The 57,671-nt window shown below is 41.4% G+C and carries 47 protein-coding genes and 3 riboswitches (1 of these 50 running past the window's edge); of the genes, 31 read left to right on the top strand and 16 right to left on the bottom strand.

The window, feature by feature from the left end; genetic code table 11:
• The 7 genes from ACQCT8_RS17680 to ACQCT8_RS17650 all read right to left on the bottom strand — a co-directional run.
• Positions 1-667, bottom strand: the start of a protein-coding gene (locus tag ACQCT8_RS17680; RefSeq protein WP_426873341.1) for an alpha-N-arabinofuranosidase. 854 nt of this gene lie to the left of the window's left edge; only the first 667 of its 1,521 coding nucleotides appear in the window; it begins with the start codon at positions 665-667; its stop codon lies beyond the left edge, outside the window.
• 5 nt (positions 668-672) lie between these two features.
• The gene (locus tag ACQCT8_RS17675; RefSeq protein WP_426873339.1) at positions 673-1,311 is read right to left on the bottom strand and encodes a YesL family protein; all 639 of its coding nucleotides are present in this window, start codon (positions 1,309-1,311) and stop codon (positions 673-675) included.
• 30 nt (positions 1,312-1,341) lie between these two features.
• Entirely contained in the window at positions 1,342-2,178 is an 837-nt protein-coding gene (locus tag ACQCT8_RS17670; protein ID WP_426873337.1) for a carbohydrate ABC transporter permease, read from the bottom strand.
• Position 2,179: 1 nt separating this feature from the next.
• Positions 2,180-3,157 carry a carbohydrate ABC transporter permease gene (locus ACQCT8_RS17665; protein WP_426873334.1) on the bottom strand — a complete coding sequence of 326 codons (978 nt, stop codon included), beginning with the start codon at positions 3,155-3,157 and terminating at the stop codon, positions 2,180-2,182.
• 68 nt (positions 3,158-3,225) lie between these two features.
• Complete coding sequence (locus ACQCT8_RS17660) at positions 3,226-4,572, bottom strand: ABC transporter substrate-binding protein (RefSeq protein WP_426873332.1); 1,347 nt, start codon at positions 4,570-4,572, stop codon at positions 3,226-3,228.
• 363 nt (positions 4,573-4,935) lie between these two features.
• Positions 4,936-6,060, bottom strand: coding sequence for a GntR family transcriptional regulator (locus tag ACQCT8_RS17655; RefSeq protein WP_426873365.1), 1,125 nt, complete (start codon positions 6,058-6,060; stop codon positions 4,936-4,938).
• A gap of 125 nt (positions 6,061-6,185) precedes the next feature.
• Complete coding sequence (locus ACQCT8_RS17650; RefSeq protein ID WP_426873330.1) at positions 6,186-6,962, bottom strand: helix-turn-helix domain-containing protein; 777 nt, start codon at positions 6,960-6,962, stop codon at positions 6,186-6,188.
• Between the two features lie 116 nt (positions 6,963-7,078).
• Between ACQCT8_RS17650 and ACQCT8_RS17645 the strand changes: the two genes are divergently transcribed.
• The 4 genes from ACQCT8_RS17645 (at position 7,079) to ACQCT8_RS17630 (ending at position 13,184) form a co-directional block, all read left to right on the top strand.
• Positions 7,079-9,037 (top strand): right-handed parallel beta-helix repeat-containing protein, encoded by a 1,959-nt coding sequence (locus ACQCT8_RS17645; RefSeq protein ID WP_426873328.1) that lies wholly within the window; start codon positions 7,079-7,081, stop codon positions 9,035-9,037.
• A 78-nt stretch (positions 9,038-9,115) separates the two neighbouring features.
• Positions 9,116-11,101 carry a YjhG/YagF family D-xylonate dehydratase gene (locus ACQCT8_RS17640; protein ID WP_426873326.1) on the top strand — a complete coding sequence of 662 codons (1,986 nt, stop codon included), beginning with the start codon at positions 9,116-9,118 and terminating at the stop codon, positions 11,099-11,101.
• Between the two features lie 138 nt (positions 11,102-11,239).
• Positions 11,240-12,148, top strand: a complete 909-nt coding sequence (dapA, locus tag ACQCT8_RS17635; protein WP_426873324.1) for a 4-hydroxy-tetrahydrodipicolinate synthase — start codon at positions 11,240-11,242, stop codon at positions 12,146-12,148.
• Positions 12,149-12,524: 376 nt separating this feature from the next.
• Positions 12,525-13,184: a C40 family peptidase gene (locus ACQCT8_RS17630; RefSeq protein WP_426873322.1), complete on the top strand. Its 660-nt coding sequence runs from the start codon at positions 12,525-12,527 to the stop codon at positions 13,182-13,184.
• Between the two features lie 110 nt (positions 13,185-13,294).
• Here ACQCT8_RS17630 and ACQCT8_RS17625 read toward each other — a convergent pair whose 3' ends face one another.
• Positions 13,295-13,513, bottom strand: a complete 219-nt coding sequence (locus tag ACQCT8_RS17625; protein ID WP_426873320.1) for a helix-turn-helix domain-containing protein — start codon at positions 13,511-13,513, stop codon at positions 13,295-13,297.
• 226 nt (positions 13,514-13,739) lie between these two features.
• A riboswitch (SAM riboswitch) is annotated at positions 13,740-13,845 on the top strand.
• 229 nt (positions 13,846-14,074) lie between these two features.
• On the opposite strand from ACQCT8_RS17625, the gene ACQCT8_RS17620 reads away from it, so the two are divergent.
• The 6 genes from ACQCT8_RS17620 to ACQCT8_RS17595 all read left to right on the top strand — a co-directional run bounded on the left by ACQCT8_RS17620 (position 14,075) and on the right by ACQCT8_RS17595 (position 24,119).
• Positions 14,075-15,907 carry an assimilatory sulfite reductase (NADPH) flavoprotein subunit gene (locus ACQCT8_RS17620; RefSeq protein ID WP_426873318.1) on the top strand — a complete coding sequence of 611 codons (1,833 nt, stop codon included), beginning with the start codon at positions 14,075-14,077 and terminating at the stop codon, positions 15,905-15,907.
• Positions 15,908-15,948: 41 nt separating this feature from the next.
• On the top strand, positions 15,949-17,664 hold the full coding sequence (cysI, locus tag ACQCT8_RS17615) for an assimilatory sulfite reductase (NADPH) hemoprotein subunit (RefSeq protein ID WP_426873316.1): 1,716 nt from the start codon (positions 15,949-15,951) through the stop codon (positions 17,662-17,664).
• Positions 17,665-17,685: 21 nt separating this feature from the next.
• Positions 17,686-18,900, top strand: coding sequence for a threonine synthase (locus ACQCT8_RS17610; protein ID WP_426873314.1), 1,215 nt, complete (start codon positions 17,686-17,688; stop codon positions 18,898-18,900).
• A gap of 442 nt (positions 18,901-19,342) precedes the next feature.
• Positions 19,343-21,358 carry an acyltransferase family protein gene (locus ACQCT8_RS17605; protein ID WP_426873312.1) on the top strand — a complete coding sequence of 672 codons (2,016 nt, stop codon included), beginning with the start codon at positions 19,343-19,345 and terminating at the stop codon, positions 21,356-21,358.
• 345 nt (positions 21,359-21,703) lie between these two features.
• Positions 21,704-23,251: a BCCT family transporter gene (locus ACQCT8_RS17600; RefSeq protein ID WP_426873310.1), complete on the top strand. Its 1,548-nt coding sequence runs from the start codon at positions 21,704-21,706 to the stop codon at positions 23,249-23,251.
• A 61-nt stretch (positions 23,252-23,312) separates the two neighbouring features.
• Entirely contained in the window at positions 23,313-24,119 is an 807-nt protein-coding gene (locus ACQCT8_RS17595; RefSeq protein WP_426873308.1) for an EcsC family protein, read from the top strand.
• Between the two features lie 69 nt (positions 24,120-24,188).
• Here the strand turns inward: ACQCT8_RS17595 and ACQCT8_RS17590 are convergent, their stop codons facing one another.
• On the bottom strand, positions 24,189-24,350 hold the full coding sequence (locus ACQCT8_RS17590; RefSeq protein ID WP_426873306.1) for a hypothetical protein: 162 nt from the start codon (positions 24,348-24,350) through the stop codon (positions 24,189-24,191).
• Between the two features lie 395 nt (positions 24,351-24,745).
• Positions 24,746-25,048: a TIGR04104 family putative zinc finger protein gene (locus ACQCT8_RS17585; RefSeq protein WP_426873304.1), complete on the bottom strand. Its 303-nt coding sequence runs from the start codon at positions 25,046-25,048 to the stop codon at positions 24,746-24,748.
• Positions 25,049-25,175: 127 nt separating this feature from the next.
• Between ACQCT8_RS17585 and ACQCT8_RS17580 the strand changes: the two genes are divergently transcribed.
• The 5 genes from ACQCT8_RS17580 (at position 25,176) to ACQCT8_RS17560 (ending at position 28,375) form a co-directional block, all read left to right on the top strand.
• Positions 25,176-25,547: a VOC family protein gene (locus tag ACQCT8_RS17580; protein WP_426873302.1), complete on the top strand. Its 372-nt coding sequence runs from the start codon at positions 25,176-25,178 to the stop codon at positions 25,545-25,547.
• A 141-nt stretch (positions 25,548-25,688) separates the two neighbouring features.
• Positions 25,689-25,817: a YjcZ family sporulation protein gene (locus ACQCT8_RS17575; protein ID WP_426873300.1), complete on the top strand. Its 129-nt coding sequence runs from the start codon at positions 25,689-25,691 to the stop codon at positions 25,815-25,817.
• Positions 25,818-25,938: 121 nt separating this feature from the next.
• The gene (locus ACQCT8_RS17570; RefSeq protein ID WP_278242350.1) at positions 25,939-26,184 is read left to right on the top strand and encodes a stage VI sporulation protein F; all 246 of its coding nucleotides are present in this window, start codon (positions 25,939-25,941) and stop codon (positions 26,182-26,184) included.
• A gap of 182 nt (positions 26,185-26,366) precedes the next feature.
• Positions 26,367-27,209 carry a DUF2268 domain-containing protein gene (locus ACQCT8_RS17565; protein WP_426873298.1) on the top strand — a complete coding sequence of 281 codons (843 nt, stop codon included), beginning with the start codon at positions 26,367-26,369 and terminating at the stop codon, positions 27,207-27,209.
• A gap of 77 nt (positions 27,210-27,286) precedes the next feature.
• The gene (locus ACQCT8_RS17560) at positions 27,287-28,375 is read left to right on the top strand and encodes an FAD-dependent oxidoreductase (protein WP_426873296.1); all 1,089 of its coding nucleotides are present in this window, start codon (positions 27,287-27,289) and stop codon (positions 28,373-28,375) included.
• Positions 28,376-28,408: 33 nt separating this feature from the next.
• Here ACQCT8_RS17560 and ACQCT8_RS17555 read toward each other — a convergent pair whose 3' ends face one another.
• A complete protein-coding gene (locus ACQCT8_RS17555; RefSeq protein WP_426873294.1) occupies positions 28,409-29,083 on the bottom strand; it encodes a DUF421 domain-containing protein in 675 nt (224 codons plus the stop codon).
• A 294-nt stretch (positions 29,084-29,377) separates the two neighbouring features.
• On the opposite strand from ACQCT8_RS17555, the gene ACQCT8_RS17550 reads away from it, so the two are divergent.
• The 4 genes from ACQCT8_RS17550 (at position 29,378) to ACQCT8_RS17535 (ending at position 36,291) form a co-directional block, all read left to right on the top strand.
• Entirely contained in the window at positions 29,378-32,602 is a 3,225-nt protein-coding gene (locus tag ACQCT8_RS17550) for a M14 family metallopeptidase (RefSeq protein WP_426873292.1), read from the top strand.
• A gap of 241 nt (positions 32,603-32,843) precedes the next feature.
• Positions 32,844-34,280 carry a 4-hydroxyphenylacetate 3-monooxygenase, oxygenase component gene (gene hpaB, locus ACQCT8_RS17545; RefSeq protein WP_426873291.1) on the top strand — a complete coding sequence of 479 codons (1,437 nt, stop codon included), beginning with the start codon at positions 32,844-32,846 and terminating at the stop codon, positions 34,278-34,280.
• A 129-nt stretch (positions 34,281-34,409) separates the two neighbouring features.
• Positions 34,410-34,874 carry a hypothetical protein gene (locus ACQCT8_RS17540; RefSeq protein WP_426873290.1) on the top strand — a complete coding sequence of 155 codons (465 nt, stop codon included), beginning with the start codon at positions 34,410-34,412 and terminating at the stop codon, positions 34,872-34,874.
• Between the two features lie 352 nt (positions 34,875-35,226).
• Positions 35,227-36,291 carry a C45 family autoproteolytic acyltransferase/hydolase gene (locus ACQCT8_RS17535; RefSeq protein ID WP_426873288.1) on the top strand — a complete coding sequence of 355 codons (1,065 nt, stop codon included), beginning with the start codon at positions 35,227-35,229 and terminating at the stop codon, positions 36,289-36,291.
• A 330-nt stretch (positions 36,292-36,621) separates the two neighbouring features.
• Here the strand turns inward: ACQCT8_RS17535 and ACQCT8_RS17530 are convergent, their stop codons facing one another.
• From ACQCT8_RS17530 to ACQCT8_RS17515, 4 genes are read right to left on the bottom strand one after another with little or no spacing between them, the layout of a single operon-like run.
• On the bottom strand, positions 36,622-37,587 hold the full coding sequence (locus ACQCT8_RS17530; RefSeq protein ID WP_426873286.1) for an NAD(P)/FAD-dependent oxidoreductase: 966 nt from the start codon (positions 37,585-37,587) through the stop codon (positions 36,622-36,624).
• A 60-nt stretch (positions 37,588-37,647) separates the two neighbouring features.
• The gene (locus tag ACQCT8_RS17525) at positions 37,648-38,328 is read right to left on the bottom strand and encodes a P-II family nitrogen regulator (protein ID WP_426873284.1); all 681 of its coding nucleotides are present in this window, start codon (positions 38,326-38,328) and stop codon (positions 37,648-37,650) included.
• Positions 38,325-39,053, bottom strand: a complete 729-nt coding sequence (locus tag ACQCT8_RS17520) for a DUF1538 domain-containing protein (protein ID WP_426873283.1) — start codon at positions 39,051-39,053, stop codon at positions 38,325-38,327. Before ACQCT8_RS17520 ends, ACQCT8_RS17525 begins: the two co-directional genes overlap by 4 nt.
• Positions 39,050-39,745, bottom strand: coding sequence for a DUF1538 domain-containing protein (locus ACQCT8_RS17515; RefSeq protein ID WP_426873281.1), 696 nt, complete (start codon positions 39,743-39,745; stop codon positions 39,050-39,052). The genes ACQCT8_RS17520 and ACQCT8_RS17515 overlap by 4 nt, the downstream gene beginning before the upstream one ends.
• Before the next feature lie 379 nt (positions 39,746-40,124).
• Here ACQCT8_RS17515 and ACQCT8_RS17510 point away from each other — a divergent pair, with 379 nt between their 5' ends.
• The 12 genes from ACQCT8_RS17510 (at position 40,125) to ptsG (ending at position 57,116) form a co-directional block, all read left to right on the top strand.
• On the top strand, positions 40,125-41,141 hold the full coding sequence (locus tag ACQCT8_RS17510) for an STAS domain-containing protein (protein ID WP_426873279.1): 1,017 nt from the start codon (positions 40,125-40,127) through the stop codon (positions 41,139-41,141).
• A gap of 194 nt (positions 41,142-41,335) precedes the next feature.
• A complete protein-coding gene (locus ACQCT8_RS17505) occupies positions 41,336-42,655 on the top strand; it encodes a short-chain fatty acid transporter (protein WP_426873277.1) in 1,320 nt (439 codons plus the stop codon).
• 120 nt (positions 42,656-42,775) lie between these two features.
• Complete coding sequence (locus tag ACQCT8_RS17500; RefSeq protein ID WP_426873275.1) at positions 42,776-43,324, top strand: cysteine hydrolase family protein; 549 nt, start codon at positions 42,776-42,778, stop codon at positions 43,322-43,324.
• 24 nt (positions 43,325-43,348) lie between these two features.
• Positions 43,349-44,821: a nicotinate phosphoribosyltransferase gene (locus tag ACQCT8_RS17495; protein WP_426873273.1), complete on the top strand. Its 1,473-nt coding sequence runs from the start codon at positions 43,349-43,351 to the stop codon at positions 44,819-44,821.
• A gap of 35 nt (positions 44,822-44,856) precedes the next feature.
• Positions 44,857-45,684: an ammonia-dependent NAD(+) synthetase gene (gene nadE / locus ACQCT8_RS17490; protein WP_426873271.1), complete on the top strand. Its 828-nt coding sequence runs from the start codon at positions 44,857-44,859 to the stop codon at positions 45,682-45,684.
• Positions 45,685-46,041: 357 nt separating this feature from the next.
• A complete protein-coding gene (locus tag ACQCT8_RS17485; RefSeq protein WP_426873269.1) occupies positions 46,042-46,986 on the top strand; it encodes an AAA family ATPase in 945 nt (314 codons plus the stop codon).
• Positions 46,986-48,209 carry a DUF58 domain-containing protein gene (locus tag ACQCT8_RS17480; protein WP_426873267.1) on the top strand — a complete coding sequence of 408 codons (1,224 nt, stop codon included), beginning with the start codon at positions 46,986-46,988 and terminating at the stop codon, positions 48,207-48,209. Before ACQCT8_RS17485 ends, ACQCT8_RS17480 begins: the two co-directional genes overlap by 1 nt.
• Positions 48,206-50,431, top strand: a complete 2,226-nt coding sequence (locus ACQCT8_RS17475; RefSeq protein ID WP_426873265.1) for a transglutaminase TgpA family protein — start codon at positions 48,206-48,208, stop codon at positions 50,429-50,431. Before ACQCT8_RS17480 ends, ACQCT8_RS17475 begins: the two co-directional genes overlap by 4 nt.
• 37 nt (positions 50,432-50,468) lie before the next feature.
• Positions 50,469-50,570, top strand: a riboswitch (purine riboswitch).
• 148 nt (positions 50,571-50,718) lie between these two features.
• The gene (guaA, locus tag ACQCT8_RS17470) at positions 50,719-52,272 is read left to right on the top strand and encodes a glutamine-hydrolyzing GMP synthase (RefSeq protein ID WP_426873263.1); all 1,554 of its coding nucleotides are present in this window, start codon (positions 50,719-50,721) and stop codon (positions 52,270-52,272) included.
• An 81-nt stretch (positions 52,273-52,353) separates the two neighbouring features.
• A riboswitch (purine riboswitch) is annotated at positions 52,354-52,455 on the top strand.
• Between the two features lie 126 nt (positions 52,456-52,581).
• Positions 52,582-53,916, top strand: coding sequence for an NCS2 family permease (locus ACQCT8_RS17465; protein ID WP_426873262.1), 1,335 nt, complete (start codon positions 52,582-52,584; stop codon positions 53,914-53,916).
• Between the two features lie 124 nt (positions 53,917-54,040).
• Complete coding sequence (glcT, locus tag ACQCT8_RS17460; protein WP_426873261.1) at positions 54,041-54,880, top strand: glucose PTS transporter transcription antiterminator GlcT; 840 nt, start codon at positions 54,041-54,043, stop codon at positions 54,878-54,880.
• 166 nt (positions 54,881-55,046) lie between these two features.
• Positions 55,047-57,116: a glucose-specific PTS transporter subunit IIBC gene (gene ptsG / locus ACQCT8_RS17455; RefSeq protein ID WP_426873260.1), complete on the top strand. Its 2,070-nt coding sequence runs from the start codon at positions 55,047-55,049 to the stop codon at positions 57,114-57,116.
• 281 nt (positions 57,117-57,397) lie between these two features.
• Here the strand turns inward: ptsG and ACQCT8_RS17450 are convergent.
• The coding region (locus ACQCT8_RS17450; protein WP_426873258.1) for a hypothetical protein at positions 57,398-57,671 on the bottom strand (274 nt) is incomplete at its 5' end.

Raw genomic sequence — 57,671 nt, 5'->3', positions numbered from 1 at the left:
TTGCCATCCCGGAACCTGAGCTTCCACAGCTTACTAATTCAAGCGAGGGATCTGCTAGTTTCATTGCTTTGGCGGTTTCAGCAGCAAGCCTGCCATATTCATAGGCTGTTTTCATCCCGATCTGCCACGGACCGTCCATTTCATTTCCGAGGCACCAGACTTTTATCCCGTGCGGGTCGTGATAACCATGTTCTTTTCTTAAATCACTCCAATATGTACCACCGGGATGATTGCAGTATTCAACCAGGTTCCTTGCAGCATCTATTCCGCGGGTGCCGAGATTAACCGCCATCATCACTTCAGCATTCACTTTCTTAGCCCAAGCAGCAAATTCATCTGTTCCGACTTCATTCGTTTCAAGAGACCTCCAGGCGAGTTCCAGTCTTCTCGGCCTTGATTCTTTTGGTCCAATTCCGTCTTCCCAGTTGTATGCAGAAAGCATATTACCGCCAGGATAACGGATAATCGGGACCTGCATTTCTTTTACCAGTTCCATGACATCCTGGCGAAAACCATCTTCATCAGCGGTCGGATGAGAGGGCTCATAAATTCCCCCATAAACTGCGCGGCCCAATTGTTCAATAAATGAGCCATAAATTCTTCGGTCAATTTCAGCAATTTTAAACGATTTATCAATGATCATTTTGGCTTTATTTGTATTCGTCATTCAATTCACCTCTCTGGCAATAATTGCTGCTGTATTTTCATATCATTTTTTTTAAACAAATGGACTGACATCCAGGTCCATCCCAATGCAGTTAAACTCACAGTGAAAAATGGGAGGAGACCAGGAAATTTTAAGGATATATAAAACACTGAAAAAACATACAAACTTATCGCAATCGTATAGTGAAATTTACCAAAGCCCATAATAATTGCATTTTTAAATAATTGTTTAATATCCCCGTTGTAATGAGCTAATTGCGGGAAAGACCATACAACTAAATTAATGTAAAACAGAATTAAAAGATAAAATGCAGCTAAAACAAATGTGTTGATCTCTCCAAGACTTTTAATAGCAAGATAGTTTCCATACAAAATCAGACCAGCAAATGTGAGAATCCATCCGACTGCGTTAGCCTTGCCAAAATCTTTACGGTATTCTTCTTTAAAGGTTTTTCGTATAGGGATTTCCAGATCACCTAACATCCATTTTCTGAATATCTTTAAAGCAGAGAGAGTGGCGGGAAAAATCCCGCCTGCCATCAGCCCAATCACTGTGTAATAAATCCAGAGCAAATTGATAAGGACAAGCCGCATGATCCATGTAAGAATCTTGTCCAGAGAATTCACGATGTATTGGCTATTCATCCTCTCACACCTTCCTCTTTGTTCATTCCATCAACCTTTGACACTGCCTGAAGCCAGTCCCTCAACAAAATATTTTTGGAAAAATATAAAGAGTATAATGATAGGGATAATGGTCATGACAGACCCTGCAATGAGCGTGTCGTAATTATTCCCATAAGGGGTTAATAAGGTGGCAAGTCCTATGGGTAAAGTGAATAAATCATTTGACCGAATGACCAGAAGGGGCCATAAGAAATTATTCCAGCTGTTTAACCCTTGCAAAATGGCCATCGCAGCAAAAGAAGGAAGCATTAAAGGCGACATAATTCTGAAAAATATACCGTATTCTGTGCATCCATCAATTCTCGCAGCGTCCATTAATTCCAGCGGGAGTCCCATGGCGTATTGTCTGAAGAAAAATACAGCTACAGGGGCAACGATTAATGGAAGCATTACACCGGTATACGTATTAATCAAATTCAAATTAATCATTAACTGATATAGGGGCAGCAGTAATATTTCAAATGGGATCATAATAATGATCAAAACGGAAAGGAAGATGATGGTTCTTCCTTTAAATTTATAAACGGCAAGTGCATATCCCACCATAGAAGAAAAGAAGAGGGAAAGCACAATTGTTAAAGTCGAGATGATCAAACTATTTCCGTACCATTGCCAGTAGGACGAGGACTCCGTAAAGATATGGATATAATTTCTGAGTGACAGCTCACTCCAGACAAATGAAAAAGAAATACCGTTCCTCATCAATTCTGATGAAGGGCGGAAAGAAGAAACAATTAAGCTGATCAATGGAAACAAAGCTATTAATGATACAAACACGAAGAATATATTTACGGCCCATTTAACTACTACATTATTTTTTCTCATGTTACTCATCACCTCTTTTAAATGCACCAGTCACCAGCAGGTAGATCATACTAACAAGAAAGATTAGGATTAGAAGCACTACTCCAATAGCAGCACCAAACCCCATGTCATTTTGCTGGATCCCTTCCTGGTACAATAATCCAACAAGTGTTAAGCCAATATTCCCCGGGGAATTACCCTGCCAAATTACATAGCTTTCCTCAAACACCCGGAAGCCGCCAATTATACTAATAGTTGTGACGAAAATGATGATGGGCTGAAGAAAGGGCAATGTGACATGTTTAAACTTATGAAATAGATTTGCTCCATCCATTTCCGCAGATTCGTATAATTCTTTTGGAATGCTTTGCAAGCCTGCCAGAAAGTATAGTACGTTTACTCCCATCCATCTCCAGGCAGCCATCCCGACCATTAAGAACATTCCTGACCATGCAGTAAATTGCCATCTGACCGGGTCAAAACCAAAAAAGCCGATTATTTGATTGGCAATCGCCTGATCAGATTCCGAGAAAACTAGTCTAAAAATTACACCAGCAACTACGATTGAAGTAAGGGCCGGTATAAATAGGGCAGAGCGGAAAAATGTTTTGGACTTTACTAAGTTTGAATCCAGCAGGATTGCCAGAATAATAGGTATAGTGACTAAAATTACGACGGTTAGGAGCATAAACATAGTTGAATTAGCCAATGCTTTATAAAAGGTCTGATTAAAAATCCTTTCATAATTCTGTAAGCCTATGAATTCAACCTGGCCTGGTAAAATTCTTTGAAAGCTCATAATAAAAGCTTGAATGGTAGGATATAGCGTAAGAACCGTAAAGGAAAGAATAAATGGAAAAACAAAAATGTAAGGTGCTACTTTTTTAGAGTTTAATAATCTTAAAAGATTGTTATCTTTTTTCTTTCGGCCGGATGGGGGAGGGTTCGGATTTGGATTCTCATGTACATATTCATTATTTTTAATATTTAACCCAGACATTTTATCCCTACTTACTTTATAAGATTAGGTGCCTGGGCGGCTGCTAAACTGCCCAGGCTGCCTCAAATTTAGTTGCCGCTTTCCATTTTTTGTCTTATGGTATCTGCTGATTCTTTTAACGCTTCTTCAGGGGTATGTGATTGTTCTGTCAGCACATTGTGCATAACATTGGAATCAATCTCTGTCAAAACGTCCGGTGTGAACTCAGACAATTGGATTCCCGCTACGTTATCTTTAATTTCTGAAAGGATATCAAAAATATCATCATGGAAATACTCGTAGTACACATTCTCTTCACGCATTGCTTCATCTTCCCATACATCAAAGCGGGGCGGATCGAACCCAAGCTCTCTCCATAACTGGATATTCCCCTCTTTTGATAGCTTCGCAAAATACAAGAATTCTTTTGCCAGTTCAATATTTTCCGATTGGCTGGTCACAGCGGTGCCAGTTCCGCCCATTGTGACAGATTGGTAATCTGAATCAGACCACGTAGGCATCGGAAGGATCTGAATTTTTCCCTTTAGATCAGGCATGTAGGTTGTAAAATCTTTCATGTAATACATTGGAATTACAATGGAGGCCTGACCGCCATCGTTCATGAAGCCGTAAAATTCTTCTGCATGATATTGCCCGCCTGGAGCCATTTCTGCGATTTCATGTTCGTGTACCATGTCATTAATGAATTCAAGCGTTTCAATATTTTCCTCATTATCTAATGTTAATTCTCCATTTTCATCAAAGAAATCAGAACCTTTTTGTGCAACAAACGGCCAGATTCCATACCAGTTTCCAGGAATTGTTGTCATTGGTTTTCCTGTAGCCTCTACTACAGCCTGTCCTGCTGCAACATAATCATCCCAAGTTTCAATGGTGTCAATATCCACGCCGGCTTCATCCATAATTTCCGTATTGTAATAAACGACTGATGCACCCAGATGAGTTGGAGCGCCGTAATAATTTCCATCTTCAGCGTATATATCGAGTCTTTCCTGCATAAAGCTGTCCAGTTCAGGTTCAATCAAGTCGTTTAGCGGTTCTAGTTGTATATCACCCTGTAAAAAGTTAGGGAATTTAGCCAGTTCAATATCGGCTAAATCCGGGGCGCCTGATCCCGATTGGAGGGCCATTAATAGATTGTTATGCATTTGATCAAAAGGATAATTTTCAACTGTTAATTGTATAGGGTTATCCGGATTTTCTTCATTCCATCTGTCAGCTGCGTTTGCATAGAAGGTTGCATGTGTTCCTGCAAAGGTCCAGAAGGATAATTCTGTTGCATCTTCAATGTCAGAACCAGCTGTTTGCACATCATCAGAATTTGTACTGGAAGTATCATCTCCTCCGCATGCTGACAATACCAGGATTGAAGAGAGAAAAAGAGGACTAAAAGCTTTAAACCTTTTTTTATTCATTCTAAATACCCACCTTATGTTTTATTTGTCTAATCAACAAACTAAGTAGTTAAAGTATTAAAAATACAGCAAGAACATTCAGATCGATTGACCCTCCTTTAATCTAATTTTCAGACTAATAATTGAAAGCGCATCCATTACTTAAAATAAGTATAGGTAACATATACGTATATGTCAATAACGTAAAAGAATATTCAGACAGTTATTGATAGAATTATAGGTTAAATCAATTGGTTGTCCGTATAAGTTAATGGAATTTAGCAGTTGTTTCTATTAGGGAGGCGGGGTAGGAAGTCTAAACATGTTTATCTTTTAAAAGATGTGAAACCAGGGAGCAGGAATGCAGCTCTCAGAACACATCTCTTACTCTTTTTTCTTGATGACAGCAGTTGAGTTTCGGTGGACAATGGACGCCTCGAAGACATAAGAATCCTGATTCGTTTCTTTGCCATAGAGTGCCTTGCTGTTGTTGGTAAGTTCGATGATTTTTTTTGCTGCCATTTCACCCAGTTCACTTTTAGGGTGCCGGATGCTCGTTAATTTCACCTCTGATACATCCGTAAAAAATGAATCATCAAAGCCGATGATTGAAATGTCCTCAGGTACACATAGCTTTTTTTGTCTCAGACATTCCAGCAGTCTCATGGCAAGTTCATCATTATAACAAATGATTCCGGTAGCCAGGTTGAAAGGTTCCTTTAGCAGATTTTTTAAACTTTCAACTGGTTTGCTGAATATCTCACTCGTCGTGTATGTAACGATATTTTTAGGATTTATAGGAACGCCATTATCGCGGTGAGCCTTTATGTACCCTTTCATTCGTTTTAGTCCCTGGAGATCATCGTTTTTGAAAAAGCCGAGGATATTAGTGTGACCTAAATGGATTAAATGTTCGGCTTGCAGATATCCGCCTTTTTCATCATCCAGAACGACACTTACGGGCTCCAATTCATCGTATGCTGCATTGATCATAACGTAATGAATATTCAGCGCTTCTAATTTCAAGTAATAATTGATATTTGGATTCGCTATTGCACTTTTAGTAGGCTCAACAATCACACCATCAAATTTTTGTGCAATGATGGTTTCTAAAATCTTTCTTTCATGGACATGATCATTATTTGTGCTGAAGAGACTTACTTGAATGCCTGCCTCTCTTAGCACACTCTCAGCTCCCCGTATAATAGAAGGGAAAATGTAATCTGATATATAGGTGACAATAATTGCAATGCTTTTAGTAGAAGTCGATTTGCCTTCAGGAAGCATCTTTTTTTCTGTTCGTTGAGCTACATACGTACCTGCTCCTTGTTCTTTATAAAGCCAGCCTGTACTTACCAGTTCTCCAAGCGCGACCCTGACCGTATGTCTGCTCACATTAAACTTTTGCATTAATTCACTTTCAGAATGGATTTTTTGATTTGGAACAAACGTACCATCTGTTATTTTTGATTTAATCCAATTTTTAACCATGCCATATTTTGTTTCAATCACTCATGAACACTCCATCCGTTCAACAGAAATATTTTCGTTTAAGTATAACATTATATTTAATATAGTATGAAATTGGAAATGGGCTTTAAATCGTCAGCATGATAGAAAAAATATATAAAGCTTTAAAGAAAATCAGCTGTTCGATCTCCTGTCTTTCTGTAAGAAGTAGGAGACTTTCGATTAATTCTATAAAAGTTTCGATGAAACGTTTTTAAATTCGTATAACCGCAGTTTTCAGCAATTTCGTTTATGGATTGCTGACTGTTTTTTAATAGATAGCATGCATGCGAGATTCGGTAATGGCTGAGGTACTTACTGAATGTCATTTTTGTCATCTGCAAAAACAGCTTGGATAAATAAGCGTAATCATAATTCAATTCAGCGGAAACGGTCTTTAATGAGCACTCCTTCATGAAGTTTTTATCAATAAAAAGAAGAATGCTGTACAATACTTTTGTTTTTGAGGAGTGATCTGCTGTTATGAATGCAGTTTCTTCTATTAAAGAACCACAAAGACTGTAAAGAAAACTTTTTTGATTATAAATAGAAGACAGCTTCTGCCAATCGGGTTTGAAAGGGAGAGAAAACACATTATTTACAGGGACAAGTTCTTTATACTCTGCCCAAAAATCACCGATAAGTTCGGGAGAAAAGATCACTATGGTAATATTCGACTGATGGATGGTAGTAAATTCATGCATTTGATTGGGGAAAATGAGCGCTGCATCAGCAGGGTGTAGCCTGTATTTTTTGTGGTCAATCGTCAGGCATAGTTCGCCATCATTCACGATAATTACTTCATAGGCCCGGTGGAAGTGAAGGGGGAAGCTTGGGTTGTCCCGTGTAAAGAAAAAGAAGGACTCTTTTTCTTCAATTCCATGCCGTTCAAAAAAAGCCATTATTTCTTCCTCCTCAAATAAACACTAATAATGTCTTATATTATACAATATGTTGCCTAGAGATATCACAGGGTCATTACTATAATTTGGGTAGCTAAATTAAAGGAGGATCTTATATGAGCTATAGGTATCATGTAGCAAAAAGTGGTTCAGATACTAACGAAGGATCAAAAGAACGTCCGTTTTTAACAATCAGCCAGGCAGCATCTGTCGCAGTAGCAGAAGACACGATTATTGTGCATGAAGGTGTTTACAGGGAATGGGTTAAGCCTAAAAATCCAGGGCTGAGTGATATTCGTAGAATTACGTATCAGGCTGCGGAAGGTGAGAAGGTCGTTATTAAAGGCTCAGAACAGATTCAGAACTGGCAGCAGGCAGAAGGCACTGTGTGGAAGGCAAGTGTGCCAAACCATTTGTTCGGTGAATTTAATCCATTTAAAGAAGAAGTATTCGGAGATTGGCTGTTTAAATCAGTGTTTCCTAAACATTTGGGGGATGTATATTTAAATGGCCGATCCTTTTATGAAGTGGGAAGATATGAAGAGTTATTTCATGAGGACATTCGAACAGAAGTGGAGGATAACTGGACGAGAAAGATGGTGCCGGCCTATAAACCGGAAGAAACAAAATTTGTCTGGTATTCAGAGGTACATCAGGAGGATACCATTATTTATGCTAATTTTCATGATTCGAATCCAAATGAAGAGCTGGTGGAGATCAGCGTAAGAAAATGCTGTTTTTACCCTGAAATAACAGGGATAAATTACATTACTGTAAAAGGATTTGAAATGGCGCAGGCAGCTACACCGTGGACTCCGCCGACTGCTGATCAGCCAGGTCTGCTGGGAGCTAATTGGAGCAAAGGGTGGATCATAGAGGACAATATTATCCATGATGCTAAATGCAGTGGAATCAGTATTGGAAAAGAAAAGTCTACCGGAGATAACCATCGGTCGAAGAAAAATGATAAACCGGGCTATCAATATCAGATTGAATCCGTTTTTCTCGCATTGAAAGCTGGATGGAGCAAAGAAAAAGTCGGTTCACATATTATCAGGAACAACGAGATTTATGATTGCGGTCAAAATGGGATAGTTGGTCATCTGGGCTGCGTCTTTAGTGAAATATATAACAATCATATTTATAACATCGCTTTAAAAAGAGAGTTTTATGGTCATGAGATTGCAGGCATCAAGCTGCACGCTGCCATTGATGTTCAGCTGCATCACAATCGCATCCATAATTGTTCACTCGGAATCTGGATGGATTGGCAGACACAGGGAACAAGAATCAGCAAGAATCTATTATACTTTAATAATCGCGATTTATTTGTTGAGGTCAGTCATGGACCGTACACAGTAGACCATAATATTCTTGCTTCCGCATACGCAATAGACAACTTTGCCCAGGGTGGAGCCTATATAAACAATCTTATTTGCGGAAAAATGGTTCTGCGTAAAGTATTGAATCGTTCTACTCCTTATCATGTCCCTCATAGTACGGAAATCAAAGGGTTCTCTGTTGTTCATGGCGGAGATGACCGTTATTACAACAATATTTTTGTTGGCAATGATCCGGTTGAAGACGCTGAGACCTCCTTTGAAGATGCATCAGTTGGTGCAGGTACATTTCATTTCAATGGGTATGCCACTTCTTTTGAGGAATACATGGAAAACGTTCACCAAAAACCTGGGGATGTAGAAATTTTTATAGATAATGAGCAGCCTGTTTATATTAATCATAATGCTTATTTTAATGGGGCGGAAAGCTTTGAGAGAGAAAACGAATGCCTTACAAATAAGCATTATAATCCGAATGTATTAATAGAAGAGCAAGGTAATGATGTCTATATTTCGATAGAGGTGCCTGAAGAAATAGGTTCATTGTCTGGTGATATACATCATTCACGAACTCTGGGACATGTGAGGATAGCAGAAGCAAATTTTGAAAATCCGGATGGCAGTGACATGGTTGTGGATACAGATTATTTCGGAGAAAAAAGAGCAGAAAAGAGCTCATTAGGTCCTTTCGCTCAACTGCATCAAGGCGTAAATAAAATGAAGGTGTGGGGATAGGTTTTTTAGATTTTGACAGTCTGCCTATGAAAATATGAAAGCGTTTTAAATAGAAGTACGAAAAGCTGGAGGGAAAGTATGGATAAACTGGATAAACTGATGAATGCTCCTAAAGAAGTATTTGAAGAACTGAAAACAAGTGCAGCCGGTCCGGAAGGCGCGTTGCCGTTAACTTCTTTTATGCTTGAAAACTGGCCGAGCGGAGATTTATTCGGTCTTACTCAAAATGTAGGTATGGGATGGTCTCCTGAAAAATTAACTGGTCAGGAAGTGCTGATTTTGGGCACCCAGGGAGGCATTAAGAAAGAAGATGGATCACCTATTGCACTTGGCTACCACTCTGGACATTGGGAAGTAGATCTTCTAATGAAGGCTGCTGCGCATGAGGTAAGCAAACAAGGGAATATTCCTTTTGCAGGTTTTGTCAGTGATCCATGTGACGGGAGGACTCAAGGAACAAAGGGAATGTTTGACTCCCTTCCCTACAGGAATGACGCTGCTGTCGTTATGCGCCGTCTAATCCGCTCTTTGCCTACGCGAAAAGCTGTAATAGGAGTCGCTACATGTGATAAGGGTCTCCCTGCAATGATCATGTCACTTGTTGCGATGCACGACTTGCCCGCCATCATCGTCCCTGGCGGAGTAACACTTCCCCCTGAAGTCGGCGAGGACGCTGGGAAGATTCAGACTATCGGCGCCAGATTCACTAATGGAGAGCTGTCGTTAAGAGAGGCAGCCGAGTTAGGATGCAGAGCCTGTGCCACTCCTGGAGGCGGGTGCCAATTCCTGGGCACTGCAGCAAGTGCTCAAGTCGTGGCAGAAGCCCTTGGCATAACCGTTCCTCACGCAGCTTTAGCACCTTCGGGTCAACCAATCTGGAAGGAAATGGCTCATCAGTCAGCAAAGGCTGTACTGAATGCCATCGCAAGCGGAATCAAGATGAAGGATATTATTACAGATGCATCTATACGCAATGCAATGACCGTTCACGCCGCATTTGGCGGGTCTACCAATCTATTGCTTCATATTCCAGCCATTGCCCACGCAGCAGGATGCAGCATCCCTGACATTCACGATTGGGAAAAAATCAACCAAAGTGTCCCGAGGCTGGTAAGCGCGTTGCCTAATGGTCCCATAGACCACCCGACAGTCCGGGTGTTTTTGGCAGGTGGCGTGCCCGAAGTGATGCTCCATTTAAGAGAGAGGGGATTATTAGAAGAAGATGTTTTAACGATATCCGGAGAAAAATTGGGAGATGTGCTGAATTGGTGGGCAAATTCAGAAAGGCGTCAAAACGTCCGGGAGCGGTTAAAACAGGATGGGATTGACCCTGCTGATGTTATTATGAGCCCTCAGCGAGCTTACTCTGCAGGAATGACATCGACCATTACATTTCCAACCGGAAATATCGCCCCGGAAGGCGCCATTGTTAAATCGACTTCAATCGACCGCGCAATGTTGGATAGCAATGGAATTTATTATCATAAAGGATCCGTAAAGGTTTTTACATCCGAAAAAGCAGTGATTCAAGCAATAAAAAAGAAAGAAATTATCGCAAAAGATATCATCGCTTTAATAGGCTGCGGTCCATCTGGAACTGGTATGGAAGAGACCTACCAGGTTACCTCCGCTTTAAAGCACTTATCCTACGGGAGGCACGTAACGCTGTTAACGGACGGAAGATTTTCAGGTGTATCTACCGGAGCGTGTATCGGACATATTGGGCCGGAAGCACTGGCAGGCGGCCCGATCGGCAAACTTCGGGATGGTGATATTATTGAAGTGAAAATCGACTGCGAACAGTTGAAAGCAACCATAAATATCGTGGGGACTGAGGGAGACGAAAATGGGCGGATACGAAGCATGGAGCTTCTTGAAGCACGTTCTATGCATCCTGATCTTAAAGAAAACCCTGACCTTCCGGATGACACTAGACTTTGGGCAGCTCTTCAGGCAGCTAGCGGGGGAACATGGAGAGGAAGTATTTATGACGTGGATAGAATCATTGAACTGCTCGAAAAAGGGAAAAAATATTTAAATGAGGAAGGTGCAGCAAAGCGGTAAACATGGTTAATGACCCCAAGTAACTAGGCTGTCTGAACGAAAGAATGATATTTCTTTTTTCCTATATTAAGCAGACAGTTTTTCGTTTATTTCTTACTGAAAAGTACAAGAGTGCTTACAGAATAAAGGAGTGAAAATATGAGTACATCAAAGAATTTTAAAGGGGTGATTCCGCCTGTATCTACTATATTTACAGAAGATGGAACATTTGATACAGAAGGAATGGGGAAATTAATTAATAACCTCATAACAAGAGGTGTAGATGGTTTGTTTTTTCTCGGAACAGGAGGAGAATTTAGCCAGCTTTCCGTCGACGAGCGAAAGCAGGTGGCTGAATATGCGGTTAAAGAGGTAAATGGACGCGTGCCGGTTTTGATCGGGACAGGCTCTACAAGCACAAGGGATGTTCTGGTGCTCAATGAACATGCAAAAAAAATTGGTGCAGATGGCGTAGTTGTGATTAATCCTTTCTATATGAAGCTTTCTGAAGAAAACTTGTATCATCACTACAGCCGGATTGCAAAGGCGGCTGATCTGCCTGTACTGCTTTATAATTTTCCAGCATTAACGGGACAGGATCTTTCAGCTGATTTTATTTTAAAGCTTGTAAAAGAACATGATTCAATTGTGGGGATCAAAGAAACAGTGGACAATATAAATCATATAAGAGAAGTCATTCATACGGTTAAAGGGTATAAGCCTGACTTCAGCGTTTTATGTGGTTTTGAAGATTTGTTTTTAAATACACTCAGTCTTGGCGGGGATGGAATCATTGCAGCAACCGGGAATTTCGCTCCAGAGTTGTCCATCGATCTTTACCGAAGTTTTAGAAAAGAAGAATATACTAAAGTACTGGAATTAAATGAACAACTTACGAATTTACCTGCGATCTATAAACTAGATTCACCATTTATAAACGTAATTAAGGAAGCAATCGCAGAATGCGGCTTAGAGATCTCCACGGCTGTTTTACCCCCATCTGGAAAATTGTCGGCGGACAAAAAGGAACAGTTGAAAAAAATTCTGTCGGATATAAAGTTACGATAATTGGTGGAAGCAGCAATATTACTTAAAAAGTCAGCTGTCGTTTGTGAGCGACAGGAAGGTGGCGACTGCAGGATATGACGGCTGTTTAAACCCCAAGGGAAAAAACTGAGGAGGGCTCAGTGCCGTCCTTGTGGAAAGCGTCTCGCTGAATGTCAGCGAACCGGTCGTATAGTTTTTCTCAAGCTCTTTTTGTAATCTAGTAAATAATCTAATAGAAAATAATAAACACAAACAAATGTGTTATTTGGAAGAGCTTGTAATATATTACGGAAATAAATGTAGTATTTTGTAATAAAAGTGAAATACTCCTGATATTCTGCTGTAACGGATTCCGATTATACTAAGTTTACAATCTAGCAATCGGGGGTATACTAACTTGTTCAAAAGAATTTTAGCTTGTCTATTAATTTTTGCTTTGGTAGCCGCTGTCGCACCGTCATTTGATAAAGCTTCTGCTTCAGGCAAGACCTACTACGTTAATATAGATTCCGGACATTTAAACTTCAGAAAAGCTGCTACTACTTCTTCAGCCATCATTGGAAAGTTTGTAAAAGGGGATACCGTTACGGTTCATTCACAATCCAAAGGCTGGTCTAAAATTACAGCTAAAGGGAAAACGGGTTATGTAAGCTCCCAATACATATCTATAAAAAAAGCATCAGCAAGTACAGATTATAAACCAAAAGCAATTTCTGCTGCAAAAAGCCAGCTGGGTGTAAGGTATTTGTGGGGAGGCATGAGCTCAAAAGGCTTTGATTGCTCAGGACTCGTAAACTATGCGTTTGCAAAAGCTGGTAAAACATTGCCGCGTACTTCCGGTGAAATGTATAAAAAAGGTACGAGTGTCAGCCTTTCTTCTCTAAAACCAGGAGATTTGATGTTTTATGCTACGAGCGGCGGAAAGAAAGTTACGCACGTTTCCATTTACATCGGAAATGGAGAAATGATTCATTCCGCTTCAAATAAAGGTGTATCTATTGCGAGCATTAACAACTCCTATTGGAAACAGCGCTATATTGGAGCGAAGCGTTTATAACTACTAAAAAGAGCTGCTGAAAAGCGGCTCTTTTTTTACGATTTGCATTTATCTTAAAGGTTAAAAGCAGGTTTTGTATTCTGCTCTTAAAATGAGAACCGGTCATTTCATTAGGATAATTGATTATTGTTTCTTTTTTCGAGAAGCGCAGATGCAGGAACATCCAGTACAGTTAAAAGCTTAAGGATTGTTTGTGAAGCAGGCAGTTGGATATTGTTTTCATACCTTTCAAGGGTTTTGACACCAAGTCGTGCTTTGAGTGCTAATTCCTCTATCGTCAGATTCTTTTCTTCACGTACTCGTTTTAAATTTTCACCGAAGCAGGACATTTCCCATCCCTCCTTACTTTCTCCTTATAGTTTATCACCGAATAGAAAAAAATAGTCCATTATTCTCTGAGGAAAAGTGAACATAAAAGGTAACCGGCAAAATCTTTATTTCGCTATGTAGCAACGTTCTACTAAACACTATGTAAATGGTTATTTGACATTCACCCGTCAAATAAAATATACTGAATGAAATTGAAATTTTCGAATTATTTAGGATTTCTATACGTTCTTATCAAGAGAGACGGAGGGAGCGGCCCTATGATGTCTCAGCAACCAGCCTGAAGAGGCCCGGTGCTAATTCCCATAGGCGATCGCTGCCTGGCAGATAAGAGGAATGTTTGTCATTTTAGACCTTCTTCTTGCAGATGAGGTCTTTTTTCGTTTCCACAGAGTTTACTAGTTCTCATTAGATTTGCATGCTTATTTCCGACTAATTTTATGCGATTAAGATGCTATTTATTATTTTTGACAAAACAGGTGCTGATCTTTTTATAGGATTCATACATCTAATCAGTGATGGCTGAGTAAAGAAGTGAAAATACAGGCAATGAGGTGGGTAATGTGCAGTTACAGGTGAAATCAAGTCCTTTCAATGAAGAACAGGTAGAACTATTAAATCGGTTAGTGCCGACACTAACCAGTGATCAAAAAATTTGGCTGACTGGCTATTTGACAGCTTTAAGCACTGGGCAGCATTCAGAAATGGCAGCTCAGGATCTTATGGAGGCTCAAGGTGGCATACCCCCGGTGAAAGCACGGGAAGTTACGATTCTTGTTGGATCTCATACGGGAAATGGTGCGGCGCTGGCAGATGATGCAGAAGCAGAATTAAAGAAAGAAGAATTTACAGTATCCCGTTTTTCCTTAGATGAGTTTAAACCGAAGAATATTGGGAAAATCGAGGATCTTCTTCTCATTACTAGTACTCATGGTGATGGAGATCCACCTGACAATGCAATTGAATTTTATGAGTTTTTACATAGCAAAAGAGCTCCTAAACTTGATGGTGTCCGCTTCTCGGTTCTGGCATTGGGGGATAGCTCCTATGAATTTTATTGTCAGACAGGAAAAGATTTTGATAAAAGACTTGAGGAGCTGGGGGCAGATAGAATGTATCCCCGTGTGGATTGTGATTTAGACTTTGAAGAGCCTGCATCCCTTTGGTTTGAGGGTGTGCTGAACGTATTGAACGAATCAAAGGGAAAATCCGGATCAGATGCCCCGGGATCTTCCCGGAACGAAGTAACCGCAGCGGATGCAACCCAAAAGTATTCCCGTTCTAACCCGTTTAGGGCTGAGATTATTGAAAATATAAACCTTAACGGACGTGGCTCCAATAAAGAAACACGTCATATAGAACTGAATCTTGAAGGGTCCAATTTAACGTATGAGCCGGGAGACAGCCTGGGAATCGTTCCTCAAAATGATGCTGTGCTGGCTGAACAATTAATTGAAGCAGCCCAATGGAACCCCAACGAGAGGGTAACACTTAACAAAGAAGGTGAAACCAGCACTTTGCGGGATTCGTTCATTCATACCTTTGAAATTACAAGTCTATCTAAAAATCTGATAGAAAAAGCAGCAGCATTGACAAAAAATGAGGGGCTGAAAAAACTGTTGGAACCTGATGAACAAGAGAATCTGCAGACCTACCTCTATGGAAGGGATCTAATTGATTTAACACAGGATTATGGCCCCTGGGAGGTATCCGGCAGTGAATTTACTCAGATTCTCAGAAAAATACCGCCGCGTCTCTATTCAATTGCGAGCAGTTTAAAGGCAAACCCGGATGAGGTGCATTTAACCATTGGCGCATTACGCTATGATTCATTTGGCAGAAGCCGAAGCGGTGTTTGTTCCGTGCAGTGTGCAGAGCGTTCGGAACCGGGGGATACACTTCCTGTTTTTGTTCAGAAAAATTCTAACTTCCGATTGCCGGAAAGCTCGGACGCTCCAATCATTATGATTGGCGCTGGAACGGGCATTGCACCTTACAGAGCCTTCCTAGAGGAAAGAGAAGAAAATGGGGCGAATGGAGATGCATGGCTGTTTTTTGGAGACCAGCACTTTGTCACTGATTTTTTGTATCAGACCGAGTGGCAAAAATGGCTTAAAGACGGGTTATTGACTCGTATGGATGTAGCATTTTCAAGGGATTCTGAGCAAAAAGTATATGTACAGCATCGTATGCTTGAACAAAGAAGAGAATTTTACGAATGGCTTGAAGCCGGTGCTCATGTGTATGTTTGCGGAGATGAAAAATACATGGCAAAGGATGTTCATGAAGCCATTTTGACCATTATTCAAAAAGAAGGCGCCCTCAGTGAAGAACAGGCAGCTGAATATATAGCTGATTTACGAAGCCAAAAGCGGTACTTGCGGGATGTTTATTAAACTGCAGCCCCCGGATGTCAACAGATGAGGAGAGATGTAAGATGACAAAAAAAGAACATTTGCACCCAGGTGGACCCCCAAGTGAAATGGAAGTCATTAAAGATAAAAGCCGGTTTCTCCGAGGAACGATTGCAGAAAGCTTTGAGGAAAGATTAACGGCTTCTATTCCGGATGATGATGGCAAGCTGTTAAAGTTTCATGGCAGCTACATGCAGGATGACAGAGATATTCGCAATGAACGGAAAAAGCAGAAATTAGAACCTGCGTATCAATTTATGATCCGCGTGCGTCTGCCCGGTGGAGTAGCGACGCCAGATCAATGGCTGACAATGGATCGTCTGGCGAATACACATGGCAATGGCACACTGAAATTAACAACCAGACAAACCTTTCAATTACATGGAATCTTGAAATGGAATATGAAAAAAACGATTCAGGAAATGGATAAAGCTCTCATGGATACCATTGCAGCATGCGGCGATGTAAACCGGAATGTGATGAGCACAGCGAATCCATACCAGTCAGATGTCCATGCAGAGGTGTATGAAGTATCAAAGAGCATCAGTGAGCATCTTCTGCCGAAAACAAGAGCATACCATGAAATCTGGCTTGATGAAGAAAAGGTAATTGAAAGCAGTAAAATAGAGGAATCAGAGCCAATGTACGGACCGCTGTATCTACCGCGAAAGTTTAAAATCGGTGTGGCGATTCCACCTTCAAATGATGTTGATATTTATTCACAGGATCTTGGTTTTATTGCGATTTTAGAAAATGGCAAGCTTCAGGGATTCAATGTAACAGCAGGCGGAGGTATGGGAATGACACACGGTGATACAGCCACGTATCCCCAACTTGCCCATGTTATTGGTTTTTGTTCGGCGGATAAGGTGCCGGAAGTCGCTGAGAAAATAATTACCATACAGCGTGATTACGGAAACCGGTCGGAGCGGAAAAATGCTCGCTTCAAGTACACCATTGACAGACATGGTGTTCCTTGGCTGCAGCAGGAATTAAATGAACGCTTAGGCTGGAACCTGGAAGAAGCACGTCCCTTTCATTTTGATCACAATGGAGATCGCTACGGATGGCTTGAAAACGATGGGAAGTGGCATCTGACCTTATTTATTGAAAACGGCCGAGTGAAAGACACCGAGACGTATCCGTTAATGACGGGACTTCGTGAGATCGCCCGTATTCATAATGGGGATTTTCGTCTAACCCCCAGTCAAAATCTGATCATTTCAAATGTTTCCTCTCGAAACAAAAAGAAGATAGACGAACTTGTGAAGCAGTATGGGCTGACAGACGGCCGGGAAAATTCTGCCCTGCGAAGAAATTCAATTGCCTGCGTTGCCCTGCCGACATGCGGGCTGGCGATGGCCGAAGCAGAACGGTATCTGCCGGTGCTGATCAATAAAATTGAAAACATATTAGATGAAAACGGGCTCAGGGAAGAAGAAATTGTCATTCGCATGTCAGGATGCCCGAATAGCTGTTCCCGCCCTGCTCTGGGAGAAATTGCGTTTATAGGAAAAGCACCAGGCAAGTACAATATGTATATGGGCGCGGGTTTTGCAGGTGACAGACTAAACAAATTGTATAAAGAAAATATCGGGGAAGAAGAAATTTTAGCAACGCTAAAGCCAATTTTTTCTCATTATGCAAAAGAGCGCCTGGAAAATGAGCACTTTGGAGATTTTGTCATTCGCACAGGCTATGTTGAAGCGGTAACTTCAGGTCTGAATTTTCACAGCTAATTCCTGAATGGAGTGTTAGTGTTGAAATACAGTTATGTAACTCATTTGATTTGCCCCAAATGCAAAAGTGAATACAGTACAAAAGAAAAGCATCAGCTCTGCTCATGTGGTTCTCCTCTTTTAGTTGAGTACGATTGGGCGGCTCTGAAAAAAGTGATGCAGCCTGAGGATCTGGCTGCTCGCGAATCTACTTTATGGAGATACCATGAAATGCTGCCCGTGGAGCAACCGGAGAATGTGGTTTCGCAGGGAGAGGGAATGGCTCCTCTTCTTGCAATGCCATCTCTTGGACGAGATATGAACATTAAACAGCTGTACATGAAGGATGAAGGACTGATTCCAACCGGCACCTTTAAAGCGAGGGGAGCTGCTGTAGGCGTTTCAAAGGCAAAGGAACTCGGTGTGGAGGAATTTGCGATGCCGACCAATGGAAATGCAGGAGCAGCTTGGGCTCTTTATGGGGCAAAAGCAGGTATCACCTCCACGATCGTCATGCCGCAGGATGCCCCCAAAATTACCCGGAATGAAACAGCTCTATCAGGAGCCAATCTTTATTTAGTAAATGGATTAATCAGTGACGCCGGAAAAATAGTAAAGGAAGCTGTGGAGAAATTTAATCTATATGATGCCTCCACTTTAAAAGAGCCCTATCGAATCGAGGGAAAGAAAACGATGGGACTTGAAATTGCTGAACAACTTGGATGGAAGATGCCTGATGTGATCTTATATCCCACGGGCGGTGGTGTCGGTCTCATTGGGATTCATAAAGCATTAAAGGAGTTAAGGAAATTAGGGTGGGTGTCTGGCAGACTGCCTCGTTTAGTAGCCGTTCAATCAAGCGGCTGTGCTCCCATTGTAAAGGCCTGGAAGGAAAAAAAGAGTGAATCACAGTTCTGGGAAGAATCTGACACGATCGCATTTGGTATAAATGTTCCAAAAGCTATTGGGGACTTTTTAGTTCTTGATGCAATCTATGAAACAAATGGATGTGCTGTAGCGGTCGACGATGAATGGATGCTTCGTGAGCAGCAGAACGTTGCAAGGATGGAAGGATCGTTTATTTGTCCTGAAGGAGCGGCGGTATTTGCTGCCATCCGAAAGCTGCGCCAGGAAAACTGGATCAGAGAGAACGAGACGGTAGTCGCATTAAACACCGGAGCAGGTATTAAATATCCTGATACAGTTGAGATCGATGTGGAGGTATTGGAAAAGGACAGTTCACTTAAGCGCATATAAACATCTAGAAGAGGTTGGAACATAACGTAAAAAAGTTTAAAATGCGGCGGGGTCTATCATTCTTTATGAGGCAAGCGCAGCGGAAGGGGCGGCTCAAGCAGGATATGACAGATGTTTGAGACTCTAGGGGGCAAGGCAACGAAAATGCCTTGACCGTTCCTGCGAAAAGCGTCCAACCGAAGTGAAGAAACCCGTAAATGAGCCTGGGACATATATGTCCCAGGCTCATTTTTGTATTTGTGGTAATTTAATACAAGTGGTTTTTAATCAGCTTAAAAAGTGTATTATAAGATGTATTGCAGGCATTAACTGCCTCTTAATAGGTGTGGTAAGGCTATAGTCTCACTTATGATCGTTGTATTGAATTATTTTAAACGCATGCGTTAAACTTATATGAGTTATTTTAAAAAAGAGGTACCTAGTTGAAATGGAGTTGTATAAGGTGAACGATTTACGATCGCCGGAAAAAAAGTTTCGGCCGGAATTAGAAGGTGTTCGAGCTGTTGCAGCATTACTGGTTGCAATTTATCATATTTGGTTAGGCTCTGTGTCAGGGGGAGTGGATGTATTTTTTATTGTTTCAGGCTATTTAATTACAACCTCTCTGCTTTCGAGAATGATGAGGGAAGGGAAAATACATATAGGTGAGTACTTTCTGGGGCTTGGCCGCAGATTATTTCCGATCGCATTCACAGTTCTTTTAGTAACAACTCTAGCGTCTATTTTCTTATTGCCTCAGGTACGTTGGGTTCAGACGATTCCCGAAATATTTTCCTCCGCTTTTTATTATCAGAATTGGCAGCTTGCAAATAGTGCAGTCGACTATCTAGCGCAAAATAATGCCGCAAGTCCTTTTCAGCATTTTTGGGCATTATCTATTCAAGGGCAATTTTATATAACATGGCCGCTTGTTATTATTGGAGTTTATTTTATTGCCAGAAAAGTTTTAAAAACACCAGTGAGAAAGACTCTATTAGCGATTCTTACTCTCTTGTTTACAGCTTCCCTCACTTATTCCATCTATATTACTGGAGAAAATCAGCCATGGGCTTACTTTGATACATTTGCCAGGGCGTGGGAATTTAGTTTAGGCGGAATCCTTGCACTGCTGATTCCGTACTTGAAGTTTAAACCTCTAATTAGCTTTTTTCTCGGGTGGCTTGGTTTTGCGATCATTACCTTGACAGGAATTCTTTTACCTGTATCAACGGTTTTCCCCGGCTACGCTGCTCTCCTGCCAACTGGCGGGGTAATACTTGTTATTATAGCTGCTGAAACAGGAAGTAAATTTGGGGCAGAAAAACTTCTCGGGTCAAAGCCGTTAATGTATTTTGGAAGTATATCGTATGGGTTTTACTTATGGCACTGGCCAATGCTGGTTTTCTATTATGCTTATTTCGATAGAGAAACCGTAACAAATACAGCTGGTGTTTTGATTTTACTATGTACATTTTTGTTGTCCATCCTATCTATAAAACTTCTTGAAGCTCCAGTTCGAAAAATTAACATTAAACAATCGAAGGGGAGATTGTCAGCAATTTTGGCTGCCTTTATGATGCCGGTAATTATAGCGGGGGTATCGTGGACTTTGTATGTCAATTATTCTCAGGCTGGTATGGCTGAAGAGCTTCCGGCAGAGGACTATCCCGGAGCAAGAATGATATCTGAAAATGTCCCGGCAAACCCTGAACTGGAACCCCTCCCGGAAGCAGTAAATGCAAAAGGTGATCTTGCCTCTTTTTATTTTGATGAAGGGTGTTATACTGCCAGAGATGAAAACTCAGTTACGAAGTGCTCCTATGGTCAAACAGAAAATCCGGAATATGTTGTAGCTCTCGTTGGCGGAAGTCATTCAGGGCACTGGTTCCCTCCTTTAGAAGCAATTGCTGAGAATCTTAATTTTCAGCTTGATGTTTATAATAAAGATGCGTGCAGGTTTTCCCAGGATGACTTTGACGGATTTTTGTCTGAATCCTGTATGGAGTGGAATGAACAAGTAATGAAACCGCTTCTTGAAGACCCACCGGATATGCTGATTACAACAGCAAACATTGATAAGGAATCCACTATTCCGCAGGGTTATATAGAGAAGTGGAGACAGTTTGAAGATGTCTCCAAGGTTTTTGCGATTCGCGATAATCCAAGGATGGCAGAAGATCCTCCTTTATGTATTGAAGAAACACCCGAAAATTGTTCTATTAAAAGAGCAGATGCATTATCTGATACTTTGCCATGGGATAATACAGAAAATGTACCTGACAATGTATTTTTTGCAGATCTATCGGAATTTTTCTGTGACGAAGAAGAGTGTTTTCCAGTTATTGGGAATGTTTTGGTGTATCGAGATCATCACCATTTGACTGCCACCTATGCTGAGACAATGGCCCCAGCACTTGAAGTTCACATAGAAAAAGCACTCGAGCAATTGGATAATTCATCACAAGTTCAAGATGAATAGTAAACAAAAATTAATATTTACCCTTATAAGCTGCTGAGCCTGAGAAAAATATTTCTCAGGCTCTTTTCCCTACACTTAGCCTGAGCGATTGGGAGGGTTCTGTTTTGTCATTTTAGCCGTAAATGCCTCTTCTTTTTATAATTGCGCTATTCCTTCATCTTTTAACACTTCTTCAGTAATTTCACAGCGTGTTTTTATTTGAAATTAAAAATACGTTGAAATCACCTTAGTTAGCCAGCAGGGTATCCAGCGTCCCTCCAAATTTAAACAATTAGCATTTTCCCGTTTTCCACCTATCTCAACGGGTATAGGAAAAAGCACCTATAAAAAGAAAAGGGGGAGACGATGAATAAAGATAGATGGATTGATTATAAAATTTTTGTACCGTCATTATTGATTATTATTGGGATCAGTATTCCTTTCGCTTTGTATGAATCTGCCTCCCTGGATGTTCTTAATGAAATATTTAACTACATTGTCGAGGTTTTCAGCTGGGGCTACCTTTGGTATGGTGTCATTTTAGTTGCAGCAGGCTTGTATTTCTCTTTTTCAAAATACGGCAAGGTGGTGCTGGGAGATCCAGCAGAAAAGCCGAGATTTACTTTATTTGAGTACGCCTCCATTTTAATTGCAATGGGCGTTGGGTCAACCATTATGCGTACAGGCATGCTTCAGTGGACTTCTGTTGCAAATGATCCTCCTGCGGGCGTAGACCCGGGATCTGCAGAAGCTATTTTATGGGGAAATGCCTACAGCATGTTTTTGTGGGGATTTCAGGTTTTCGCCATATTTGTTTTGATCGCACCTGCGATGGGATATATTTTGCATGTTAGAAAGCGTCCATTAATGCGTATTTCAGAGGCGTGCCGTGTTTTGCTCGGGGACAGACTGACCGATGGCTGGGTAGGAAAAGCGCTTGACATCCTATTTCTTGTCAGCATTTTAATGGGAGCAGCCGTAACATTAGGTCTCGGCGCACCGATTGTCACGTATAATCTTTCTTCGCTCTTTGAAATTGAGGTCACGTATGGGCTGACTCTTGCTGTCACCCTCATATGGGTCGCTTTATTTTCCCTGAGTGCTTATTTAGGGATCGAAAAAGGCATTAAGCGATTGAGCACGTTTAATATGTATTTAGCCGGATTATTTGCTCTATTTATTATCGTTCTGGGCCCAGGTGTCTTCATCTTAAATTATTTTACAGACAGCGTATCGTTTCTATTATCAAATTATGTATCCATTTCGTTAAATACAGACTCCGTCTATCAGGGACAGGCTTCTCATATTCAAAGCAATACCGTATTCTGGTTTGCTTACAGTGCAACGTGGGCTATGCTTCACAGTGTGTTTGCTGCGAAGATTTCAAAAGGGCGGACGATCAAGGAAATGATTCTTACATATTTCCTGGCTCCGACTATGATCTCGTGGATTGCTACAGGTGTTCTGGGCGGGTTAGGTGTCCACCGTTATTTGACAGGAGAAGTTTCGGTTCTTGATCTGGTTGAAAATGAAGAAAGAATGGCAGCCATTCCTGTGATTTTGTCGACACTTCCTTTTGGGGAACTTTTCATCGGTGCGTTCATCATTGTTGCGCTAATCTTTCTTACCACAACACTTGACTCAACCACTTACACGGTTGCTGCTTACACCAGCACTAGTGATATGAGCAAAAATGAACCTCCGAGAATTTTGCGAATCGTGGTTGCGGGTGTTATAACGTTGATCAGCCTGATCCTAATGCGTGTAGGCGGACTGGCGCCGCTTGAAGTTATTTCAGGTTTAATGGGACTGCCGATTATTGTAGTTCAATTCGTTCTTATTTATGCAGCGAAAAAAATGATAGATCAGGATCTAGCCTGGAAGTATAATATTAGAAAAAATAATCAAGTATAATGAAACTTCATTTATAGATCTGGCGTAAGTAAAGTATTATGCAGAACAGGCGGGTGTTCAAATGGAATCTCGATCGATCTTGGAACACGAATTAAATGTGATTAAGGAATGGGAAAAGGATCAGGGGAAAGTCTGGTTTTGGGAAAGGCTGAGCCGGCTTCCATTTGCTTTTTTAGACAAATTAACGCCTGCTTTTATTCAAAAAAAGATAGCCAATCTTCTAGATGAGATGGGCAGCTTTGTTCAAAATGGCGGCCGTTATTTAACAAAAGAAAAAACTGTATTTCGCTTAATTGAAAAGAAAACCGGCAACCCAATCACCGGATATGAGGATATACAAGACCTTCCCTTGCTTCTTATGAAGGAAATGGCTTGCGAGCTGGGGGAACAAAGAAAAAGAACAGCTTCCATTCAAGGAGCAGCGACTGGGGTTGGCGGACTATTTACACTTGTGCTGGATATACCGGCGATCCTGGCAATAGGCTTGAAAACACTTCAGGAGATCGCGATCTTTCATGGATATGATCCAAAGGACAAAAGAGAGCGTGTCTTTATGCTGAAATGCCTGCAATTCACAGCTGCCGATGTCGTTGGAAAGCAGGCAATCCTTAAGGAGCTGGCTGATTACGACAATAGAAGCAATCCTTCAAAGGACGTAATGTCACAGCTTCAGGGCTGGAGGGAAGTGACCCTGACATTTACAGAGCAATTTGGCTGGAAGAAACTTTTTCAGCTGGTCCCAATAGCCGGTATTTTGTTTGGCGCCTTTGCCAATCGCTCGATGGTAGGGGATCTCGTTGAAACGGCAACCATGCTCTATCAGAAAAGACGAATTTCAGAACGCCTCACCCGGGCTACAATAAAGTGAGTCAGCAAATAGCCTGAGACATATTTTTGTCCCAGGCTATTGTTCTCTTATTTAAGTGAAGGGGAAAATTCAATCCTGAGTATTTTCTGATGGAGATATTCTTTTTTTATGATATTGGGTGGCCAAACATTCCCCAAATAGCTCGACTACTTTAATGAGAGAGACTGTTTCGTCTGTCAGGGTTGTTTTAATCGTTTTCGCTTTTTGGATGATATATTCTTGTTCCGTCATTGGCAAATCTCCCTTTTGTCTCTTTTTTCGTGTCTATTCTTTATTCATATGCATTAAATAAGAAAAATATGCACAAATAGAGAGAGACTGGGACAAAACTGAACAAGTTAAAAAACGAGGTAGTATTTATAAATAGTAATTGGGGAACGAAGCGGAAGGTGGCGACTCTTGCAGGATATGACGACAAGCTGAGCCTTTCCAGGGCAACGCCCTGGAAAGGCTCAGCGTCGTCCCTGCGGAAAGCGTCCACCTGAAGCGCAGTGAACCGGACAACGCGGCTGAGACACTTTTGACCAGTAGTCCCTTCTAATCCATCAGACTTATCGCTTTAAGTCAGGAGAGTATCTGCGGATTTTACTCCTCTGCAATAAGGAACAGATGTGGATGGACATTCGTTACCATAGGGGTTCGATTTTCCCGGATAGACGGATGGTGAATGGAAGGATTATAAGGGTAATGATGAAAAGGATTAAAGCAAGCACAAGAACGGCTGGAAAAGATAATTCAAAAAGGGTGCTTGTAAAGATTATGATAAATGGGAGCACGCCCGAGAGAAGCGCTGATCTTTTTCTTGTTTGTGAGTTAGCATATTGAGTGACACCACAGGCAGGACAGGACCACCCTCTATTAAAATTAAAGGAGAGCTTAATACATTCTGTCCACGGCCACGTCTTTCCACAATGGCTGCATGCCGGCACGCCGATCACCTCCTGTTAAAGTTTTTATTCCCTTCAGTCTCATTAGTAATCATTAAAAAAGCAGCTTTCAGAACGATCCATTATAATGAAGAAATATTATGATGATAATTAGAAAGGACTGATTAAAATGTATGAAGGAATACACCATGTATCGCTGCTTGTAAACGATATCGAACGATCCAAAGAATTTTACGGAGAAACTTTGGGCTTTACAGAAAGCCCTGAGCGTCCGGCGTTTGATTTCCCGGGAGCCTGGTATCAGGTCGGCAGCACGCAAATTCATTTAATTGTTCATAATAATGGAAAGACCCTGAGAGGAACAACGAAAATTGATTCGCGTGATGGCCATTTTGCTATTCGGGTCAGCAATATTGAAGCGTTTCTCAAACGAATGAACGAAAAAGGTGTGACGCTGCTCGATAAGCCGACGAATAAAACGGAGTGGCATCAAGTGTTTATTGCGGACCCTGATGGAAATATCATTGAATTTAACCATTAGAAGCGGTTAACCCTCCCTGATTTGCCCATGGTATAAGATTTAAAGTTGTTTTGTGCGATATACCTATACATTTCACCTCCACATACATACTTTATAGAGAGTGATTAAAACCCTCAAATTTCATGTTGGAGGTGAATATATATGTACGGATACGGCGGCTATGGCGGCGGTTGGGGCGGTTGCTGTGGCGGAGGCTACGGCAGCGGATTTGCTTTGATTGTAGTACTGTTTATTCTGCTTATTATCATTGGTGCTACTCTTTACTGCTAAAATAAATTAGACCAGTTCTCTGGTCTTTTTTTAATTCAATCGGGTTACAGGCTTATACCATCCTTTTTGTTTTTTCATATCCTATACAGAAACCTATGACATAAAACAGGGATGTGGAAATATGTTTGATCGTATCGAGAAAAAAACCGGTGTGAAGATGGATGATATTCTGAAGCTCGCCAAATCGTTAAAGGATGCTGATTTTAAAGATGAAAAAACAGTAAGATCTATTATCAGCAAGGTATCTTCAATGGCAAAGAAGCCCGTGACAAAGGAAAAAGAAGATATGCTGGTTCAAACGATTTTAAGCGGAAAAGTTCCGAAGGACCTCACCCAGCTTGGAGAAATGCTGAAGAAAAAGAAGTAGTATGCTTAGGCAGCTTCATGTAGTTGGAAGAAATCATAAAAAGATTGCCTTCATGAAAGAAAGTGATTCGTGAGGACAGTCTATTTTTTTGCTTTAAAAGATGGAGGCAGGCTTTCCCGCTCACCAAATGGGCTCCTTTGAATAATGTAAAAGGGTAGACGGAAAATTGAAAGGAGACAGCGATGCCGATTGTCGATACAAGAGTCTGGATAAGGACATTTATAGAAGAGTGTCAAAAAAATAACAGAAAACAATCAGCTGCTCTTCAAATGGAGACTATTGGAGGACCATTGAAATCTTTTTTTCCTCATATCCCCTCAAAAAACTTAATGAATCTGCTATTAAAGCAAGGGCTGTTTACAGCAGAAGAGTGGCAGGATATCAAGTTGGCTCAGAACCATCCAATTGAGTGGAATCCATGGGAAAAAGCTGAAAACGAATTATCACTATTAAAAAGAAAATGGTGCGGTCCTGATTGCCCGGTTATCATACTGCCAATTCGCAAGGAAAGAACCAAATCTCACGATCAGCTCCTTGAAAAAAATGGCTTGGCATTTAAAGAAGGGATGTTCCTTTTTATATCGCCTGCTATTTCTTCCCGCAGTTTTAAAGCTATCTTTGCCCATGAATATAATCATGTCTGCCGCTTGAACCACTTAGATGTACCCAATGAAAAAATGACCTTACAGGATTCGCTGATTATTGAAGGCCTTGGAGAATACTCGGTTAAGCAGACGGCAGGAGAGCAGTTTTTAGCTCCATGGACCGATTTATACACAGAGAAAGAAAGAATGAAGATATGGAAAAAAGTTTTTGTGCCTGGGTTATTGAGTAAAGGAACGGATCAGCATCGTAAATTCTTATATGGAACAAGCAGTAAAATGCTGCCTAGATGGATTGGATATCACATTGGCTTTCATATTGTCTCCTCCTATGTTCAAAAAAAAGGACCAACGTCAATGAAGCAATTATTGTCTATATCAGCCGATGAATTTATTTCTCAATCAGCATTTAAACTGGAGTAATTTTTACTTCAATTTAGAATGGAACTCTCTCTTTTGTTACAAACTAAATACAAAGAAAGACCTGAGGAGAGGTTTATGTGAAAATAGCGATTATCGGGGCGGGCTTATCCGGTCTTGCCTGTGCGTTAACTCTTGAAAAACATGGGTTAAAGGCAGACATATTTGAAAAAAGAGGAATGGCGGGAGATCGTTTTATTTATGCTGAAGCCATCTATTCCATGTTTCATTCTCCTTTCGATGATGCGGTTCAGTATTTATCAGAAGAACACGCTATTGACTTAAAACCTGCAAGTAATATTCAGAAAACATGGATCTGGACAGAAAATGAGTGTTCTTCCATAGAAGGCTGCTTAGGTTTTATTAATATGAGGGGAAAGCATGCGTTGTCATTTGAGAAGCAACTGGCAGATCAGCTTCAAGGTGAAATTCAGTTCCATCAAAATGTCAGCCATAGTGAGATATCAAGATCGTATACTCATATTGTTTTAGCAACGGGTGACGCCGCGGATACAGAAAAATTACAGCCCTATTACAGAGCTTTATCTGTTCGTTTTATCGGTGCTGTCGTTAAAGGTAAGTTTGAAGCAATGGTGGTTCATACATTTTTTAACAATCATTATGCACCAAAGGGAATGGGGTATTTGCTGCCGCATTCCGAACAAGAAGCATCGCTTATCTTGGTGTATCCTCAGTATCCGGAAAATGAGATGCTGAAAAAGGAAGATCTGTGGGAAAGATTCTTTCTTGAATGCTGTAGGAAACTAAATCAGGAGCTTTTAATCATCAGCACGTTTGAACTCGAGGATTACCAGATTGGCAAAACAGAAACTCCAAGGATCGGCAACACATTTTTCGTAGGAAATTGTTTTGGGTCAATTATGCCATTCTTTGGCTTTGGACAATTTGAATCAATGTTGACTGGCATATATGCAGCCCATGATATCGCGGGAAAAGGAAGGTATGAAGAACTTGTCCGTCCGCTGTATAAGAGCTACCACGATTCACTTACGTTAAGGAGGGGGATTGAACAGCTCAATAATAAACAGCTTGACTATTTGGCTGCATCCATCCGCAAGCCCCTGATTAGAAGACTTTTATTAAGTAAAAAGATAAGCGGCTTGAAGATTGCCAGCCGTTTGATCCATCCGTTTCAGAGAAAAGAATAGGCATGGTAAACAGCGTATTTGAGTACAGCCTGATTAGTTCGGCATGCCATCTTCTTTAATGTCTACATAAAAAGTGCCATCGGTTTGCTGACCTGCATAGAAGACCTCCGTAAGTGACTTTACACCGGCAATCTGAAGTTGCCCATGAAGCCAGGATTCAGATTGATTCATCTTTTTTAAATTTTCATAATGAATTTTTCCATCTGATACTAATGTTGTGGCCATTACACTTTTTTGGGAGTCAGCGTTTTTGTTTGGTAGTTTCTTTTTCAGCACGGACAGGTTTCCGTTTGTTTCAAAGATCGCATAGTCAACATCTGAGAGGTTAAAAATATCTTTATCCCTTAAAAGAGCCAGCAGCGCGTCTAAATCAAGACGTGCTTTTTTTAACTCCTTTTCCATTATTTTACCCTGCTTTATTAATATTTTCGGTTCACCGTCCAAAGCATATCTGATTTTTGGACTTTGAATATCGAGCCATTCAAGCCCAATTGTAATCGCGCTCCAGCCAATTAGACCAATCAAGCCGTTCCGTAAAGGTACATCCGGATTTATCGCAAGGTTCGCACCAATTGAACCAATTGCAATTCCTGAGACGAAATTAAAAAAAGTCAGTTGAGAGATTTCCTGTCGTCCCATAAGCCTGGTCAAAAGTAAAAGGACAAAGAAGGAGAGCATGATTCTCAAGATTAATTCTAAAACGGACATAAGTAAACTCCTCTCCGAATAAAGCACAGATAGGAATAGTATCTCTTTTTTACTTTCAAATATGTATGGAAGAAAGATGCGATCCAGCCTCAATTTCGGTTAAATTTATTGAACAGATTTTTTGTAAAAAATGACTATTATCCCCCTGGATTTGAACTAATTATTGTATTTTTATTCAGTTATAAAGAACGGTTTTATGAAAAAAATCATGTAGTTACTACGGATATCGAAATTTTCTGTTATATTACATACATAATTAAATGCTTATTTAATAGCGAAAGGCAGGAGAATTTGATGAAAAATTTGGTTTTACGCTCTGGAGCAGCGTTGATCGCTTTTATTCTTCTTTTTACAACAGCTTTTGGAGAAAATGGCACAACAAGTGTTCAAGCAAGTGAAGAAATCGGCTTGGATGTAAGCAGGTCTGTCTTTTCGATGACAGAGACCAGAACAGTAGAGGTAAAAGCAGACTTCGGGAAACAGGTTAATCCCGATCAATTAACCTTTTTATTCGGAGGAAAAGACATTTCAGAGTGGAAAAAATGGAGCGGAGGTACTGACTACAACGGGGAGCCTTTCATTAATGTAGTCGAAGGGCCTGAGTATACAGAAGGTTCAACTGAAATAACTGCAACGATTGAATTCGGTCTTTTGTACGATCGGTCTGATATATCTAGTCGCACCATACGTACACAGTATCAGCAGTTTATCGGTGACTATGAACTTGCCGTGATCGATTCAGAGAGTGGCGTAAAAGCAGCAACTGACGTTTCACTTAATGTATACGATGAATTTTTATTCTATGATGAACTAAAACCTGAAATCGATGAAATTTTCGAAGAAGCAAAAAGCAGCCAAAGCAACGACCGGTACCTGGAGTATCAAAAACTTGGTGAGTCTGTAGAGGGCAGAGATCTTCACTTTGTCATTTTAGCAAGAGATGAAAAAGCAGTAGATACATATTTAAACGAAACGCTCCCTGAGGCACTTGATGATCCTGAGAGTTTGCTTGAAAAACTCGAAAATGGAGAAATGGAAGATTACCAGGTTCCAATCTGGTTTAATAATATTCACCCGGATGAAGTAGAAGGTGTGGATGCGCAGATTGAACTGCTGGAAAAATTCGCACTTGATGAAGAGGTAGTGTTTACGAATACCGATGAAGAGGGCAATGAAATCGAAGAAACGATTCAAGTGGATGAAGTGCTTGATGATGCTATATTCTTATATATGTTTACCAATAATCCGGATGGACGAGCAGCAAACACGCGGGCTAATGCTGAAGGTTTTGATTTAAATCGGGATAATACAAATCAAACTCAGGTTGAAACGAAACATGTGACAGAAGAGATTGCCAAATGGACGCCATTATCATTTATCGATATGCATGGGTATGTGGATGGCTTTTTGATCGAACCGGGAACACCACCCCACAATCCGAATTTTGAGTATGATCTTCTCATAGGCAATATGCTGAACCAGGCTGACGCTATGGGACGTGCTGGTGTGGGGAATTCTGATTTATCCTCTTATTTTATTCCACAGCTGGAGTGGGAAGATGGCTGGGATGATATGACACCGGCCTATACAGCGATGTATGCAATGCTTCACGGGTCAATGGGGCATACCGTAGAAGTGCCGGCGTTGAGCCAGGATTCATTTGATGCAATGGTAGGGGTTGGATTAGGTTCTGCACTTTTTGTAGCAGAAAATAAGGATGAGCTGTTTAAAGATCAATTGGAAATTTTCGAACGCGGTGTTCAAGGGCAGGATGATCGTTCAGTGGATGAATATTTAGTAAACGCAGAAGGAGAATCCATTGGACGGGCCCGAAACGGCAATGAAAATTTTTTCCCTGAGTATTATGTTATTCCCAACACTGATGATGTGCAGAAAAATGTGCTCGAGGCGCATAAAATGGCAGAATATCTCATTCGCAACGGAATAAATGTAGAGGAGCTCACGACTAAAACCAAACTTAATGGGACTTCGTATCCAAAAGGTACTTTTATTGTGCCGATGGATCAAGCAAAGCGGGGCTTGGCAAATGCCGTCCTCTATGAAGGCGACAACGTATCAGACTGGAATGCTATGTATGACCCTATTGTTGTAAACTTTCCAGATCTAAGAGGCTTTGACGTAATTGAGGTACGAGAAGAGAATATGTTTAAAGACCGCACCAAAGAAGTGAAAGAGGTCACACTTCCGGATGGTAATGTAAAAGGAAATCCGCCTAAACAAATTGTGAAAAACAATACCAATGACACTGTTAAACTAGTGAATACACTTCTGCGTGAAGGAAAAAAAGTAGAAGTAGTCCTGGAAAGCAAGGGAAAAGCTTCAAAAGGAGATTACGTGATTCAATCAAGGTACCTGCACGAATACGCTGATGATTACTATTTTGAAGCAGCGTCTGCAGGGAACGGGAAAAGCTTGAAAACCACCGCTTTATCCCAGGCAAAAGTGGCGGCAACAGGGTCAGCACAATTAAATTTCTCGCTTAGACAGCTTGGATTTGAGCTTGTAGATGCGGAAAAAGCTGATGTCATTGTCAGTGACAGCGGCTCATTTACAGAAGAATCAGTTGAAGGAAAAGGGTTTATAGGAATCGGTGTCTCAGCTTTAAACGCAGTACGCAACAGCGGTGTATTGCCAGGGTTTAACTTTTCTTATACCCGCTCGAATCATGAAGGATTAGTCAAGGCTGATGTGTCAGACCACTTGATAACGTCAGGATATGAGAAAGAAGACTACCTTTATATCGCTACTGGCTCATGGATCACAACTGTGCCTGAAAAAGCTGAAGTGCTTGCACGTTTTGGAGATGAAGATGACTTCTATGTATCTGGATGGTGGCCCGGGTATGAGGGAGCAAAAGGTCAAACAATGGCCTTTACTCACGAGACAGAAAGCACAGACTTTACTCTTTTTGCCAATGAACTGGCCTTTAGAGGGCATACGCAATACAGCTACAGATTACTTGCCAATAGTATATTCGCCTCCGTTAGTGACGAAACAAAGACCAAAAAGCCAGGGAAGCCTAAACATCCTGGAAAAGGAAAAAAACATTATGAAACTGTAGGAAAAGATAAAATGAACGAAAAAGTAAGTCAAGGGAAAACCAATATGCAGGTTGAGCAAAATGCATTCGCACAAGCGATTCAATCAAAAGAAAAACTTAACCATGTCGTGCTCGAATCAGATTGGAATGGAGAAGGCGGCTCACTTGAAGTTGTTATCCCATCAAAAGCCGTTGCACAGCTGAAAAAGGCTCATAAAAAGGCAAGTATTGAACTAAGGACAGGCAAGTCAGTTTATCTGATTCCCCTGGATGACATTAATCTAAAAAAAGCATCAGGTCTTGGTGATGATTTCACCATTTCCATTACCGTAACGAAAGAGGATGAAACATACCCTGACAGAGAAGGCGAAAATAGTTTACAAAAGGTAAGTTTGATTTCGATTAAAGCAGTATCAGAAGATAAATCGAAAAATCTTTTAAATTTTAAATCTTTCTAACGGGGTGAACGTGAATGATTTGAAGACAGTTCGATGGGGAGGGAGCGGTTTCTGAAGCGTCCATCTTAAGCGAAGTAAACCGGTAAGAGAGCTTGAGACATTTTTGTCCCAGGCTCTCTTTTTAATTCTCATACAATAATTTTCAACGCTTATGAATAGTTCATGTGAATAAAAATATGGTAATAAGACAGCGGGGTGGAGTCATTTCTAAGCGGGCACCATTTGTAAAGGGGGAAAGATAGTGGGGGCCATAACAGGAACTGATTATATAAATCGAATTAATCGGTTGCAAAGTGAGGTATGGATTAACGGAAGCAGAGTGAAAGGGGATATTTCAAATCATCCTGCCTTTAAGGGAGTCATGAAAAGTCAGGCAGCCCTTTATGATTTGCAGCATAAGAAATCAATAAAAGAAATGATGACATTTCGATCACCACTGACAGGCAAGCAGGTAGGTGCTTCGTTTTTATTACCTGTATCAAAAGAAGATTTGCTTCAGCGGAGGCTGATGTTTCAGGAATGGGCGAGGACGCATGCAGGCATGATGGGAAGAAGTCCGGATTATATGAATACCGTGCTGGTGTCTCTTGTGGCATCTTCTTATTTACTTGAGGAAAGGGATAATTGCTTTCCAGAGCATATCCTTTCAATTTTTGAGCAGGCAAGGGAAAATGACTGGTCTTTTACGCATACCTTTATCGACCCGCAAGTGAACCGTGCACCCTATCAGTACTTAGAAATGCCCGATCAAATTATAGCTGCAAAAATTGTGGATCGTACAGAAGAAGGGATCATTATCAATGGAGCAAAGCTTCTGGCCACACAGGGTGGGATAACAGATGAAATTATTGTGTATTCGCCAGCAGGCATGCTGGATTCAGCTTATTCTTATTCTTTTTCCATTCCGAGCAATACAAAGGGCCTAAAATTCATTTGCCGGCAGCCTTTTTGCCATACGGAGTCAACCTTTGATTCTCCTCTGGGTTCCCGCTTTGAAGAGAGCGATGCAATGGTTGTTTTTGATCATGTACTTGTCCCATGGAACCGGATCTTTCATTATAATAACATCGAAGCGACAGACGTTCTCTCCAAGAAAGGGGCATATGCACAGCTTGCTCTTCATCAGGTAGCTTCAAGACAGGTTGTCAAGGTTGAATTTATTTTAGGAGTCGCTCAGCTGATGGTGGACAGCATCCAGATCGGCGATTATTTACATGTCCGTGAAAAGGTTTCTGAAATTATTGTTGCGCTTGAGACCATGAAAGCTCTGCTGCAGGCATCTGAAACGGGAGCTTCTATGGATCACGGATTTATGCTTCCTGATGTAAATCCGCTCTATACAGCAATTAATACCTTCCCCCGCATATACCCCCGGCTGACAGAGATTCTTCAGCTGCTTGGAGCAAGCGGTATGGTTTCAATTCCGTCAGAAGCGGATTTTCAGTCTGAAATCCGGGAAGACCTGGATCAATATCTCCAGTCGAAAACCATGGATGCATTCAGCCGGGTAAAACTTTTCAGACTTGCCTGGGATACATGCATGAGTGAATTTGGTTCCAGGCAAACCTTATATGAACGTTTTTTCTTTGGGGATCCTGCTCGTCTATCGAGCACATTGTATCAGATCTACGACCGCGCCCCCTATAAAAAGCGGGTAGAGGATATGTTTTTGAAATAACCTCTATTCACATTTTTAGGTATAAAAGGAATGAATGAAAAATTGTGGGAGAGCGGGCGTGTGAATTCTTATAAATAAGGGTATTTAAAAAGAACAGGATTGTAATTCAGATTGCACTGGAGGGATCATATGAGTCATCATCCAATGGTAATGTCAGCAAAGCGAATGATTCAGGAAGTATTTGAAGGACCGGCTGACCCGCATGGGGGCAGTTACTTTGTTAATTCTGAGCCTGATTCCGGCATTTTTGGTCTCCTTGAAACAATATCAGCCCAAAAAGCATCTCAGTCCATTAATGGAACCACTCTTGCAGCCCATGCCGATCATGTCCGATATTATGTATGGGGAACAAATGAGATCTTAAGCAGTGATGAAAATCCTGAAATGAATTGGGAAGAAAGCTGGAAAATTGAACATGTTTCTGATGACCAGTGGAAAAACATACAGCAGGAGCTTCGAACAGAGTACGAGAAATTACTGGATGGCGTGGATCGAATGAAATCTATTGATATCCACACAAACGAGGCTTTAGGTTCCATGGCTCACACTGCCTATCATCTTGGTGCAATGAAGCAAATGGTGAAGATGCTATAAGCGTTTTTTAAAAGGAAAGAATTGTTGCTGGAAAATATCAATGGAATGATGAAATGACCATAGGCGAGAAGCAGGAAGTGACGACACTAGTGTCCTGTCCAAACCACCAAGCGTCGTCATTGGGATCTAACTAAAAAAGTTAGAAGAGGAAGTATATTTACTAATTGTATGAGGTGTACGGAGAGCGTCCAGCTGAAGCGAACCGGACCGGTCAAAGAGCCTGAGAAATTTTGTCTCAGGCTCTATTTTTTGACTTAAACCTGTTGAAAAACGAAGTACCTATTCTTTACCTGTCCCACAATTTCCCTTAAACTATCTACTATAATGTCGCAAATAAAGAGGGTTTAATACAATGAAAACAGTACATAGTGATGTTTTGCAGTACCGCGGTACACATTATGATTTTGGCTTTCTTCAGGGTTCGCTGCTGCGGAACTCCCTTACAGTTGAGAACAGGGAAAAACAGTGGAAAGTACGCAAGCCAAGATTTGAAGTGAAAGAAGCAGAAGTGAAAGAAGCCATTACGGCATTCACACCCGGACTATGGGAAGAATTACTCGGAATACGGGACGCCCTGGACTGGTCAATGGGCCGTGTCATGATGGAGTTTGGAGGCTACAGGGTTGATTATAAACGTTCAGGCTGTTCAATTATGACCGGGGATGGCTATATGATAAGGAATTATGACTATATGCCAAAAACTTATGAGGGACGCTTTGTATTTTATCAGCCGACCGACAGCGGCTATGCCACAGCAGGCCCTTCCCAGCGCATTACTGGGCGAATGGATGGAATGAATGAGCACGGTCTTTCCATCGGGTACAATTTTATGAACCGGAAACGGCCCGGAGATGGCTTTATCTGCTGTACAATTGGCAGGATGCTTCTGGAATCATGTGCGAGCGCTGCTGAAGCTGTACAGATGCTGAAAGAAATTCCTCACCGTCACTCATTCAGCTACACAGTATTCGATAAGTCCAACCAGTCCTTTGTGATCGAAACGTCTCCGAGAGGAGTAGAGGTCAGAAGTTCAGACGTATGTACTAATCACTTTGAAATTATGAAGAAAGAAAATCGCTATCATCTTGTGGATTCAATCAAAAGAATGGAGGCAATCCATTCACAGCGCCATGAAGTGACAACCCCATACGGAGCCTTCCGTCTCATGAATGATACGGATAAAGGTGTTTTTTCTAAGCTCTACAAGGATTGGGCAGGAACCATTCACACCTCAGGCTATTTGCCTCGTGAAATGAAAATCTGGTTTGCGCTTGGCGGAGACCAGGAGCCTAATGAATTAAACTTTGGGGAGTGGCTCAATGGCGAAAACATGCAAATTGAAAAAATCACGGGTGAGATTGATACAGATATTCCTTTTGTTCATATCGATAAAGGGGCTTATTGGTCAGCTAAATAAGAATAGTAAAGAACACTTGAATCAGGTGAAAAGAAATGCTTTTAGCGAATTCTGGACTACCAGTATTCTGACTGTTTATCAAATGATCAAGTAATAATAAAAAAGGCTTCGACATAACGTAAAAAGTTTAGAAATAGAAGCATTATATACCGTAAAGTATGAGGTGAGCCGAGCGGAAGGCGGCGGCTCCTGGATAGGACGGTTGCTTGAGTTTTTCAAGGCAGCGCCCAAGAAGCCTCAACCCCCGTCCCTGCTAAAGCGTCAGCCTCCTGAAACGCAGTGAACCGGTCGTAGAGCCTGAGACACTTTTGTCTCAGGCTCTCTTTTGAATCAGCTTAGAAAGTCTCCTGCCACTGCTTCTCCTGCACGAATACCTGAGAGGATGGCGCTTTCGATCCGGGTTCTCCCGCTCGAATCATTTTCTGTGAGAAAACAGTCTCCGGCTAAATAAATCGGCTGCGGATCAAGTTGCATATAGGGGTGTCTAATGACCTCATTAGCTTCAGAATAACGCCAGCGTTTAAGCTGGGAATCTTTAATCTGACTGGTAATAGAAGATGGAAGCGATGAAATCAGTTTCTCCAGTACCTTTTCATCGTTCAAATGAAAATGGCGGTCACTCCAGTCACCAGACATATAGACAGAAAGTATGGGAGCAGCAGAAATTCCTTTTTGATCGTTTGCTACAATTTTATCCACTCCTTCGGGCAGATCCTTTGATCGTATTCCTGAACGTCCAATTTGAGTGGGTGTCTTCATCGAAAGAAGCCCTGTAAAGCACGATTTAAAGCTTATGGACCTCAGCCGCTGTTCTTTTTCTTCGTCAAGCACATGAGGTGATTTCTGCAGAAGTTCCAATGATTGAGGAACAGGGGCTGTAAGAATCACAGCATCACTTTCATAGTATTCTCCTTTTTCTGTATGAACTGTGACACCAATGGGACCTGAAGAAATTTTTACTGCACGCTCATTAAGTTCAATTGGCAGAGAGGAGCAAAGATTTTTTATAAAAGGATTCATCCCATCCACACCTATGTATCTGGGGAAGTCATCTCCAAACCATTTTTTAATCCACCGTTTTTCTAGCCACTCTTCAGTTAGTATCTGCAGTTCTTCTGAGCGGACAGTGAAAAACTGGGCACCATGATCCGCTCTGCCCTCGCCAATTCTTCTGGTGGCCATTCTTCCGCCGGCACTTCTTCCTTTTTCGATGATGATTGTATTGTGACCAAGCTTCTCCAATGTTCTGGCAGCGAATAGTCCGCTTAGACCAGCTCCGATAATTGTCACTTTCACTCTGTCTACATCTCCCTTTTCTTCCCTTTTTGGGCTTGATCCTTATGAGTCTCAATCTTATCAATCCAATGAACTGTGATTGACACCAAAAACTTTCTCTACGTCCACAAGAAAACAGATTCCTTTTCCAGGCTGGTCCAGATTGATCTCCTGGTTAATCTCCTCAATCACCTGATCTGTAATAGCAGAAGGTACAATCGTTAAAATAACATCTTTCTCAGGATCGATGGAAAACTTCATAAAGGTTTGGCGTTCATTCACTCCAGTGCCCCGGCCAGTTAGGATGGTTCCACCTTCGGCCCCTGCGCGTGCAGAGGCCTTGATCACCGATTCAGACTCTCCTGAATTAACAATCGTGATGATCAATTGGTACTGTTTACTGTCATCCTTCACACGAAAAGCTCCTTCCTGATTGGCGCGATCCTGAAGATGGGGCACCCCAAGTAATTTAGATAAATGAATCACAAACCCTATTGTGCCATTGCCCTTTTTTTCAAGATTGATCGCACGAATGCCTGCACGGATAATTTGATCTTCCAGATTTCCGTCATAAGCTGCAAGCACGATGTCTTTTTTATGATCAAGCTTTACACCCAAAAAGCTGTCTTTTTCATTTTTCCCTTTACCATAGCCATATAAAACGGTGGCTCCATCAAGGCCGGCTTTTTTTGCTTCGTGAATAAATGATCGGGAGCTGCCCCGTTTTAAAACAGCTACAAATAATTTATGATTTAAATTCATGCCTTGCTCCCGCCTTTCCTCATGTAAATTTGACCGAGGATCAAAACTGAAATAATTGGGGCAAGCGCGACAAGCGCTATCAAACCAAAGCCGTCAAGAAGAGGATCCCTTCCCTCTGTCACCCCTGCTACTCCTACAGCCATGGAGGTAATAAAGGTCACTGTCATAGGACCCGTTGCCACACCACCTGAATCAAATGCAATTGCCACAAACGTTTTTCTTGAAATAAAGATTAATCCAATTGCGATAATATATCCAGGCAGAATAAGCCACCACAATGAAAATCCGTATAAAATTCTGGCCATGGACAGCGCGATGGAAACCCCGACCCCAATTGAAATCGTGTATAGCATCACATTTTCTGAGATGGAGCCGCCCGTTACTTTATCTACTTCTTCGTTCATGATTCTTACCGCAGGCTCAGCGAATGTAGCCACAAAACCGAGGACGAAGCCGATAGGAATCAAAATCCAGGTATCCGATCTGTCACCTAGTATCTCACCCATCATTTCGCCAACAGGCATAAAGCCAACATGGACGCCCTGCAGGAAAAAAGAAAGACCGAAAAATGTTAGGATAAATCCGTATAGAATTCGAATAAATCGTTCTTTAGTCAAATTCAGCAAAGTGAATTGGAAGAGGGCGAATATTAGCAGCAAAGGAATTAGAGCAAAGGCAACCTCCATCATAATCTCTGAAAAGCCTTCAAATATGACCAGACTCATCCGAAGATCACCCCCAGCACCATAAGGGCGATAATAGGGCCAACTGAAGCTAGACCAATCAAACCGAATCCATCGCTTGACGAGGAGGAACCCGATTTTAAAACAGAGGCCACACCTACCCCGAGTGCCAGAATAAAGGGTACAGCCATAGGTCCTGTGGTTACCCCTCCAGCATCAAATGATATTGGAATAAAGGCCTGCGGAACAAAAGCCGCCAGTATAAAGAGAAGTGTATAACAGCCTGCCAGCAAATAATGAATGGGAATCGAATAAACGGTTCTTGCCATCGCAAGACCCACGAATAAAGAAAGACCTATTGCTACAGAAAGAATTAATATCCAAGATGGGATTGCACCGCTGGAAACATCATCAATTTGTTCTGAAAGCACCCTTACGTCAGGTTCAGCGATAGTTACTGCAAAACCAAGTAAAAGACCAACCCCAATGATCAGCCAGGTCTTTTTCGTTTTAGGAAGCTTTTTACCGATCATTTCTCCAACAGGAAGAAGACCAGCATGAACGCCGAGCAAGAACAGAAAAAATCCAAGACTTACAAACAGAACACCTATAATAAATTGAAGGAAAAGTTCAAGAGGGAGGCGTATTAATGTTACTTGCAGCAATATGACAACGATGGTAATTGGAAAGATTGCTGCAGACACTTCCTTGAAGGTTCCTTTTACTTTATCCATTCGTTCACCTCAAAACTGGTATTTTATAAAAGGAAATGTCAAAAAAATTGAAATCTATTTAAAGTGAATTAATAAAAGTGTATTTGTTTTGTTACTATACCTTCAGAGCAGAAATTGAAACTTCATCAGGTAAAGAAAGGTAAAAGGAATGAAGGGTTACAGCTTAATTCCATGCTTATGGACCCATTAAAATAATGGTTGTGTAAGTATGAAAATGTTTCCCGGGAAATAAGGACCAAATGGAGTTTCATTCGAGACCTTAAAGAAAAGTGAATTTTATGTTATAGATGTGGTCATTCCCAATTAGGAAAGGTATTATAGTAAAGTAGTAACTGAAAAAGCTTTAATAGACTAATGATGCAAGAAAAGGTGACTAATAATGGATTATAATCAAATAAATGTCGGCGGTTTACAGTTTGAATGGAACCTGGATAAGGGACAATTTATATATGAAGGAGAAGATGCAGTTCTTTTCTGGATCTCCAGTGCAATGAAGACGTTCTTTGATACCATTGAAGAAATTTCAGGAGAAGAAGCGTCCAATCTTGTTTTTGAAGCGACAGGCTTCAGACAGGGGTTAGTGGTTGGAGATTATTTTAGTAATATGAAAGAAGTGGGTGTAGAAGAGGCAGCTGCTTTAATCACGAACACATATGCCTCCGCTGGCTGGGGGAAAACCATTATTCAGGATTTAAATTTTGAAACGCAGACATTGACCGTCCTCTTAAAGGACAGCTGGGAGCATAAACTTAACCGAACGCAGGGGAAGACAACAGGAGGAAACTATCTACCCGCTCATTATGCCGGTATTTTCACCGGCATGTTAGGCACAAATATCTGGTACGAGGTAGACTGTTATCAATTAGAAGGAAATGAGTATACAAAGGTGAAGTATTTTCCTTCAAATGTTACGGTTTCAGAAAATATTCACTTGCTCGCACGGAAAAAAGAGTCCCAGCAAATTATTCAGCTTGAGGCGCTGGTGGAGGATAAAACACGGGAGTTAAAGGCACTTGTTAAAGAGCTTTCCTCTCCAATTATTCCGGTGTTGGATGAAGTTGTTGTAGTTCCGCTGCTGGGCACTTACGATGAAGAGCGGTCGGAGGAACTCGTTTTTAAAACGTTGACCAACCTGCCGTCCTACAAAGCCAGCTTTCTTGTTCTTGACCTTACTGGACTCAATAAAAATATAAGCGGACATACAGTAAGTTTAATTGAAAAAATCGGATCTGCCGCAGCTCTTATTGGCACTGACACAATTTTGGTGGGGATCTCAGCAGAATTAAGCATGGTCATTTCTGAATCGGATATTAATTTATCAAAGTTTGATTGCTTTCAAACGCTTCAACACGGCATTCATTATGCATTGGGTGCATCAGGCAGAAGAATCATTTAAGTTATCCGGCCTGCAGCGATAGGTATGCTTGACCATTTAATGAATAACAAAGAATAGTGTAAAGAGGTTGAGACTAATGGGTCCAGCCTTTTTATAGTTTTTTGAAGAATCATAATACAGATAAATCTAAAAATGAAAAGGTTTTCATTCTTTTTTGTCGAAAGGTGTAGGTAAGATGAAAAGGAGGAGATGAATTGAAACGGATTATACGATTTTCAAATTCTATAATGGAAAAATATCTACCGGATCCTTTTTTGTTTGTCCTTATTTTAACGCTTGTAGTCTTTGGGTTTGGGTTAGTATTGACTGGATCCTCACCTGTTGAAATGGTCGGGTATTGGGGAGAGGGTTTTTGGGGGCTTTTAGCGTTTTCCATGCAAATGGTTCTTGTGCTGGTAACAGGTTTTGTTTTAGCGAGCTCACCAATATTTAAAAAAGGACTGGGCAAGCTTGCAGATTACGCTAAATCTCCTGGTAGTGCAATTATCTGGGTAACGCTGGTGTCTCTTGCCGCAAGCTGGATCAACTGGGGTTTCGGGCTGGTCATTGGAGCGCTCTTTGCCAAAGAGCTTGCTAAAAGAGTGGAAAGAGTGGATTACAGACTATTAATTGCCAGTGCTTACTCAGGTTTTATTATCTGGCATGCCGGTTTTTCGGGCTCCATTCCACTGTCCATCGCAACAGATGGACATCCATTTATAGATCAGATCGGCATAATCCCAACAAGCGAGACGATCTTTGCTGCTTATAATGTTTTAATCGTTCTTGTTCTTGTAGCTGTTTTACCCTTATTAAACGTGTTAATGATGCCCAAAAAAGAAGAAACGGTTACCGTGAAGCCGGAGATGCTGGAGGAAGAGACACTGGATGAAACAGCTGCATCTGCTGCTCTCACACCGGCTGAGAAGCTGGAAAACAGCCCGTTATTGTCCGTTATTATAGGAGTGCTTGGAATTTCTTATCTGGTCTACTATTTTGTTCAAAATGGCTTTGCATTAACGCTTGACCTTGTGAATTTCCTCTTTTTGTTTTTGGGTATTCTTTTTCACGGCAATCCGAGAAATTATCTGGCTGCGGTGCAAAATGCAGTTAAAGGTGCTGGAGGAATTATTATTCAATTTCCTTTTTATGCAGGGATTATGGGAATGATGACAGCCTCAGGCTTAGCTGCTTTGATGTCTGAAGCATTTGTGAATATCTCAACTGAAACCACTTTTCCGCTCTTTGCTTTTTTAAGTGCAGGGATAGTGAACTTTTTTGTTCCTTCAGGTGGAGGACAATGGGCTGTGCAGGCGCCTATTATGCTGGATGCGGCACAAACGCTTGGTTCCGATCCGGGCAAAGTAGCAATGGCTGTGGCATGGGGAGATGCGTGGACAAATATGATTCAGCCGTTCTGGGCACTTCCCGCACTGGCAATAGCAGGTCTAAAAGCAAAAGACATCATGGGATTTTGTTTAATTGTTTTATTTGTCAGCGGAGTCATTATCGGAGCAGGACTATTATTTTTATAGAATCTTCAATGTCAAGATCAGCCTCAGCATGCTCGGGCCTGCAAAGAAAGGCAGCGGCTTGTGTTGGAAGAGGAGTGCGGGTAAAATAAATGCAAATGTCAGCTGGCTGGAGGGATTAAGTTGAAAAAAGCATTGATAAACATTGATTACACAAACGATTTTGTAGCAGAGAATGGAGCTTTGACTTGCGGCAGACCGGGTCAGGAGATAGAAGGGAAAATTACAGCGCTGACGAAGCAGTTTTATGACGATGGAAATTATATCGTTTTTGCGATTGATCTGCATGAACAGGAAGACCATCATCATCCTGAAACCGCCCTTTTCCCGGCTCATAATATAAGAGGTACCCAAGGAAGGGGATTATATGGTGCACTTCAGCCTCTGTATGATATGATTCAAGATAACAAAAATGTCCTTTATATCGACAAAACGAGGTATAGTGCTTTTGCTGGAACGAATCTTGAGCAAAAATTGAGGGAGCGTCAGATTGAAGAAGTGCATTTAGCTGGTGTTTGCACCGATATCTGCGTCCTGCATACAGCAGTGGATGCGTATAATAAAGGATTTAAAATTGTAGTCCATAAAGAAGCGGTCGCAAGCTTTAATCCGGCTGGGCATGAGTGGTCGTTACAGCATTTTGCTTTAACGCTTGGAGCGGCTGTGGTTTAAGACGTAATGAAGGAGCTAATGTAAATGACAAGGGATTTTCAAGACGACAGTTTGATGTTACATACTGATTTATATCAAATCAACATGGCTGAAACCTACTGGGAAGATGGAATGCACGAGAGAAAAGCTGTATTTGAGCTTTTCTTCCGGACACTACCTTTTGGCAATGGCTATGCTATATTTGCAGGCCTTGAAAGATGCCTGAAGTATTTAAATGAGTTTAAATTCACAGAAAGTGACCTTGAATACCTGGAAAATGAACTTGGCTACCAAAAGGATTTTATCTCGTATCTGCGTGATATTCGCTTTACCGGTACGGTGCGCTCGATGCAGGAAGGCGAGCTGGTTTTTGCGAATGAGCCGATTATGAGAATCGAAGCGCCGATTATTGAAGCACAGCTTGTCGAAACAGCACTGCTGAACATCGTGAATTATCAGACGCTCATTGCCTCTAAAGCTTCCCGTATTAAACAGGTTGTTAAAGAAGAAACGGTCATGGAGTTTGGGACCAGACGCGCCCATGAAATGGATGCCGCCATCTGGGGAACCAGAGCAGCTTATATCGGGGGATTTGATGCAACGAGCAATGTGCGTGCGGGTAAAATTTTTGGCCTTCCAGTCGCAGGAACTCATTCTCATGCCATGGTGCAGGCTTACAAGGACGAATATACTGCTTTTAAAAAATACGCCAGGCGGCATAAAGACTGTGTATTTTTAGTGGATACGTATAACACATTAAAGTCGGGAGTTCCAATGGCTATTAAGGTAGCGGAGGAACTGGGTGATGAAATTAACTTTGCAGGCGTTCGTCTTGACAGCGGTGATATCGCTTATTTATCAAAAGAAACGAGAAGAATGCTGGATGAAGCAGGATTTACAGATACAAAAATTATTGCTTCAAATGATTTAGATGAGTACACCATCTTAAATTTAAAAGCACAGGGAGCTGTAGTGGACATCTGGGGAATTGGCACCAAGCTGATCACCGCTTATGACCAGCCCGCGCTCGGAGGGGTATACAAACTCGTCTCCATTGAAGATGAACATGGCAAAATGGTGGATACAATAAAAATTTCAAGCAATGCGGAAAAAGTGACTACACCGGGGATCAAGCGGGTGTATCGTATTATAAACAAGCTAAATAATAAATCCGAAGGGGATTATATTACGCTGGAGGGGGAAAACCCTCAGGAAGAAGATCATTTAAAAATGTTTCACCCAGTCCATACTTTCGTTACAAAATTTGTAACCAACTTCGAAGCGCGTGACCTGCATCAGGTCGTGTATGAGAACGGGGAGCCTTGTTACACCACCCCTCCAATCGAAGAAATTAAAGAATATGTAAAGGTGAACCTGGAGCTTCTTTGGGATGAGTACAAGCGGTCAATGAATCCTGAAGAGTATCCTGTCGATCTAAGCCAGAAGTGCTGGGATAACAAGATGCGAAACATTCAGGAAGTTAAACAGTCCATACGAAACGCGGCTCCAAGAGCGTGATACTTCGAACAAATACTACGTTGAGGTGATTGGAAATGGCATCATTACAGCAAAAAATTGTAGAAGAAATGAGTGTTCAGCAGCAAATCAATCCACAGGAAGAAATCCGTAAAAGCATTGATTTCTTAAAGGAATATTTGCAAAAGCATTCATTTTTAAAAGGATTTGTGCTTGGTATCTCAGGCGGACAGGACTCCACTTTAGCAGGTAAACTGGCTCAAATGGCAGTCAATGAATTAAATGACGAAGCTGGAGAGAAAACCTACTCATTTACAGCTGTTCGTTTGCCATATGGTAAGCAGGAAGACGAGCAGGACTGTCAGGATGCCCTTTCTTTTATTGAAGCAGAGGATATTGTAATCGTTGATATTAAGCCTGCAGTGGATGCTAGCGACGCTTCACTTGAAAAGGCGGGTATAGAAATTTCAGATTTTATAAAAGGGAACGAAAAGGCACGTGAGCGAATGAAGGTGCAGTATTCAATTGCAGCCGTCCGCAAGGCAGTAGTGCTTGGCACTGACCATCCAGCTGAAGCCATCACCGGATTTTACACTAAATTCGGTGACGGCGGAGCAGACGTTCTGCCATTGTTCCGCTTGAATAAGCGTCAGGGCAAGCAGCTGTTAAAAGAACTCGGCTGCCCTGAGCATCTTTATAAGAAGCAGCCGACTGCGGATCTTGAGAGCGATCGTCCGATGCTTACCGATGAAGAAGCACTTGGTGTAACGTATGAAGAAATTGATGACTACCTTGAAAACAGAGAGGTAAGTGAAGAGGCCAGAAAAACGATTGAAAAGCATTATCTAACGACTCAGCATAAACGGCATCTTCCGGTCACGATCTTTGATGATTTTTGGAAATGATTTTTGTAAAACGGATTAAATAATGGAGTTATAGGCAATGATTGGGATATCCCCTTTTGTTGTTCATAACTTCCCATTGAACACCAAAACTGCCTGATTGAACGGGGGAATTCACCTCTTCAATCAGGCTTTTTTTGAAAGAGGGAGCTTTTTTATCAAGCATTAAACGAACGTCTTTCTTCTGGGATATAGGTCAATTTTTAAAAATAATTCAGTGCCATATTCGACTTTCATATCATTTGTAAGCCTGACGTATTTCTTATATTCTAAAAATAGCGTATATTGAAAGTATTCATCACATAAATCAATGATTTACTAGAATAGAGTCTTTTACAGAACCTGGCGGGAGGGAATTGAATGTATCATCCGAAACTGGAAATTATTTTGCAAAATATTGAACGTGTCATGATTGGAAAAAGAAATGTGGCTGAATTGAGTGTTGTGGCTTTGCTGGCGCAGGGTCATATACTGCTTGAAGATGTGCCTGGCGTGGGCAAGACTATGATGGTGCGAGCATTGGCAAAGTCCGTTGGGGCAAACTTTACAAGAATTCAATTCACACCGGATTTGCTGCCATCTGACGTTATTGGCGTCTCGATTTACAACCCGAAAGAAATGGAATTTCAATTCAGAGGCGGACCGATCATGGGGAATATTATTTTAGCAGATGAGATTAACCGCACCTCCCCAAAAACACAATCTGCCTTGTTAGAAGGAATGGAAGAAGGAAGCGTCACGGTAGATGGCGTGACCCGTGTGCTTGAAAAACCATTTTTTGTAATGGCTACTCAAAACCCGATCGAGTATGAGGGTACATACCCCCTCCCGGAAGCTCAATTAGACCGGTTTTTATTAAAAATGAAAATGGGTTATCCAACAGCTGAAGAAGAGATGGAAGTACTGAACCGCCTTCAGCATGCACCTCCTATTGACGAGCTCCAGCCTGTCATCTCCCTTGAGGAATTAAAGCAGCTCCAGCGGGAAGTAAGAGAAATCGTCGTGGATGATACGATTAAGAGTTATATTGTTGATCTTGCCGGAAAAACCCGTTCACATGCAAATGTCTACCTCGGTGCATCCCCACGGGGCTCGATAGCGCTGATGAAAGCGTGTCAAGCGTATGCGATGCTTCATGGAAGAGATTACGTAGTGCCTGATGATGTGCAATTCCTGGCTTCTTATATTTTTTCCCACCGCATTATCTTAAAATCGGAAGCAAAATATGAAGGAATCCAGCCTGAGGATGTTATTGAACGGATTGTAGCGCGAACGCGTGTGCCGGTACAAAGGCTTGTGAAGTAATGATGAAAAAATTATGGAACAGTCTGCAGGAAATCAGTAAAGTGCTTCTCTTATTATTGCTCCTTGCAGGAACATTTTCCTATGCCATGTTTCAAGGTGGATTTGTCAGCTGGTTTTTATTTTACAGCTTTTTACCCTTTTCTTTGTATTCGTTCCTCATTATGCTCTACCCGTTAAGCGACTTTAACGTAACGCGAAGCATCCAATCTGAGGAATTAAAAGCAGGGTCCCGCGTTACTGTAACGATTCAGCTTAATAGAAAATTCCCCATCCCCCTTTTCTATTTAGTCGTAGAAGATCAGGTGTCCACCAGTTTCTTTTCAACTGCTGAGATTTCCCAGGTGAAAAAGCTTATTTATCCAGGGTTTAAACAATCCATTAAACTCCAATACGAATTTGAAAATCTGCCTCGGGGAGAACACCATTTTACGAGCACTGATTTGAAAACAGGAGATTTTTTAGGAATCTTCCAAAAGTCAAAAAGGATAGAGGCAGCAGATACGATTTTAGTATACCCATCCTACGTCCAGATGACCTACCAGCCGATTCAGGTGCAATATGATCAAGGTGTTGCTTCAACGGATGTGAAAATTCAACGGGATACGACCATGGCTACGGGTTTAAGAGAATATCAGCCAGGTGACCGGGTGTCATGGATTCACTGGAAATCATTTGCTCGGACAAATGATTTAATGACAAAAGAGTTTGAGGAAAGAAAGTCCCATGACGTATGTTTAATTTTGGATCGTACACCTGCCCCTCTATTTGAGGATCTTGTTTCTTTTACTGCTTCATTAAGCAGGGCAGTATTAAAAAAGGGTGCGCAGGCCGGATATATTTCATCGGGAAATACGGTTCAGCGGGTTCCCGTTAAAAATGGTGATCACCATCAGCGGCAGATCGATTATCAGCTCGCCAAAGTTCAAGCGGATAGTGAAGCACCATTTAATGACGCAATAAAAAAAGAGATTAGCAGAATGTCTCAATCAGTTGTTTTATTAGTGGTTACTTCTTCCTTGACTCGTGAACTTATACAGCAGCTTCACGACTATTCGAGAAACAACAGCGCAGTAGCTGTGTTTCTTGTGAAGGATGCGAAAAATAAAACAAATAACAGTGATGAACAGCAAGTAAAAGCGCTGGCTTCTTCCAAAGGAATTCTGGTAAGAGACTGCTTTGCAGGACATTTTTCAACTGTTTTTGCGGAGGTGAAACAGGCATGAGTAAATCTTCTGGGTGGAATAAGAGTTTATCCCTCGTGCTGTATGTCTTAAGCTTTTTTCTTTTATGGGAGTGGCTTCGGCCTGTTGAGCAATTAACAGATACAAGCTTTGTCTTTTATTTTGTGCTTTTTGCAGGTCTTTCCCTGGGGCTGCATTTTCTCGGCGTCAACTGGAAGCTGTCAGGAATTGTGAAGATCTTGTTTATCTTCATCGTCCTTCAGCGTTTGTATTTTGATGTCTCTTTTCTGGAAGTCAGCACCTGGCTGCCGGCTTTTGCCGTTTCAATTTGGGAAAGTCTCATTTTAACGGTTCAGCAGGATTGGAATGCAGTGAGCAATGTGTATCGCAGTCTCTTATTTTTTGTTTTGCTGTGGCTTACTGCTTATTTGCTTCATTACTGGATTGCTGTACGCAAGCAATTGTTTTTATTCTATGTTTTTACTGTTTTTTACGTTGCTCTTCTGGATACATTCAGCCCTTACGATGGACAGTATTCTATTATAAGAATTATATTAATTGGGTTTGTATTAATGGGACTGCTGACTCTTCAGCGCTTGTTGGACCAGGAGCGTTTAAGCCAGTCTTCGCATCAGATTCAAAAGTGGATTATACCCCTGGTGATAATGGTGGCATTCAGCTCTGTGGCTGCATACGCTGCGCCAAAGGCTGAACCGATCTGGCCGGATCCCGTCCCATTTATCCAATCCTTTTCTGATGGGTCGGGTTCTGGATCAGGCGTTAACCGGTTAGGCTACGGCGTGGATGATTCTTCTCTTGGCGGGTCTTTTATCGGGGATGACACGAAAGTTTTTGATGTCGTAACGGAGGACTCTCAGTACTGGCGAATTGAGATGAAAGACGTCTATACCGGTAAAGGATGGGAAAATTCTGCATCCATAACAGGAGAAGGACCCGGATTTGGGTTAGAAGAAGAAGTACCCTTCCGTCTGTCCAGAATCAATGAGGAGTCTGAGGAAGTAACAGCTGCTCTGGATATTAGTCTGGAATACAATCATCTTGTCTATCCCTATCACCCTGTAAGGCTTGAAAGCGGAGATGCGGATGAATTTATCTATGATTTAGCAAATGAAAAAATCACTTCATTTTCCGGTGAAGAAGAAACCGGACTTGAGTCCTATGAATGGACGTATAAAGAGCCGCAATACAGCCTTACAGCGCTGCGTGAAACGACTGACCTTGGCGACCTGGAAGGAACAGGCGAAATGGATCAGTATTTGCAGCTGCCAGATGAATTGCCGGAACGGGTTTCTGAACTTGCCGAAGAAATCACAGCGGACCACGACAACTGGTATGACAAAGCCAATGCTGTAGAAAGTTATTTTTCTCAAAACGCCTTTACCTACGACCAGTCGGACATTCCTGTCCCAGGGGAGGGGGAGGATTACGTAGATCAATTTTTATTTGAGACGCAGCGAGGCTACTGCGATAATTTTTCTACCTCTATGGTCGTCCTGCTGCGATCGGTTGATATTCCTGCGCGCTGGGTAAAAGGCTATACAGGCGGAGAAGTGGTTGGCCAAACGGATGATGGGTTAAATGAATATGAAGTAACAAACAATAATGCTCATTCATGGGTTGAGGTGTATTTCCCTTCTCTAGGATGGGTGCCATTTGAACCTACCATTGGATTCACGAATAATGTTTCTGTGGATTACGATTTGACCACTGATACTGAAGAAAATGATCAGGAAGAAACACCAGTGCCGGAAGAAGAAGAAAATGAAGAAACCCCGGCACCTATTCAGGATGAAGAAGTAACGGATGAAGAGACTGCTGATGAAAATGGCAGTCCGGCAGCTTCTTTCTGGCAGAGGGTTCAAACTGCCCTTTCGGAAAATATAGGAATTGTGATCGTATCAGGTGCGGCCAATTTATTACTCGGAATTCTGTTATACCGGATGCGTTTTCGGTGGCTGCCGAGACTGCTGATCCTGTACTACACTGTAAAAAAAGATGATGAAACATTCACTAAGGCTTATATGTCACTGCTGAAGCAGCTTCATCGTTTTGGATTAAAAAGAAATGAAGACCAGACCCTAAGAGCCTATGCAAAAGAAGTCGACCGTTTTTTCAATACGAAAGAAATGAGTCATTTAACTTCTCAATATGAACGCATTTTGTATAGAAAAGAAGGGCAGCAGGAGAAATGGCAGGATATGCGTGAATTGTGGGAAAATTTAATTAAACGTACAACCGGTTGACCGCCGTCCTGACAGGCGTTAAAATGATAAAAATTAAGAGAAACAGAATATACCCCTTCATATATGTTCGATAATACGGTTCGAATGTTTCTACCAAATCACCTTAAATGATTTGACTATGAAGGTGGTCTTTTTGCATAAGTGTCGAAATTTGACTCTCTTTGGCATAAGGCCGCCTTTTAAGAACAAAAGAACGCTGAAGGGAAAAAGAACCTGCTCTTTTTCACGCATGCGTTCTTTTTTCTATTCTGTTTTTAAAATAAACTATAATCCTATGAGGTGACATGATGCTAGGTAAGGAAGAATTGCTTAATCAGGAAATGATTGTTGTACTGGATTTCGGCAGTCAATACAATCAATTAATTACACGCAGGATTCGTGAATTTGGTGTTTACAGTGAGCTGCATCCTCATACATTAACAGCTGAAGAAATAAAAGAAATGAATCCGTCAGGCATCATCCTTTCGGGTGGTCCTAATTCGGTTTATGATGAGAATTCATTCCGGGCAGATGAACGTATATTTGACCTTGGAATACCTGTTCTCGGCATCTGCTACGGCATGCAGCTTATGACGATGCACTTTGGCGGAAAAGTGGAAAAAGCAAGAAATCGTGAGTATGGAAAAGCAGAAATCAATGTTCAGGAAGCAAAAGGATTGTTTAAAGGTCTTCCAGTTAATCAGCTTGTATGGATGAGCCACGGCGATTTGGTAGTGGAAGCCCCTGAATCATTTGATGTTGTTGCGACCAACGCCTCCTGTCCGATTGCTTCTATCAGCAATGAAGACAAGAAGATGTTTGCTGTTCAATTCCACCCCGAAGTACGCCACTCTGTTCATGGCAATGACATGCTGAAAAACTTTGTATTTGATGCATGCGGCTGTAAAGGCGAATGGTCGATGGAAAATTATATTGAAATCGAAATCGAAAAAATCCGCAATGAAGTAGGAGACCGCAAAGTTCTTTGTGCATTAAGCGGGGGTGTGGATTCGTCCGTTGTAGCGGTGCTGATTCATAAAGCGATTGGAGATCAATTAACCTGTATGTTTGTCGATCACGGACTTCTTCGAAAAGGAGAAGCGGACAGCGTGATGAAGACATTTGCAGATGGCTTTAATATGAATGTGATCAAAATCGATGCGCAGGAGCGTTTTCTTTCCAAGCTTAAAGGTGTATCAGATCCTGAACAAAAGCGGAAAATCATCGGCAATGAATTTATTTATGTGTTTGATGATGAAGCCAAAAAACTGGATGGCTTTGATTTCCTTGCACAAGGAACGCTGTACACCGATATCATTGAAAGCGGAACAGCCACTGCTCAAACGATAAAATCCCACCACAATGTAGGCGGCTTGCCTGAGGATATGGAATTTTCCTTAATTGAACCATTAAATACATTGTTTAAGGATGAAGTCAGGGTGCTGGGAAGCGAGCTTGGAATTCCTGATGATATCGTGTGGCGTCAGCCATTCCCAGGTCCTGGTCTTGGGATCCGGGTGCTTGGTGAGATTTCCGATGAAAAGCTTGAAATTGTGCGCGAATCAGATTGGATTCTGCGGGAAGAGATTAAAAAAGCAGGTCTTGACCGCGACATCTGGCAATACTTTACTGTGCTGCCTGACATCAGAAGTGTAGGTGTAATGGGAGATGCACGAACGTATGATTATGCGATCGGCATTCGCGCTGTTACGTCTATCGACGGCATGACATCAGACTGGGCGCGTATTCCGTGGGATGTTCTGGAGAAAATCTCAGTCCGCCTTGTAAATGAGGTCAACTCAATCAATCGGGTTCTCTATGATGTAACGAGCAAGCCGCCTTCCACAATCGAATGGGAATAGGCGAATATTAACAACGCTTAACGGTAATAATGTTCGTATTTTATATTGACCTTCCGGATGAAGGTTGCTACAATATATGTAGATTAATTAAATAGCATTTGTCGTATAACGTCGGGAATAGGGCCCGAAAGTTTCTACCAAGCCACCGTAAATGGCTTGACTACGAGGTATTGAATAAGCTATGCAGAGTATCTAACTTTCTTTCTGCAGGCTCATTATTCTTATCGACACAGTCAGCCCCTAGACGACATTATCGTTTGGGGGCTTTTTTCGTTATACGGCTAGAACGTTAGCTGGAGGGAAAAGAATATGAAGAAATATTTTCAATTTGAAGAACTGGGAACAAGCTACCGTCAAGAGTTTATAGGTGGACTGACTACATTTCTTGCCATGGCGTATATTTTGGTAGTTAATCCGATTACTCTTACATTAATGGACGTGGAGGGACTTCCGGATGCCCTGCGCATGGATTATGGGGCAGTATTTGTTGCCACAGCACTAGCTGCTGCAATCGGCTCACTTGTGATGGGTGTTATTGCTAAATATCCAATTGCACTTGCTCCGGGCATGGGTCTGAATGCGTTTTTTGCCTACTCCGTCGTACTTACTCAAGGAATTCCTTGGGAGACAGCCCTAACAGGCGTTTTATTATCAGGACTTATTTTTATGGTATTAACTTTAACCGGCGTCAGAGAAAAAATAATTAACGCTATTCCTGCAGAACTGAAATTTGCTGTAGGAGCCGGAATCGGACTTTTTATTACTTTTATAGGAATGCAAAATGCAGGAATTATTGTAGGCGATGAAAACACAATGGTTGCTTTAGGTGACCTCACGCAAGGCAGTACACTTCTAGCGGTTTTTGGTATTTTTATCACGGTTATTTTAATGACCCGTAAAATTAAAGGCGGTATTTTCTTTGGGCTTGTCATTACAGCGATCGTCGGATGGATGGTCGGATTAATTAATACTCCAAGCGGCATAATAGAACCAGCTCCTAGTCTTGCACCTACATTTGGTGCAGCGCTTGAACCGATTTTTTCTTCTCCGGGTGAGCTGTTTACGCTGCAAATATTGGTCGTTGTCCTGACTTTTCTTTTCGTCGATTTCTTTGATACAGCAGGTACACTGGTCGCTGTTACTAATCAGGCAGGTTTAATGAAAGATAACAAGCTGCCTCGTGCGAATCGAGCTTTATTTGCAGATTCGACCGCAACGGTTTTTGGTGCAGTACTGGGGACATCAACAACCACTTCTTACATCGAGTCCTCTTCAGGTGTGGCAGCAGGCGCCCGATCAGGTTTTGCATCAGTGGTTACTGCCGTTCTTTTCGTTTTATCCATCTTCTTTTTCCCGCTGCTTGAAGTAATAACAAGTGCGGTTACTGCACCTGCTTTGATTATTGTAGGGGTACTGATGGTTGCAGCACTCGGAAAGATTGACTGGACCAGATTTGAAATTGCTGTTCCTGCATTTCTGACAATCATTACAATGCCGTTAACTTACAGCATTGCAACCGGAATTGCTATCGGATTCATTTTCTACCCGATTACTATGATCGTCAGCGGAAAAGCCAAGCAAATTCATCCAATTATGTATGGATTATTTATAATCTTTATTCTTTACTTCCTATTCCTTTCATAATAAGCTAAAAAAGAAGCCAAACTCGGCTTCTTTTTTTAATGATCTGAGAATGACTGTGAATAAAATGGTTCCTTTATTACGGTATTTCAGAAAATCATTTATTATAATGGGAAGTGACCGCTCGATGGCGTTTAAAATAAAGAAAATACTTAATAATAATGTTCTGATTGCCCAGAGTGAACAGGAAGCAGAAGTTGTCCTGATTGGGAAAGGGATTGGGTTTAAGCGCCAGGTAAACGCTTTGATTAAACAATCTGAAGTAGAAAAGCTATTTGTTCTGCGCGATCAGTCTGAGCAGGAGCAATTTAAAAAATTACTGCCATATATAAAGGAAGATTTGCTGAAGGTAATTATCTCCTCTATCGAATTGATCCGGGAGAGAACAGAAGGTTTTTTAAATGAACACATTCATGTGGCACTAACAGACCATCTCGTTTTCGCGGTAAATCGTTTGATGAGGGGCATGGCAATCTCCAACCCTTTTTTACTTGAAACTAAGGCATTGTACCCTTATGAATATGAAATTGCCAAGGAAGTTGTAAAGCTGTTTAATGAACGGGCTCATATCTATCTTCCTGAAGGAGAAATCGGTTTTATCGCCCTCCATATTCACAGTGCAATGGTCAACCGCGACATTCATGAAATTAATACGCATTCTCAAATGATCGGCAAATTGATTCAAATCATTGAGCAGCAGTTTGACGTGCAAATTGATCGTGAGAGTATTGATTATATGCGGCTGGTCCGCCATTTAAGATACACTATTGAAAGGGTGTTGAGAGGAGAAAAAGTAGAAGAACCGGAAAAAATAGCTTCCTTGTTGAAATCTGAATATCCCATATGCTATAATCTTTCGTGGAAGCTGATTAAGATTATGCAGCAAACACTAAAACAACCTGTATATGAAGCTGAAGCAGTTTATCTGACTATGCATCTGCAGCGAATTCAAAACAAAATGAAATAATCGTATACTATTCTTTACGTGTTACTGATTCGATCAGGCATGAGTAAAGAAGAACATGAATGGGGATAGGCGCCTGGCGCTTGTCTAATTTTCGTGAACTTCTCTGCTCATGTCTTTTTTGTTTGTCTTCTCTTAATCAGCAAAAATAATATTTAGGAGGATCCGTATGTTTAAGAAACTTTTTGGTTCTTTGCAAAAAATCGGGAAGGCATTAATGCTTCCTGTAGCAATACTTCCGGCAGCCGGTTTATTGCTTGCATTTGGTAATGCTTTGCAAAATGATACCTTGATTAATATCGCCCCTTTTCTAACTGCAGGGTGGATAGAAGTAGTCGCAAGTGTAATGGAAGAGTCAGGAGGAATTGTATTTGATAATCTTCCGCTGCTGTTCGCTGTAGGAGTCGCAATCGGTCTCGCTGGAGGAGACGGGGTAGCGGGGATCGCTGCAATTATAGGTTACCTGATCATGAATGCTACGATGGGAACTGTGCTGGGTCTTGATATTCAGCAGGTTACCGGTGATAGCGTGGACCCTGCCAATGCACTGGTTCTTGGTATTCCCACTTTGCAGAGCGGGGTTTTCGGCGGGATTATTGTAGGCTCACTTGCAGCTTATATGTATAATCGATTTTACGATATTGAATTACCTACGTACCTGGGATTCTTTGCAGGAAAACGTTTTGTTCCTATCGCTACGGCTGGTTCAGCTGTAATTTTGGGACTTTTAATGCTGGTGGTGTGGCCATCTATCCAGGATGCATTAAATTACTTTTCAAACAGTTTACTCAGCGTCAATATGGCGTTGTCGGCCTTTGTTTTCGGCGTCATCGAACGAGCATTAATACCTTTTGGGCTTCATCATATTTTCTATACCCCATTTTGGTTTGAATTTGGATCCTATGTGAATAATGCAGGTGAAACCATCCGGGGAGATAACTACATTTTCCAGGCTCAAATTAAAGACAACGTACAGGATTTAACAGCGGGTACTTTTATGGCAGGAAAATATCCCTTCATGATGTTTGGACTTCCTGCTGCAGCACTCGCGATTTATCATGAAGCGCGTAAAGAAAAGAAAAAGCTTGTGGCTGGGATCATGGGTTCCGCTGCATTGACTTCTTTCTTAACTGGGATTACAGAGCCAATCGAATTTGCCTTTTTATTTGTAGCGCCTATTCTATTTGCTGTCCATGCCCTTTTTGCCGGACTATCGTTTTTAACGATGCATCTTTTAGATGTGAAAATCGGGATGACGTTTTCCGGAGGATTGATAGATTTTCTTCTATTTGGAACGCTGAACCCGCAAACAAACTGGTGGCTTGTTCTTCCAGTAGGAGCAGTATTTGCGGTAATCTATTACTTCGGTTTCAGGTTTGCCATTCGTAAATTTAATCTTGCTACACCGGGAAGAGAAGTAGATGAAGATGGAAATGATGAAGCAAAACCGGCTTCTTCGAAATCAGATTTGCCTTATGATATTTTAGAAGCATTCGGAGGATCTGCAAATATTTCAAACCTTGATGCTTGTATTACGAGACTCCGTATTCAAGTAAACGAACCATCACAAGTTGACAAAAAAGAACTAAAAAGATTGGGTGCTGCTGGTGTACTTGAAGTCGGGAACAACGTCCAGGCAATTTTTGGACCCCGCTCAGATAGCTTGAAGCATCAAATGAAAGATATTATAGAAGGAAAATCTCCAAGGCCGGCTAAAGTGAACCCTTCAGAAGAAGTGGAAAAAGAAATTGAGCAAACGTCTCCTGCAGCTCTTCAAAATGCAGAGCAATCTCATTCTTTTGTTTCTCCATTGACCGGACGGGCAGTATCTATAACGGAAGTTCCGGATCAGGTATTCTCCGGTAAAATGATGGGAGACGGCTTTGCCATCATTCCATCAGCGGGTGAAGTTTACTCGCCTGTAAATGGTAAAATCGTTAATGTATCGCCTACAAAGCATGCTGTTGGGATAGAGTCTGACAATGGCAGAGAAATCCTAATTCATTTCGGCATCGACACGGTTAAATTAAATGGAGAAGGCTTTGAAACACATGTGAGTGAAGGCGACACTGTCAAAGCTGGAGATTTGCTTTTGACTGTAGACCTGGAATCAGTTGCGGATAAAGTTCCTTCCATAATGACTCCGGTTATCTTTACGAATCTCGTAAATGGAGAAGAAGTAAAGGTAATAAAAGAGAGCGTCGCTAAGGGTGATGCAGATATAATTGAAATTAGCTAGCAGTTCGAAAATAATCGTAATGTAAATAGAATTGCACAAGTAGAGGAGCTTGGGACAAATATGTCTCAGGCTCCTACTCGTTTATTTCGCTCTACCTGTTAAACTTTCAGATCTTTTTTCTTATTTGAAAGCTTAAAGCAATGGACTTATGAAGATTATAAAAATATTATTGATTTTTAGTTGCAATATTCTGAATAATAGATTATAATAAATCCACTACCAAAATATTGACGAAGATAAAGGAGATGTGGTAAATTAATAAAGCTCTCGTAATGGAGCACTCAAGATAATAGATTATGAAGGTCTTTTTGTTTTCTCATTTTTGGGTAACTGTTTAAGGGGATCAAAAAGAATTTTAAAAATGTGTTTACAAACATATCGTGAGAATGATATGATAATAAAGTCGCTTGAGAGAGTGGCGCAAACGAAACACCTTGAACCTTGAAAACTAAACAACCAAAAACGTCAACGTTAGTACAAGATTTACAAGAAACACTATGAGCTTTATCAAACACTTTACGGAGAGTTTGATCCTGGCTCAGGACGAACGCTGGC

It is taken from the genome of Jeotgalibacillus proteolyticus, assembly GCF_050107735.1.
GTDB classification, from domain to species: domain Bacteria; phylum Bacillota; class Bacilli; order Bacillales; family Jeotgalibacillaceae; genus Jeotgalibacillus; species Jeotgalibacillus proteolyticus_A.
The sequence above is the reverse complement of the archived record's forward strand: the minus strand, read 5'-3'. Positions and strand labels throughout refer to the sequence as shown.

Coding starts and splice junctions, on each gene's coding strand:
- ACQCT8_RS17650 (WP_426873330.1), bottom strand. CDS start 6,962: ATGGCTTTTTTTGAACGGCATGGAATTGAAGAAAAAGAGTCCTTCTTT.
- ACQCT8_RS17580 (WP_426873302.1), top strand. CDS start 25,176: ATGTATGAAGGAATACACCATGTATCGCTGCTTGTAAACGATATCGAA.
- ACQCT8_RS17600 (WP_426873310.1), top strand. CDS start 21,704: ATGAATAAAGATAGATGGATTGATTATAAAATTTTTGTACCGTCATTA.
- ACQCT8_RS17525 (WP_426873284.1), bottom strand. CDS start 38,328: ATGAATTTAAATCATAAATTATTTGTAGCTGTTTTAAAACGGGGCAGC.
- ACQCT8_RS17595 (WP_426873308.1), top strand. CDS start 23,313: ATGGAATCTCGATCGATCTTGGAACACGAATTAAATGTGATTAAGGAA.
- ACQCT8_RS17570 (WP_278242350.1), top strand. CDS start 25,939: ATGTTTGATCGTATCGAGAAAAAAACCGGTGTGAAGATGGATGATATT.
- ACQCT8_RS17645 (WP_426873328.1), top strand. CDS start 7,079: ATGAGCTATAGGTATCATGTAGCAAAAAGTGGTTCAGATACTAACGAA.
- ACQCT8_RS17575 (WP_426873300.1), top strand. CDS start 25,689: ATGTACGGATACGGCGGCTATGGCGGCGGTTGGGGCGGTTGCTGTGGC.
- ACQCT8_RS17540 (WP_426873290.1), top strand. CDS start 34,410: ATGAGTCATCATCCAATGGTAATGTCAGCAAAGCGAATGATTCAGGAA.
- ACQCT8_RS17495 (WP_426873273.1), top strand. CDS start 43,349: ATGACAAGGGATTTTCAAGACGACAGTTTGATGTTACATACTGATTTA.
- dapA (WP_426873324.1), top strand. CDS start 11,240: ATGAGTACATCAAAGAATTTTAAAGGGGTGATTCCGCCTGTATCTACT.
- ACQCT8_RS17590 (WP_426873306.1), bottom strand. CDS start 24,350: ATGACGGAACAAGAATATATCATCCAAAAAGCGAAAACGATTAAAACA.
- ACQCT8_RS17480 (WP_426873267.1), top strand. CDS start 46,986: ATGATGAAAAAATTATGGAACAGTCTGCAGGAAATCAGTAAAGTGCTT.
- ACQCT8_RS17475 (WP_426873265.1), top strand. CDS start 48,206: ATGAGTAAATCTTCTGGGTGGAATAAGAGTTTATCCCTCGTGCTGTAT.
- ACQCT8_RS17515 (WP_426873281.1), bottom strand. CDS start 39,745: ATGGATAAAGTAAAAGGAACCTTCAAGGAAGTGTCTGCAGCAATCTTT.
- glcT (WP_426873261.1), top strand. CDS start 54,041: ATGGCGTTTAAAATAAAGAAAATACTTAATAATAATGTTCTGATTGCC.
- nadE (WP_426873271.1), top strand. CDS start 44,857: ATGGCATCATTACAGCAAAAAATTGTAGAAGAAATGAGTGTTCAGCAG.
- ptsG (WP_426873260.1), top strand. CDS start 55,047: ATGTTTAAGAAACTTTTTGGTTCTTTGCAAAAAATCGGGAAGGCATTA.
- ACQCT8_RS17550 (WP_426873292.1), top strand. CDS start 29,378: ATGAAAAATTTGGTTTTACGCTCTGGAGCAGCGTTGATCGCTTTTATT.
- ACQCT8_RS17555 (WP_426873294.1), bottom strand. CDS start 29,083: ATGTCCGTTTTAGAATTAATCTTGAGAATCATGCTCTCCTTCTTTGTC.
- ACQCT8_RS17640 (WP_426873326.1), top strand. CDS start 9,116: ATGGATAAACTGGATAAACTGATGAATGCTCCTAAAGAAGTATTTGAA.
- ACQCT8_RS17565 (WP_426873298.1), top strand. CDS start 26,367: ATGCCGATTGTCGATACAAGAGTCTGGATAAGGACATTTATAGAAGAG.
- ACQCT8_RS17465 (WP_426873262.1), top strand. CDS start 52,582: ATGAAGAAATATTTTCAATTTGAAGAACTGGGAACAAGCTACCGTCAA.
- ACQCT8_RS17625 (WP_426873320.1), bottom strand. CDS start 13,513: ATGTCCTGCTTCGGTGAAAATTTAAAACGAGTACGTGAAGAAAAGAAT.
- ACQCT8_RS17665 (WP_426873334.1), bottom strand. CDS start 3,157: ATGTCTGGGTTAAATATTAAAAATAATGAATATGTACATGAGAATCCA.
- ACQCT8_RS17675 (WP_426873339.1), bottom strand. CDS start 1,311: ATGAATAGCCAATACATCGTGAATTCTCTGGACAAGATTCTTACATGG.
- ACQCT8_RS17535 (WP_426873288.1), top strand. CDS start 35,227: ATGAAAACAGTACATAGTGATGTTTTGCAGTACCGCGGTACACATTAT.
- ACQCT8_RS17660 (WP_426873332.1), bottom strand. CDS start 4,572: ATGAATAAAAAAAGGTTTAAAGCTTTTAGTCCTCTTTTTCTCTCTTCA.
- guaA (WP_426873263.1), top strand. CDS start 50,719: ATGCTAGGTAAGGAAGAATTGCTTAATCAGGAAATGATTGTTGTACTG.
- ACQCT8_RS17510 (WP_426873279.1), top strand. CDS start 40,125: ATGGATTATAATCAAATAAATGTCGGCGGTTTACAGTTTGAATGGAAC.
- ACQCT8_RS17520 (WP_426873283.1), bottom strand. CDS start 39,053: ATGAGTCTGGTCATATTTGAAGGCTTTTCAGAGATTATGATGGAGGTT.
- cysI (WP_426873316.1), top strand. CDS start 15,949: ATGACAAAAAAAGAACATTTGCACCCAGGTGGACCCCCAAGTGAAATG.
- ACQCT8_RS17485 (WP_426873269.1), top strand. CDS start 46,042: ATGTATCATCCGAAACTGGAAATTATTTTGCAAAATATTGAACGTGTC.
- ACQCT8_RS17670 (WP_426873337.1), bottom strand. CDS start 2,178: ATGAGAAAAAATAATGTAGTAGTTAAATGGGCCGTAAATATATTCTTC.